Origin of the sequence: Paenibacillus sp. P46E (genome assembly GCF_001909095.1) — a bacterium.
Taxonomy (GTDB): Bacteria; Bacillota; Bacilli; order Paenibacillales; family Paenibacillaceae; genus Paenibacillus_AQ; species Paenibacillus_AQ helianthi.
Map to the genome: position 1 here is coordinate 1 of NZ_LVYZ01000050.1, position 57671 is coordinate 57671.

Here is a 57671-nt window from a genome sequence, read left to right on the forward strand (position 1 = left end):
GAACGGAAGCGATTCAGCGTGCGGAAGTCGGGTCGCTGCCGCCCGGCCAGCCACATGAAGGGGATGTTCTCCCGAATGGATTTGGCGATTTGGCGAGAGGAATAGATGCGCTGCGTGTAGGCGTAAATCATGACTTTGGTCAGCATTTTAGGATGGTAGCTGTCACGGCCACCACCTGGGTAGGCCGCGTCAAAAATGCCGTCGTCCATCCGGTTAACGGCGGCATTGACGATACGAACGAGGTGATGTTCTGGAATATCTTCTTCCAGATCCATTGGCAAGCAAAGTTGGTCCATGGTATATTGAATGTACAAAAGAAACCTCTCCTTTGAAATGGTTGGTCGCACTTCCATTTTACCAAAGGATGGTTTCTTTTTTTTGCTTTTTTTAAAGATTGTAGACCCCATTTCCCGCTTAAACAGCGGAGAGGACGGAACGATTGTGGAAAAGCGATAGCGGTCGCCTTTGTCCCCGGATTTTCACCGCGAAGGAGAATAAATAAAATCTGGGGACAACAGCGATTGGAACAACGGTCCGTTCGCGGAGCGTCCACCCGAGGGCTCACGTTGACCCTACTCCAAAATAAAGGGCTGTCCCAGCAGCCATTTCATGGCTTTTTATACGAAAATGAACACTCCAAAATGCACAAAAAGACCCTCTGCCTCTAAGGATGGGAGTGTCAATTTTTTTTATAAGGTTTCTACAGATTCAACCTTGACGATGAATCCCTGGGCCTCAATTTTCTTTACCCAGTAATCGACGGAGGACTTGGATGAGGTTAAGTAGTCCCAACCTTCTTCACGATAGGTTCTACTGTCCTTGAGCATATGGTAGATCATTCGAAGGATAAGATGAGCTGTTGCTATGGTTGCTTTTTTTTGCCCTCGTCGTTTCTGTATACGATAAAAGTTTCCTTTGGCTATCTTTGAGCTTTTCTTCTTTCCTGCGCTTTCGTTATTGCCTGGGCTTAGCCCTGCCCAAGCTGCGATTTGAGGATCACCTCCAAAACAGGACATATCATTCCCAATTTCAGCCAAGATGACCGCCGCCGCATCTTTCTGAATTCCCGGAATGGTGACTAAAAGGTCAACCGATGTTAAGTGTGGTTCCAGCAACAAATCAATTTCAGATTCTACTGTGGCTAGTTGATTTTCCACATAGGTTAAATGATCCAAATGCAAACCGAGCATCATGCGATGGTGTTTCCTCATTCGTCCGTCCAAGGCCTCAAGAAGTTCAGGGATTTTACGTTTGAGGGAGGTCTTTACTTTATCCCTGATTTCCTCAGCGACTAAAACTTCCCCATTAATAACCGATTCGAGTAAAGCACGACCCGATATACCAAAAATATCGCTGATATATGTGGTTAGCTTTAGATTAGCATCCTGCAAAATCTTATGAACTCGATTCTTTTCAGCGGTTGCGTCCCGAAGTAGCTTTCGTCGGTAACGGGTCAAATCCCGCAGATTTCGAATGTCGGCTGGAGGGACAAAGCTGGGAGTAATGAGCCCAGAACGAAGCAATTGTGCAATCCAGGTGGCATCGGCTACATCTGTTTTACGTCCGGGTACATTTTTGATTCGTCTGGCATTCGCTAGAATCAGCGTGAATTGCCCTTCTAAAATGTTCCATACAGGCTTCCAGTACACCCCTGTGCTTTCCATTGCAACGTGAGTGCACTCCCAGTCATTGAGCCAATCGTGGAGCGCCAGCAATCCTTTTGTGGTTGTAGAAAAAGTACGAATTTCTTGCTTCGGTTTGCGCTCTAATTCACCATACAAGATACAAGCCACCACGTTCTCTTGGTGAACGTCTAGCCCCGCGCATCTTTCTAAAATCGCCTCCATCCACATCACCCCTGGAATCAGTTTGACGCAGGTCATGTACCCTCAAGTAAAAGGATTTTTATACACGTGCTCATAGCAACAATTGGCGGTACTCGTGGGATACAATCGGCCGGTTTGGGACTCAGAGTATGTCCTACCAAAAAAGCCTCGGCCTGTGACCTGCACTTCCATTATGGAAGACACAGATTCACAAGCCAAGACATTTTCATTCATGATGGTGGCCGTCAGGCCATGTTAGTTTGGGACAGCCAGAATATCCTGGAAGCTCAGTGTCTTGTCATCGGACCTTTGCGGTTTCGGATCAGCCACAGGTTGAGGTCTGAAATATTGATGATTATAGGCCATAAGATTATGTACTGTCATACTCATTTAAGTTCAACCTCCTTGAATAGGTTCGAATATATTTGCGTATCTGCGCATCATCTTATCCCTTATTTAACCCTTACCTTCCAATCCTAAACAGTTATATTGCACATGAAGATAAAAAAATAAAAACCTCCGTATCCGCTAAGCGGAATGGAGGCTGAACAAGTTTCAATAGGAAGACCTATACTCATTTATGTTCTTTATTTCTGAGCTGACCAGGAGACTTCGTTCAGATGCTCAAGCTCGCCTTGCTCAAGACGGAAGCTCATGGCCCCGATATTCTCCCGCGCATGCCGGACCTTGGAAGCCCCTGGAATAGCAACTACCGTGTTCCCGTTATAATATATCAGCCAGTTAAGGGCAATTTGACCAGGAGTCACACCATACTTCTCAGCCAATCCCTTCAGGCTCTCTATTAATGGCTTACTGCGGGCCAGCCCCTTGTCGTCCAGGCCGGACTGCAATCTTCGCATACGTGATACTGCCTGGATCTGTGCAGGGTCCTGGTGGAAGCGTCCGGTCAGGATGCCCTGCTGCAGCGGGGAGTAGGCAATAATCGAAATCCCAAGCTCTTTAGCCGCCGCCATCGTTCCATTCCGGTCTATTTTCCGGTCCAGCAGATTGTATTTCACTTGGTTGGAAATAAGGTTCAAGCCATATTGGCGGAGCAGCCGGTGGGCCTCAGTCATCTGTTTCGCCGAATAGTTGCTCACCCCGATGTTACGGATCTTGCCAGCTTGCACTAGCCCGGCCATCGCTTTCATCTCACTGGCGATTGAAGAGAGGGAAAAAGGCTGATGAATCTGGTACAAATCGATATCCCGCCCGCCAAGGCAGCGAAGCCGCTCATCAATCGTGGAAGTAATAGAATGAGCGGTGCGGAACAGCGGCCACCATTTGGTTGCAATCAGAGGCGTGGCATGGGGGCTGTTCTCCCTCTTCAACGTATCCAGCACATGAGCCAGAGCTTCCTCTGATTTTCCGCCGCCATAAATTTCTGCAGTATCAACCCAATTCATGCCGCCTTCCAGACTCACCCGGACAATTTCCAGAATATCCTCATCCTCCAGATTACTCCAATACTTCCCGACAATGCCTTTGCCCCGGCTGAATTGCCAGCATCCCAGTCCAAGCGGTGACACCAATAACTCGGATTGCCCCAAAGGGCGTAAGCCGGCAGTTGCCCATCCTGATTCCATGAATCATCCTTCTCCCATAGATAGAGTACGATCAGATATGCAGGCTGAAAACAGAACATCCCTGTGCTTATCAACAGATATAACCCCAGCTTAAGTCTTAAGCCTTTGACTGTCAATTCTGCCCTTTCAGTCAGCTTGACTGTCTCTGAAACGAGTCTGTTCCCGTATGGTTATCCGGCGTTCAATCCGTATTGCCCGCTTCCCGAATGGTAAGGATAGAGTTCTTCCCCTCCCAAGTCACCGAAAGTCCAAGAGCATGAATCAGTGCAGAGGCCGGTACCAGCTCTGTATAGCTGACTTTTACCGGAAGCGGGGTCATTGTAATACTATTGCCGTCAGCTAACTGGATCTGGCTCTCGCGGATCAACAGAGACTTGCCGTTTCTCGTGAGCTTTGTGCCTCCGTCCCATGCAACCTTATAGCCCAGACTCTCCGATACGGCACGAACCGGCAGCATTAATCTTCCATTTGCATAAATCGGAGGCTGCCCGGCTTCAAGAGTCTTTCCATTAACGACTAGCGTAATCGGTTTTAGAATCGGCGACAGCCTGAACGGCCGTGATTCGAGCACACTGATGCCTAGCTGGCCGAACATGTTCGTTCCCCAGGCTACTGCAGTTCCGTCCTTAAGCACCGCGTATTTGCTGTTCTCCCCAGAAGTGATAGATACCGGAGACTGAAGACCTTTGATTTGTTTAGGGGTTGTGAATGTAAGCTTGGGGTCAGTTGCATTGTTCTTCCCCCAGGTCCAGACGGTACCATCCTTCTTCACCCCAACAAACCCTTCTAACCCCAAACTAAGCTTTGCCAGACCATTAAGAGAAGTAACTTTTTGTAATGAGCTCAAATCGGTTCCAGATGACCACAGCCAATATTCTCCTTTCTTATTGCGGACAATATTGAAGCCATTTCCTGTATCTATGGTGACAATACCGCTTAATCCGGTCATTTTCTTCACAACTAGCTTGGATAGATCATGGACGTCGGCATCCACGCTCCCCCACACCGTCCCGCTTTCTGTCAATGCAAGCAGGCTAGCCCCATTCATCACAATGGATTTCACATGATACAGATTGCTTATAGGAGTTGGCGACAGAGGCAATGCCTTGCCGGGTGCTACACCTGAAGCCGATTGCCACACCCACAGAGTACCATTATCCTTAAGTGCCGCTTGAAAAGCGCCCCCAGCGATATCTTTCACGCCGCTTATACCCTTAACGGGATTTGCCGGAGGAATTACAGCATAGCCCGCAGCCGTTCTGTCCGGAGCTGACCACTGCATCAATGTGCCGTCTTTCTTCAGAGCCAGCATGCCCCCTGAGTAGGAGGTAATCTTAACGACATCAGCTAACCCGGGTATGGTCTGCGGCTGCTGAACCTCACTTTGCTGGTTAACCGAAATGTTATCATCCTTGGCATACGCCCCCCACACCGTCACCGTCCCCTCTTCACTGAGGGCCAGATAATATCCATATCCAATCAATAGCTGCCGGGTATGGTCCAGTGCCCCAATACGGTGTGGAGTTATAGTCCAGCCCTGAGGCCCGGCAGTGCCATTTGCGAATTGGCCATATACATTACTGCCCCAAACCCATACGGAACCATCCTTGCCAAGTGCAAATGAACTTCCGCCCCAGAACCCTGGAGAAGCTACGATTTGTTGAATCCCTGATAGTTTGGAAACTCCTGAAGCAGTGCTGCTTGCCACTGTTGTTGAACCGGAAGTTGAAGTTGAACCAGCCGCAATTACGTTAATAGAAGGTAAGCTAAATACTGCAGTAACTGCAGTTACAGCAATTGTGGATAGCATACCTAAAAGTCGGATTTTCCGGAAAAATATATTCATGGCAATCCTGCCTTTCTTCTCAAGCAGATTGGTATCTTTTGTATAATATAGTCTATATACGCAGTCCAGCCCGTAAAAGTTGTGCCCGTTCTGTTCAAAAAATTACAATCAGAAATATAGGATGATATGGTATAATTACCCTGCTCTGCAGTCTTCTATAGGAATTGATTCGGATACACCACTATAACGGAGGGAATTCATGTTTAAAATTTTTGGTTTCTTACTGCTGTACCGCCTGGTAGGCAACCCTTTTCTGGCACTTCTCATTCTGCTCGTTATCTTGTATTTTCTGGACCGCCGATACGTCGGTATATTCCCAAGCATCACCAAACCATTCCGCCGGAGCCGGCAAATGTCCAGACTGCGGACGACCATTTCACTCAATCCCAATGATGTGTCAGCCAAGTTCGATTTGGCAAGGCTGCTGATTGAGCGCAAGCGTTACAGTGAATCCAAGGAACTGCTTGAACAAATCGCTGACCGCTATGAGCAATCTGCCGAATATTGGGTTGAGCTCGGCTATGCGAATCTGAAGCTGGGTCTCCTGCCTGAAGGTGAAGCTCAGATGCTGCAAGGCCTGGAGATCAACCGCAAGGCCCAGTACGGACAGCCATATCTCCGTCTCGCTGAAACCTTCCGCAATATCGACCATGACAAAGCCTTGCATTATGTAACCCAGTTTCAAGAGATCCAATCCTCCTCCAGTGAAGCTTATTATCTTGCAGGTTCGATGTATAAGGCATTAGGCAGAGTTGACGATGCCAAACGTGCTTTTGCCGAATCAACAGCCATTTACCGCTCGCTCCCCAAATACAAAAAGCGCCAGGAACGCGGCTGGGCGCTGCGCAGTTATTTCGCAAAGATGCGCTAGTTCAGCTGCTACATACATCAACAAAAAACCTCCTGCCAGCACAGGTAATGTGCAGCGGAGGTTTTTTGGAGTTAAAGCTACAACTCAGATCAAGTTTACATATCCAGCGTTTTGGGTTTGTCATCCGAAGCGGACCCGTTGAACGGCCACCAGTTGGCCTGGCCGAACATCCGTACCATCACCGGTACAAAGAACGGGAGAAACACCAGCGCGTACAGGGCAAGACCGGACAAGACTACGGTTGCAATCTGCATCATTGACAGTACTCCTGAAGGGTACATCGAGGCGAAGGTGCCGCCTAAAATCACTACCGCTGAGAGGATAACTGTACCCATATTACGCATTGCGTGCAGGATTGCTTCACGCACATCCCAGGTTTTGTTCTCATTGAAACGGGCCATGAGGAAAATGCTGTAGTCCACACCCAGCGCAATCAGCATCACAAAGCTGAAGAATGGCGTCGTCCAGGTGATTCCTGAGTAATTCAGCAAATGTACAAAAATCGCCTCTGTCACCCCGAGCGCTGTAAAGTATGTGATGACTAGTGAAAGAATCAGATACAGCGGCATAATAATCGAACGAAGCAATACTACCAGTATGATGAAGATACCACCTAGCATAAGGACAACCGTCCGTGTATAATCCTCATTTGATATTTTCTGCAAATCACTATAGGTACTGGTTACTCCGCTGATAGCCGTTTCGGCATTTTCCAGCTTTGTTCCTATGACGGCGCGGTCTACAGCTGCCTGAATATCCCCCATACTGTCTATCGCCTTCGCACTGTATGGATTGGCAGCAAACACCACATCCAGTGTCATCACCTTACGGTCGCCAGACAGATAATTATCAAACACCTGCCCCATGCTATCAGATTTAAGCGCCTCAGCCGGTACTAAGAACCCGCTCAGCTCATCATCCTTGGCATCTTGAATCTGCTTCAGGTAATCCTGTGCAGAATCAAGTCCGCCTGTAATCTGCTTCAGGCCGTTCGCACTGTCGCTCAGCCCATCGGTCAATTGGCTGATCTGTCCTGTAAGCTGGCCGAAGCCGTCTGCCAGCTGTTGCTGGCCACCCTGCAGCTGATCCAGGCCGCTTGTAATGGAAGGAATCTTATCCACGATCTGTCCTTGTCCGGCTGCTGCCTGATTCAGTCCTGATTGCAGCTGGCCGATTCCAGCCACGAGCTTATCGAGCCCCTGCGCCAGCGCAGTCTGTCCGGCTGCTGCTTTGGCATATCCCGTATTGGCCTCATTCAGGCCCGCTGCGGCTCCTTTCAACTGCCCCGTAATCTGGCCTAGGCCTTCTGCGAGCTGAGCTGTTCCTGCACCAGTCTGTGTTACAGTGCCTTTGATCGTCTGATAATTCACATCCTGCAGGAGATCCGGATGAGCAGCTTCCAGACCGGTGAAAGATGCACCCAAACCGCCTAGCGCCTTTGCCACGCCTTGAAGCTGGGTTTGGAGCTGTCCAAGTCCGCCATCCAGCGCCGTCAGTCCTGCCCCGATTTTCTTGTAGCCCGCGAGCAGCGATGCATTGGCATCGGCTAACTGCTTGGCACTGGCTGCCGCCTGGGCCAGCCCGGCTTTGATCTCACCGGCTCCCGAAGAGCCGCTCTTTATACCGTTTTCGATGCGCAACAATCCGTCTCCCAGAGCATCAATGCCTTTTCTCAGCTCGGCTGTGCCTTGTGTCAGCTTCGCGCTTCCTGATACAGCTTCATTCAGCTTCGGCTCATTGTCACTGAGCTGCTTACTCGCTTTCTCTAGCCCCGACTGTATCTTGGTCAGTCCTTGATTGCTCTGGCTAAGACCATCGGTTAGAGTTGCCACCTGCGTCGGAATCAAAAAGTCATTGATCTGTTCGCCGGTCGGACGCGACATACTGCGTACCGATTTGACGCCGTCCACCTTTTCCAGCTCACGGCTGATTTTCTCCGCAAGCCCTATATATTCCGGGGTGTCCATACGGTCGTCATTCTTAATAACGATCTTGCCGGGCATGGATTCCCCGGGGCCGAAGCTCGCAGAAATAATGTTAAAGCCTTTGACCGAATCGTAGTTTGAACCAATCTCATTCATGCTGTTAAAGGACAGTTTGCCAGTGTAAGTTAACAGGAATGGCAGTACGATCGCCGTTACAATCAACAAAGCTGCCCAAGGTCTTTTGAGGGAAAAGGAACCTGCTACCCCCCAAATCCGGCTCTCACTGTGCGCAAGCTTGCTACTTGACGGCCAGAACAGTCTTTTGCCAAGTACAGCCATGAAGAAGGGGACGACTGTCACGAGTGCCAGCAGCATCACGGCGATTCCAACGGCCACCGCTACCGCCGAACGGTAGAGCACGAACTTGGACAGTCCGATCGCCAGGAAGCCGACGAATACAGCAAGACCCGAGTAGAATACTGTGCCGCCTGCTTTGCGGTAAGTTGAAATAATTGCACTTTTGGTATCCTCAGCAGAAGCCAGCTCTTCCTTGAAGCGGCTGATCAGCAATATGCAGTAATCCGTCCCGATCCCGAACATGACGGCAACCATGAATATCTGCGTAAAGGTCGATAATGGAAAATCAAAGCGGTCCACAAGAAACGCTACAATGGATTGAGACACAATATAACTGAGTCCCACCGTCAGCAGCGGCACAAATGGGGCAACAAATGAACGGAAGACTACAAACAGAATCAGCAAAATGAAGATAACGGTAATGTATTCCGATTTCTTCAGCCCTGCTTCCGAGCTGGCAATAGTATCCTCTGTTATCAGTCCTTCACTCGTCAAATAGTGACCGGCGCTGACACCGCTTAGCAGTGCATTCACTTTATCCGGCAGTTGCTTGACAGCTTCCCCTCCGCCACTTACCATGAGCGCTGTCATAACCGTTTTGCCGTCTTTGGCAATCAGAGTATCCTTCAATTCCGGCTGCGAAAACGGGTCAGTGATGGAGTCAATCTTGAGCGAGTCTTTTTGAGCGGTTAGCTTCCCGATGCCTTGCTTAATGCTCTCTGTGTCTTCAGCGGAAAGTCCGCCGGGTTTGTTGAAAACAAGCGCTACCTGATGCAGCGTCTCTCCGCCTTTGGCATCGGCCACTTCCTTCATAATCTCCGAGGCCCTTGTAGAGGAGTAGCCGTCCGGAACGGAAATTTGCCCCTTCTCACGTACCAGATCTGACATGCCCGGGGCTGTCAAAAATAACAGGACCGCCACGGCGAGCCATACGGCTAGAATGGCCCATCTTGCTTTAAGTATGGTCTTCAATTGTTTCTACCTCCTGCTTCCTGCATCAAAAATGCCAGTTTTTCAAACATTGTGATGAATTTCTCAATATCCCGTTCCTCAAAATGCGAGAAATAAGGCGAGATCACCTTCTGTACCTGCTTTTCAGCCGTAGAATAGGTTTCTCTCCCTTTGTTTGTAAGTGACAAATAGACTTGGCGGCGGTCATTCTCATCCCGGGTCCGGTCGATAAATCCGGCTTCAACCAGTCTATTGATAATTGCAGTGATAGAGCTCTTCCCTACAGCTACCGCTTCTGCCAAATAAGTGGAGGTACAGAGATCCTGGCTCTGGATCAGACGCATGATTAGAAATTGATCGTTGGTTAATCCTTCTGCCATACTGTCTCTAATTTGCGCGTTGATCTGCCGGGTCACCACCATATATGCATCCACATAGCGGTTAATCCATTGCTCTGCCTCAAGCTTCAAAATCCCAACCTCCTAGCCTTGATGATAGTTCGTGTGTAGAATAGTTTCACAGTAAAACTATATGATTTGCAGCCTAAAAAGTCAATATCACAACCAGATCCCCGCAAAATATTTGTACTGCAAAAAAAGCCACCCCGCAATTCATATGCGAAATGGCTTATACCCATGCTTACTAAGTACCTGAATGATAAAATACGGAAGTCTGCAGAATTACTCCTCATCCTCAGCTTCTTCTACTTCATACACACAGCGGAACATTTCAATGCCTGCGGGATTCTCCCCAAGACTGTAGACCATAAAGCCCAGATTCCGGTAAAAGTCTGCGGCAATCTCATCTTCTGTCTCAGCAAGCAGATACCGCGGATTGCGGGCTGACAGCAGCTCCAGAATGATTCCCCGCGCATAGCCTTTACCCCGGTTTTCCGGGAGCACGGCAATATGACGAATTTCCAGCGAACCATCCTCAGTCTCCTCGAAGCCTACCAGTCCTACAAGCAACCCTTCCTCTTCCCAGCCGCAGAGCTGAAGTGCCGCCTTACTGCCATATTCCACCGTTGTACGCCAGAGCGCATCCGGTTCATCAATCACGGCATAAGCCAGCAGCTCCTTCACTTCTTCTGTATCTATACGCTGCTTCAAATCTATCAGCATTAGTTTTGTTCTCCTCTCCGTACATTCACTTAATCCTGCTATAAGAACCTCTGATTACATTTTTACTTTCTTCTAAAATACACAATCCGAAGCAATATGTACCCGCTTAATACTCCCACAAGGTTCAGCAGCACATCATCAATATCGAAGCTGCCGGCGCGCAGCAGCATTTGCATGGTTTCTAAGAGCAGTATGCCTGCTGCAGAGACCATGAGCAGCCGAATGACAGCGTACAAATTCCGCTTCAGCAACGGTAGAAGAAAGCCAAATGGCGCAAATACAATTACATTGCCCAGTATATTGATAACCCTTCCTGTCAAAGAAACTCCGTTCTCTAGATCAAAATACAACTTTATAGTACGAAACAGCTCCAGGTTATACCGGAAAGGCCCTTCGGTGTGAACCGTTCGCCCAAATCCAAGGAACATCCAGTATACCAGAGCGGCACTATATATACTAAAGAGAATTATGAGCAGTGCTCTGGCTATTCCCTTCGCTTGCGGTGGCATATGCTTTTTCCTGCTGCTCTGGCCGTTACTCCTCTGCTTCCTTTGTTACTGGCCTTGCCCGCGTTCAATGACTTCAATACTCCCGTCCGGTTTGCCGACAATCGCCATAGCGGCGATCCCAATAAAGAGTCCATGCTCTACTACCCCGGTAATATTCTGAAGGGAAGCCGCGAGTTCTGGAGCTGAAGCAATGGCCCCGAACCGGCAATCCGCAATGTAATTTCCGTTGTCCGTCTTGTACAGGGCATCCCCGCTCCGCCGGAGCTCCGGTGTGCAGCCCAGCTTGGCCAGCTCCGCCACAGTCCACTCCCAGGCAAATGGAACGATCTCCACCGGCAATGGAAATTGGCCAAGAGTACCAACCGCCTTGCTCTCGTCAGCCACCACAATCATCCGTGTACTATTGCGGGCTACGATCTTCTCACGCAGCAATGCACCTCCGCCGCCCTTAATGAGTTCCAGATCATGATTCAGCTCATCTGCACCATCAATGGTCAGATCAAGACCCTTGATATCACCGAAACCGACCAGGGGGATTCCGAGTTCACGTGCCTGTTCCTCTGAGGCAACCGAAGTGGCAACAGCAGTGATCTGCAGCCCTTCCTTTACCCGCTCACCTAACTTCCGGATGGCCCAGTAAGCTGTAGAACCTGTTCCCAGTCCGACCTTCATTCCGTCCTTTACATACTCTACTGCCTTCTCTGCCGCGAGCTGCTTCACATTGATACTCATTTCTAATACCCCCATTTATCCGTTATAATAGTTCTGAATTGCTATCAAATGATCACCGCCAGGAGGCTTCCAGCATGAGAACCGAGCAACAGATCCAATCCAAAATCAACGAATTGACCCTGCAAAAAAGATCCGTGGAATCCCGACTGACACCGCTGCCGGATAGCAGCCCCCAGCGGGAACCGCTGAATGCCCAGCTGAGCCGGCTTGAGGATATGATCCTGATGCTGGAGTGGGTGCTGGATGCACCGGCCGGTAAGTACCACGCGTAAAGCTTGGTTAAGACAGAATTTTACCGTAACAAAGGCTGTCAGGATCACCAATGTAGGGTCCAAACAAATCAATCGGCCGGTAGCCGTGCTTCACGTACAGCGCAATGGCTTCCGGCTGCTTGATGCCTGTCTCCAGCCGGATTTCTCTGCAGCCCGCTGCTGCAGCCCTTTGTTCCAAATCCAGCAGCATACGGTTTGCGATCCCTTGTTGACGGGTATCCGGATCTACATAGAATCGCTTGAGTTCCATACTGGAAGAATCTTCAGCCAGCGGACGAAGGCCTCCGCAGCCTACCGGCTTGTCCCCGGCATAAGCCACCACGAAGGTCATTTCCCTAACCTTGGGATCAGAGAAGTCCACTACGTAGATCGTCTCATGCGGATACCTTGATTTCAGTTCATCATCCAGACGGTCAATTAAAGCCCGCAGATCCTTATTCTCGGGATCAACCACAACAAAGTTCACTCCAACACTAGAATACATTTCTCATCCTCACTCTCATCCTAATTGGAATGTACCTTTATTTATATAGTTGCAACTTGTGATTTTCATATTAGCACAGGAATGTAATTACGTAATTCAAGCAAAGTTATGAAGAACTTCCTCGTACAATTGGGCATTATCCAACTCGTAGCAGATGAATTCTATCCGCTTCAGCGGCAGTCCACCGGAATCACGTTCCTTAATATACTCAATGACAGAACTCAGCGCAGTCTGGCATGCCAGTTCTTTGGGGAAATTATAGACCCCTGTACTGATGTTGGGAAAAGCAACACTTACCGCCCCCCGTCTACAGGCTGCCTCCAGACTGCTCGAATAGCATTTGGCCAGAATTGCAGCTTCTCCCGCAGCTCCGCCTTTCCATATCGGACCTACTGTATGTATGATCCCCAGGAAAGGCAGTCCCCCGGCATTTGTAACCACAGCTTCACCTGGAAGAATACCGCCTTGCTTGTGACGAATCTCTGCACATGCTTCAGCAATCTGCGGTCCGCCAGCCCGGTGAATTGCACCGTCCACACCCCCACCGCCAAAAAGACCCGAATTCGAAGCATTTACAATCATGTCTCCCTGCCAGGTGGTAATATCCCCCTGCCGGATGGAAATAACCACATGGTTAATGATGATTTGCATCTGCGGCCTCCTCCTTCACAGCCGATTCCAAACGCAAGATCATCTCTTTCTCCCCATTGCTCAATGCATTGTCCGTAAAAGAATCCGCCTGGATCTGCTCGCCCCGCAGAGAAGACTGCCGGATATTGCCCAGCATCCAGCTCTGAGCGTCAGAGAGCGCCATTTCCCCGCCTCCTGCAGGAACCCGGCACAGGGCTATCGTCTTGTCGACTTCTCCGCCTGCAAGCTGCCCATCCAGAAGTGAACGAACGCTAAATTGAAACAAAGGAACCGCTTCCGGCCGCTCATCCTTGTATGAAAAGGACTGATGATAGACAGAATACATTAAACTGCTGATGCGTCCTGCAGATTCATCCGCTTCCTGCTGGGCAACCAGCCTGCTGTTCTGGAAAGCAATGATTCCGGCAGCAAATAACAGAAAGGCGACAACCCCTGCATATACCATAAACATATCTGACACCTGCCCTTTCGGCGATATGGGCAACACCGCTTCTATATTATCACGTGACGAACGTGTCAGGGAATGGGCACAGCGCGCTGAATTAACATTTCACCTGAAATTCTATAAAGTTATTTTGAAATATTCATATTAACAGTTGAATCTTCGATTAGCATGATTCATAATGAAGTGGTGCAAAATGTTTGTCAATCCATATCAAACCAAGGGAGGATACCACGAAATGAAATTTTTCTTGGATACCGGAAATATTGAAGAAATCAAACGTATTACCCGCCTCGGATTAGTGGATGGCGTAACGACAAATCCGTCGCTTATCGCCAAAGAAGGCAGACTGTTCAAGGATGTTATCAAAGAAATTGTTGCAATTGTACCAGGCCCTGTCAGCGCTGAGGTCATCGGTCTGAAAGCCGAAGAAATGTTGAAGGAAGCTTACGAAATCGCTGAATGGGCACCTAACGTGGTTATCAAGCTGCCGATGACTGAAGATGGTCTGGAAGCTTGCTATGAACTAACCAAAAAAGGCATTAAAACGAATGTAACCCTCATCTTCTCGGCAGCTCAGGGACTGATGGCCGCCAAAGCCGGCGCTACCTATATCAGCCCGTTCGTTGGACGTCTGGATGATATCGGTGTTGACGGCATGAAGCTGATCTCGGATTTGAAGACGATCCTGACCAATTACGGACTTCAGTCGGAAATTATCGCTGCAAGTATCCGCAACATTGCTCATGTGGAGCAGGCTGCAATTGCAGGTGCACACATTGCAACCATTCCAGGCTCCCTCCTGCCTTCACTTTGGAAGCATCCGCTGACCGACAGCGGTATCGAGCGTTTCCTGAAAGACTGGGAGAAAGTTCCGCAAGTCTAAGCACCCCATACCGGTACATTACCAGCCTTTCTCCGCTCATGCGGGGAGAGGCTTTTTTGTTGTACATTGACATATATAGTTGTCTTAAATATAATTGTTATGACAAGTATTTGTGAAAGGATGAGTATTCATGCCCTTTTCTTCACCGCAAGATTTCCTTGGATTTCTTCTCGGCTCTACGCACCGGAGGATTTCCAATGCATTTGCACGTGTCCTTAAGCCTTATGACATCACTCCGGAGCAGTGGTCTATCCTGCTGATGATCTGTGACCGTGAAGGCATTAACCAGAAAGAAGTTGCCGCTGCGGCCGCCAAGGACCAGCCAACTACCGCCCGCATTGTAGAACTGCTGCAGAAGAAAGGCTTCATACACAAGACAATGAGCCCCACCGACCGGCGTGCTTTCCAGCTCTATGCGACTGAGACAGGCAAGTCATTGATTGAGCGAACAGTTTCTCTAGAGCAACAGACCATTGCAACAGCTGTTAATGGACTCCGCCCAGAGCAGCTGGAAGACCTCCGCTCCATGCTGGAGCTGATCTACCACAACACCGGAAATACGCTTAAAGAATAGGAGAAACCCGTTTTGAATTATACATCTGAGCGATTATGGACCCCGTCCTTCATTATTCTCACAATCTGCAACTTAATGCTGTTCATGGGTTTGCAAATGACCCTCTCCACTCTCCCAGCTTATGCCGAAGGAACACTCCACGCTTCTTCCGTACAAGTCAGTCTTGTAACCAGTCTATTCGCACTAAGCGCCATTGCCTCACGGCTCTTCTCAGCGAAGGCTATGGAGAAGGGCGGCCGCAATCTGCTGATCTTCCTTGGTCTGGCTGTTTCCCTTGCTGCGGTGATCGGTTATTACTGGGCAGGAAATATCCTAGCCCTCTTGCTCCTACGGATGCTGTTCGGGGTTGGCTTCGGTATGGCCAGTACCGCATTCCCTACAATGGCCTCTGATGTGATCCCGATCCGGCGGATGGGCGAAGGTATGGGGTATTTTGGCCTCTCCACGAGCCTTGCGATGTCAGCTGGCCCGCTGATCGGGCTCAGCCTACTGCAGGGACCCGGCTTCGGTTCGCTGCTTATCTGCACAGCCGCAGTACTGACGCTGATTGTACCGCTCGGCTACCGTTTGACCACGAAGCTGCCTGCACATCACAAGGAACCGGCAAACGCACCTGTATCGGAACTTAAGGGTGGAACCTTCGGCAGACTATTCGTACCCTGCGTGCTTAATTTCCTGCTAGCCGTCTCTTATGGAGGCCTGCTGGGATTTCTGGCTCTATTCGGTAAGGAAATCCATCTGGAGCATATCGCTTACTTCTTTCTGTTCAATGCCGTTGCCATTGTGGTTGTAAGACCACTGTCCGGTAAAATCTATGACCGCTTCGGCCCTCCGGCCCTGCTTATTCCGGGAAGTCTATTCATTATCGCAGGATTGTTGCTGCTTTCTTTCGCTTCTTCAACAGGCGCCCTTTTTCCGGCTGCAATATGTTATGGAATAGGGTTTGGCTCGATGCAGCCTGCACTGCAGACATGGATGATTCAATCCGTAGAGCCTCGTCAGCGCGGGATGGCTAACGGTATGTTCTTCAACTCACTGGATCTGGGTGTAGCCCTTGGCTCCCTAATTCTCGGTTCGGTTGCACTGTATACCAGCTATGCTGTCATGTACCGTTATTCAACCCTTGCCCCGCTTTTATTGCTGTTGATCTATACAGTTATACTCCTTACTTCACTTTATAAACGCCGGAGCCTTGCACAAGAACCTTCCACCAGCCACCCAGCAGCCAAATAGATATTGCCAGAGATGTTCCGCTGAGGTCACTTAAGACCACTCTGAGGAATATATAGAAAAAGACCGCCTTCCAAATATCAATTTTGGAGGCGGTCTTTGCATTATATTGTAACCCTGCGTTTAGCTCTGTGAAGCCCCGGCGGTCACAGACTCACGAACCTCGGCAGGCAGGAAGTGATTGGGCTGCCCGAGACTGTAGATATGCAGCAAATGCATCGCCCGGGTACACGCGGTATAGAACAGCTTGCGTTCACTTTCCCGGCCATATTTAGCCTCAGAGCCGTCGTAAATGATCACGGCGTCGAATTCCACACCTTTGGCCAGGTAGGCGGGGAGCACCAGCGTTCCTTTTTGAAAATTGGGCGTATCCTTCGTAACCAGCCTCACCGGAAGCCTATCCTGCAGCTCGGCATGAACCCTTGCACTTTCTTCCGCTGTCTTACAGATGACCGCCACATAATGATAGCCCATGGAATGCAGATTCAGTACATCCCGTTCTATTGAAGCCAGCAGCCCCTCCTCGTTGTCCACAACGGTCAGCTGCGGTGATTCTCCCCGGCGGTTAAAAGGAACGATCTTTTCCCCCCCGGGAATCATTGAACGCGTAAACTCAACAATCTCATAGGTGGAACGGTAGCTGCGGGTCAATGAGATCACCTCTGTGTTCTCCTCCCCATAGATACTGACGAGTCCACCCAGATCTCCCAGTACTTCGCCTTGGGCATAAATGGCCTGATTCAGATCTCCCAGCACTGTCATTTTGGCCCGGGGGAACAGTCGCCGCATGAACTCCAGCTGGAATGGAGAGTAATCCTGCACCTCATCTACAATCACATGGCGGATTAGTGTGTTTGTGCGGAAACCCTGGCTCAATTCCTTCAGATACAGAAAAGGTGTGGCATCTTCATAGGCAAGCTCGTTCTGGTGCATTGATGTTATCGTCTGCCGGCAGATGTTGTCCCAGACATCAGGAAGCTGCAGGTTGTTGCTCAGGCGCTCCATTAATCCACGGTCAGCAAAAAGCAGGCTGTACAGCCCCTTCACATCAACGAATCGTCCGCGTTTGGTCCAGCCGCGAAGCGGCTTCAGACGCTGGCTGACGATAAATCTGGCGAGCGAGGTTTTCTCCATATCGAAATCATCAAAGCTGTCATTCTGGCCGCCGCCCTTGCGCCGAAGCATATTGTAGGCCCGCTGATAGTCACTGGAATCCATCAGCTCAATCTGATCCTCCACCCATTGCGATTCCCGTTCTTCCACACTGAACGCAGCGATTTTTTTGAGCAGCCAGCCTGTCATGAGATCAATACGGTTCGCCAGTTTTATACTGGAATCAAAGCTGTAGAACTTGCGCTCCATCTCCTCCTTGCTGACAACTGCCCGGCCTTGAAATACAAGCGGCTTAAACAGCATCCCTTCATGCTCCAGAAGATTGACATAACGACGGATTACATCCAGAAAGGCCACAGAGGATTTATAGGCGATTCCCTCTCTGCGTGTGGCTGCTTCCGGTCCTTCAGGGGCATTCAACAGGCTTTCTGTCTGATTGAAAACGTCTTCCAGCTCAAACTCCTGGCCCAGCCGGTGCTCAAGGTACATTTGGAAGGTGGTCTGCTGCATATTTTCTTCACCCAGTTCCGGGAGCACCGTGGAGACATAGCTGTTAAAAAGCGGATTGGGCGAGAAGAGCAGCATTTGGTCTGCCTGCAATACTTCGCGGTATTTATAGAGCAGATAGGCTACGCGCTGTAAAGCGGCTGAGGTTTTACCGCTGCCGGCAGCCCCTTGAACGACCAGCATCCGGCTCCGGTCATTGCGGATGATGGCATTCTGCTCCTTCTGAATCGTCGCTACGATGCTCTTCATCCGGTCGTCAGCACTGTGGCTGAGTACCTGCTGAAGCAGCTCGTCGCCGATCGTAACACCTGTATCAAACATGACTTCTATCGTTCCATCATCGATGACGAACTGGCGCTTCAACTCCATCGTTCCGGAGATTAGCCCGCCTGGCGTTTCATAGGCTGCCGGCCCGGGAGCCCCGTCATAGTAAAGGCTGGAGATCGGTGCGCGCCAGTCGTAAATCAGGAAAGTGCCGTTATCCTCCATAAGTGAGCCGATGCCCAGATAAATCTGCTCTGTCCCGGCTTCCGGTGTCTCCTTGAAATCAATCCGGCCGAAATAGGGAGATACAACCAGCTTTCTATATTTTTTAAGCGCTTTGCTTGACTGTAGATGATGGCGCTCACGCTCGTTCAGAATTTGGGCCTGCTGCCGCAGACTTGTTGAGGTTTCCCCGAGGTCATCCGGGCTGCTGAAATTCACCGTAACCTCTTCCCAGAAGTCCTTACGCATATCGACGACATCACTGCGATGAAGTCCGAGTTCCTCGGATAACCGCCGGATATGGGCTGACAACAGCTTCGTAATCCCGTTAACCCTTTCCTGCTCTTCTTTCCATTCACTATCATGTTTCTCCATTGCAATTCATCCCCTTTGGAAGGTTGACATTCATCCTTACCCATGTTATAATTAAGTTGCGTACTTATGTTTTATCGCAAACGATTTTCCGATATCTTTTTATTGTATCAACTGCGTCACACTTAATCAAGTCTTTGATGATCCGGTCCCACTAGGGGCCGGATCTTTTGCTGTGTCTAGACTAGTTAACCTTGCATGCTTAACACTATAAAGTATGCTCTATTTGCAGAAGGATGGTCAACATTCGTATATCTATGCAGGAGTGGCGAACTATTCCTTTTCATCCCCTGAAAGCCGGTTGATCTGGTCCGCCACTTTATCCAGACGCTCCAACTGGTACCCGTAGTCATAGATCGCCGCCGCCACAACAGACAATCTCAGTTGTCCGTTTTTCCCCGCGTCATAGCCGTTGATTGCCGCTTGCAGGAAACGGTCGTTATCCTCGCCGAGCGGGGCAATATCGGTTGCTCCCGGCTTAAGTTTGTCTTCGAATTTGAGCAAAATCGTCTCATGGTACTTGATCAGCTGCTCCAAATGACGGTCGAACAACTCATCTGTGAGCTCTGTTCGTTCAGCCTGAAAATAATGCCGTTCTACCGCCTCCAGCACCTCAAACCCTTTCTGCAATGAAGCCAGCAGATTTTTGTAGACAACCATTTGCCGGGTCTGGCTGTATTTAGCCCTCCGAAGCTGCTTTTGCTCCTCCTCAAACAAAGTGTATTTGTCGGCCAGTGACCGGATCGAGCCTTCCAGCGCATTTTTCTCATCGCGGAAGACACTCTCCTTCATTTCATGTGACACCGCCGTCCGCAGCAGCAGCGACAGGCTGCCAAATACATTTTCAATCTGCTGGATATACTGCTTCCGCGGCTGCGGAGGAAATACAGCGATATTAATAATGAATGCTGAAATAATACCGGTCAGCGTGAGCAAAAAGCGGGTTAAGGCAAACTCCCACTGCCCCGAAGCCTCCATAACTGAGATGACGGTTACCAGAGTCAAGCCGATCGTATCAGCCCGGTTCATTTTCATACTGATCATAATCACCAGAATACATACCAGACCGACGGCAATCGGTTCATTGGACAGCAGCATTCCACCCAGCAGCGCCAGTACCGCACCCATAGTACTTGTCTGAATCTGGTCCAGAAAATACCGCCAGGATCTGTAGATGGAGGGTTGCATAGCGAATATTGCTGCAATCGCTGCGCCCACAGGGGAAGTGAAGTGCAAAAGGGCAGACAGATAGAGGGCAAGTGTTACTGCCAAACCGGTTTTGAGTATGCGGGCGCCAAAAGCCAATTCAATACCTCCTAAAATTTTGTGAGCGTTACATCCTCGAATTCACTTCGTACAAAATTCACTTCGAAAGCATACGCTTAAGTTTTGTAAGCGTTACTTCATTGATATCCCACGTACAAATATGTATATCCTGAACTGCTTTGGTTCATCTCTAATAGTACAGACATTATTACCCAAGATGCAGGCTGGCGAATTCCAGGTTGCCTTTAGGCAGTCTTTAGGATTCTTTCAGCATTCGGGGAATACTGTTTGCAGCAGTCCGAACACATAACAGTCGAGGTGAAAACATGAGCAACAATGTCAAAAAAATCACAACTTTCGCAGCAGCGCTCCTTCTCTGCTTGGCTCCAGCCGCCGCTTATGCCGAGAATACAGCCGGAAGAACTCCTTCCGCTGCACCGGATTCGGCGGTTCATGCTGAGAAAACACAACCGCATCCCCATGCGCCGCATATGGACAAAGGTTTCAGAACCGGAGGCGGACATTTCATCATCAATGAAACATCCAAGCTGCTGGAGATGGACCGTTCCGAGTTAATCCGCAGCCTGAGAGCGGGAAAAACCCTGTATGCTCTAGCCCTGGAGAAAAAAGGCTGGACCGAAGATCAATATATCCAAAAGCTAAGTGAAGCAGCCAGCCTGAAGCTTGAAGCTTCGATTACGGACGGACAGATCACCCGCGAAGAGGCCAACAAGCTGAAAGCCAGCTTACCGGCACTACTGAAGCTTAGTATCAGCCGCACCGCTCATTTTCAGGAGTCCCGAAAGCCCTGAACTCACCACGAGCCAAGGATAACTGTTAAAAGCGGTCCTGCCGCCAAATGCGGATTCCCGTGAGCATTTACGGGAATCCGCATTTTTCATGTGCGCTGCTGCCTCTGCTTCCGTGAATTCCGGAACGCCTCAAAACAGGCAATGCACAACATCAGCCAAGCCCCGCTGGCAGCATATCCTCCAATAACATCGCTTGGGTAGTGCACGCCCAAATAGACACGGCTCCAGCCAATACCTCCAGTCATAAGTACAGTGAACAAAATCAATAATACCCGCTCGGTTCCGCCCCTCATATGCCTCCATAGCAGATACGCAAGCACACCATAGAGCGAAAACGCCGCCATAGAGTGTCCGCTCGGGAAGCTGTAGCCCGCTTGTTCAATTAACCGGTGAATGTTCGGGCGCTCCCGGTGAAACCAAAGCTTCATCCATGTGTTCAGCAACTGTGAGCCTAAGCCGACTATGAGGAACAAAAGCAATTCTATCCTATGCTTCAGTACAAAAAACAATATCATCATGGTCAGCAGCGAAATACCGATTGCAAGTTTTGAGGAGCCCACCAGGGATAATCCTTTGGCCAGCGAAGTGAACACCGGGATCTCCGCTGATTGTACAGCATGTATAATTGAGATATCAAAACCTGAGATCCTGTCCAGCTTCACAAACACAGCGATCACAGCAAAAGCTAGCAGAAACCATAAAAAACCCCGAAAACCTCTGGATCCGTATAGAAATTGCAGCATAACTACCCCCTTGTCTAATCTAAAGCTTAGCGTTCCCATTTCCAGTGAAGGTCTTCCCCGTGGTATAATGTCCTGGAAAACAATTCAAAAAAAGATGGAGTGCTGCCGAAGTGGAAACTCTGAAATTACAGGAACGTTTGTTGAACCAGTGCATTTCAACCAAGGTTCCCGTGACAATTTTTACAACCAATGGAGTTAAAATGCAAGGATATGTAACCTCCTATGACGCTTACACCATCACTTTGCAGGGCCAGGGTGACGGTAAACAGAATGTACTGTTTAAATCGGCTGTTTCCACCATTGTGCCGCTGAAGCCTGTTTCGCTAAAATAAGAAATATTTAGCCACGGAACCTTCTTTTCAAAAGGAACACCGGAGCAATCAGCTCCGGTGTTCCTTTTGTTTAAAATATAAGGATTACAGGATATAACCATGTACATCATCCTTGTATTTGTCACAGTGCCGGGTTCTCCGGGAGTTTATATCATCACCGGAAAATATGCAGGTTTTACACACACCGGTTTGGATACCTCAGCTGTATTGCCCGTGAAGATAAGTCTTCCGCTTACACGGTCAACGCTGAATACAACCAGATTATTGCCATCACGATTCGCAGCGATCAGGAACGCGCCGTCAGGGGTTAGGGTGAAATGGCGGGGATGCCCTCCATGGGTGGATACATGCTCCACCAGTGTAAGTCTGGCGGTTGCAGGATCAACGGCATACACGACGATACTGTCATGCCCGCGGTTTGATCCGTACAAATAGAGTCCATCTGCGGACAAGGCGATTTCGGCACAGCTATTGTCTGCTGACGGGTAGCCATCAGGCAATGTAGATAGGGTGGCAACCGTTTGAAGTGTACCCGCTTTAGGATCATAAAGAAAAGAGGTAACTGTGCTATCCAACTCATTGATAACATAGGCGGATTTGCCGTCCGGATGAAAAACGAAATGACGCGGTCCGGCTCCTTCATGAAGCGGGGTATCTCCTTTTGCTTCCAGCGTCCGGGTATCAGGGTTAATCTGGTAAGTACGAATCACATCAAGTCCAAGATCGGAAACGAACAGGAACTTCTCATCCGGACTAAAGATTGCGGAATGCGGGTGAGGCTTGTTCTGCCCAGGCATCTTTCCTTGTCCCGTATGTACTGCAGTATCCTCCAGCCGGACCGGCAGTCCTTGCTGATCGAGGGTCACCAGTCCCACCAGTCCGCCGTGATAGCTGCATACTATAATATACTCATTTTGAGAATCTCTTGAGATATGGCAAGTTGTGGTTTGATTGCTGCCTGTGGCTGGCATGGTCGAAATGCGGGCCAATTCGGTAAGCTTGCCTGACTGGGGGTCAATGGAAAAAGAAACCACTTCCCCTTCCTTGCCGCCCTCTCCATTGGCCTTTTCTCCAATAGCATACAGCCGTCCTTCAGCAGCATTAACATTCACAAAAGTCGGATTTGTTATGCCCTGTACCTTATCCACCAGTGCAAGTGTCCCTCCCGCTGCTCCATCCAATTCAAAGACCTGAACCCCGCTTTCTTCAGCGCTTGCGTAGGAACCGGTAAACAGCAGCAGTCTAGTATTGTCCTTCATCTCGGTAATCCTCCTCAAATGGTTCATTAATATTGTGGGCCATTACAGCCCAATTTCACTCTAGCCATCTTATTAATTTACATTTTTTCAGCGTCTATGACAAATCGCAAGCTAAAAATGTCATAAAACATTTTAAAAATAAGGCTTCTCAAGGGTAAATCGTTATGTTATAATGAAAGCGCTAACATTGAGTTTTAATTTTGTATAAAGGGGGAACATGAATGAGCAGCCTGCTGGAAGCCAGAAATGTGTATGAGGACTTCGAGGTGGAAACGGACATTCTGTTCTTTAAGGTCGGGGACCATGATTTGGTCATTTTTCACGGCAGAAACTATAACATTAAAAAGAGAATGACTGCCGAGCAGCTTAACCGTTTGTTATCTAATCCAAGTTATTATCATGTGTATGGGGGCTGTTACGTCAATCTTAACAAGATCAGCTCAATCGAAGACGACAGTATTTATTTCGGAGAGATGGGTCTGTACGCCAAGACTGTCCGCGTGCCAAGACGCAAACAGGAAAGCATACGCCACCTGCTGAAAAGCCTCAGCTCTTAAGCGGTTATATATCCACCGCAGGAGATGAATACGGAGCCTTCCAAAAAGCCGGAAACGCATGGGAAAATCCATGACGCTCCGGCTTTTTCCTTGTATCTTAAGATAAACTTAAAAAGTAAATCGGCTTTTTTATACTTTCTTAAGGTTTGGAATCCTGATTTCTGGTAAAGTTGTAGAAAGACAGGCAACACCTATATTGAAGGGAGTCATAAATAATAATGGACAAAAAGGATTTCAATGAGAACGAACATCTGGACAACAATGGAACGACGGGAGAAAACAACACTTCCGGTATCAATGAAGGATTAGGGGAAGAATCCGCTTCAGCTCCTGAATTGGAACCCGTAACCGCGCAGGAAGCGGCAGAAGTATTCGAAGAGAATGACGCACCTGACAGCGCTACCAATGTTCCAGTTATGAACAGAGTTGGCGATGGAACACCTCCTTCCACCCCATCTGCCAAAGGCGGCAAGGGCTGGATGATCGCATCGATTGTCCTCGCCGCAGCCCTTATTGTTGTTCTCATCGTGCAGCCATTCCAGAAGGATGACAGCAAAGTAGCTGTTGCATCCGTCAATGGTACCGATATTTCCAAAGCTCAGCTCTATGACAAGCTGGTTGAAGCCGGCGGGGAAGCGACTCTACAGAACCTGATCACCAACACGCTTGTTGACCAGGAGGCCAAAAAAGCCAATATTACAGTTACCGACGCAGACATCACTACTGAGATAGAAGATCTCAAAACGCAGTTCGGCGGTGAAGAAGCACTCAACAGCGCTTTGCAGCAAAGTTCGATGACGCTGGAAGATCTGAAAAAGCAGATGCCGATGCAGGTGAAAATCCGCAAACTGGTTGAGCCTAAAGTGACTGTTACAGATGATGAAATTACTAAATACTACGACGAAAACAAAGCTTCCTTTAACCAGCAAGAAGAAGTCCGCGCTTCCCATATTCTAGTAAAAACCAAAGAAGAAGCTGATGCTATTCTGAAACAGCTGAAAGATGGCGCGGATTTTGCCACACTCGCTAAAGAAAAATCAGCTGATACTGGCTCCAAAGATAAAGGCGGCGATCTTAACTTCTTCAAAAAAGGCGATATGGTCGCTGAATTCGCAGATGCTGCCTTCAAGCTCAAGGTTGGGGAAACCAGCGGCGCTGTCAAAACGGAGTACGGCTACCATATTATTAAGGTAACTGACCGTAAAGAAGCTCATGAATACACGCTTGCCGAGAAGAAAGAAGAAATCACCAAAACCCTAAAAGCGAAAAAGGTATCCGAAATGTCTTCCACTTGGCTTCAGGATCTGACTGCAGGTGCCAAGATTACGAATACACTGACTGATGCCAAAGCTAAAGCATCCGCATCTCCTGGTACAAGCGCGGCTCCTGATGCCAGTGCAGCTCCGGCAGCAACTGAAGCACCAACTACAAAGTAAGAGCATTTATTCCCGTATAGCCTAATTAGAGCTACTTCAAAAAGAGGACAGGCACTTCTTAGGGTTACTGACAAAAGGGGTTGTGGAGTGAAATCCACAACCCCTTTTGTATATGTGTTATGTTGCTCTCGATTCTGTCCGGCAGCGTTCAATCTTGACAACAGCCCCTTATCCGCCGGGTTATTGGCTCTTCTTGCGGATCTGCTTATCGTGGTTCTCGCCCCACTCTTTGGCTTGTGCCGTGGCAATCGATATTGCCCTTCCCTCTTCATACCCTTCGTCCAAGAGGGCATTGGCAATCTCAATCGCCTTATTTCGCACCGGAGCCATAAAGTTCTTCAGCGAGTCCGGATAATCGTCTTTGTTCCATGGCATCACAAAAACCTCCTTATTCGGGCTATAGATATCATTAGCCTGAACAAGGAGGTTTTAAACCGATTCCGGTTCCCTTATTTAATTACTTTTACGCGCTCTTCGATCGGCTGGAATTCTTTTTCACCTGGTTCGTTAACGGTTTTACCGAAAGGCATTTGAGCAATAAGCTTCCAGTCTGCCGGAATATCAAAGGTTGTTTTTACTTCATCATCAATTAAAGGGTTATAATGCTGCAGCGAAGCTCCAAGACCCGCATCAGCAAATGCAGTCCATACTACGAATTGCAGAATTCCGGAGGACTGGTTTGACCAAATCGGGAAATTCTCAGCGTAAAGGGCAAAGTTCTCTTGCAGATGCTTCACTACAGCCTGATCTTCAAAGAACAATACGGTTCCGTAACCCGCTTTGAAAGAGGACAATTTCTGTGCAGTACCTTCAAATTGTTCAGTTGGTACAATTTTGCGCAGGGTATCCGCAGTAATATCCCACACCTTATCGTGCTTATCTCCCAGCAATACTACCGCTCTTGAGCTTTGAGAGTTAAAAGAAGTTGGGCTATGTAGAACGGCCTCTTCAACAATCTCTTGAATCTCTGTATCGGAAATCGGGGATTCCTTGCTGATTGCATAGATGGAACGTCTACCTTTTACTGCTTCAAAAAAGTTCTTAGACATGATATGAATACCTCCGTTTATTTAGTTACTTACTTTTTTAAATCTTAACACTTTATTTTCGAAATAACAAGACCCATTCACAACATTTTCCTTTCCCCTGTTTTTCCATGCCACCCCTTATTGTCGCAGTCCTTGAGCAAAATTATGCGCATTTCACTATTTTCTATACTCCAAACTGAAGATTAAGAAATAGTTACTCACTTTTCGATATACAATTCTGCACCAAATAGGCTACAATAGTTCAGCAAAAGTGCAAAAGAAAGGTTGATAAGATGAAAACACACAACAATAGACGGATATTTTCTTCAAAAAAGACAAATCTATATACACTTACCATGCTCATGGCCGCCGGTCTCATTCTCTCGAGCTGTAAAGGCAATCCATTGCCGTTAGGGGATGCTGCGGAATCCAGCGTAGCTTCTACTAAGAATGCAACAGCTCCTGTAACGTTCTGGGTGGCAACAGATACCCATTATCTCGATAAGGACCTTCAGGATGGCGGAGCAGCCTTTCAGGCTTACGTGAACGGAGGGGACGGTAAAATCCTGCCCTATAGTGACGAACTTATGGAAGCCCTCGTCTATGATACACAACAGAAGAAGCCAGGATTTTTGATTCTCAGTGGTGATCTTACCAATAACGGGGAAGCAAGCAGCCATAAGAAGCTGGCGGAGAAGTTGAAACGTGTGGAAGCTTCAGGCACCGATGTCTATGTCATTCCTGGTAATCATGACTTGAATAATCCCTGGGCGAGATCGTTCACAGCAGACAAGCAGGTCGTTGCGGAGCATATCACTCCGGAGGATTTTACAAAGCTGTATTCTGATTTCGGCTATAGTGAAGCGATCTCACGTGACAAGGACAGCCTAAGCTACCTCGTTCAAGCGGCACCTGGACTATATCTACTGATGATTGACAGCAGCCAGTATGCCAACAATGAAAGCTACGGATTTCCCCAGACGGACGGCCGCATCCTCCCTTCTACCCTTTCCTGGATGGATGAATGCGCGAAGCTGGCAGCTGAGAAACAGGCCTCGATCATTACGGTGATGCATCATAACCTTCTGAGCCATACCTCCATGTCTGTATCAGGATTCAAGCTTAACAACAGTCAGGAAACCATGAAAACACTTCGCAAGGACGGGCTTAATCTTGTATTGTCCGGGCATATCCACATGCAGGATATTGCACGCGACCCAGATCCTACGACAGACGGTACAGCTGGTTCAGGAGATCCTCCGGTCTATGATATTGCTACCAGTGCCATGGCCGTGAACCCGCATCAATATGGGGCAATGCGCTTTGATCCTGCTACCCGTGCAGTCACTTATCACACTGCAGCAGTAGACGTTGAAGGCTGGGCCAAGGCCACCGGAAATACCGATCCTCACCTGATGGCCTTTAAAAGCTACGCCGAGGGTGTATTCGCCGGGCAATCCTATAACAAAGCGATGGCCCGCCTCAAAGACTCCACCTTCAGTGAAAGTGAAAAACAATCGATGGCTGAAGTAATGGCCCGGTTGAACGTGAATTATTTCGCCGGGACTGCTGGCAGTGCACTGGATGAAATCAAGTCTATGCCGGGTTATGCACTATGGATGGGCATGGATGGCGGCTTCATGTCCGGTTATATACAGAGTATGGCTCAGGATAAAGTGCTCAGCAATGTCTCGCTTGAAATGGTATTGACGCAACCCAAATCATTGCCTCAATGAAGCTGCACGACGTGGCACGTCAAAAAACCGGAACCTCTTGGTTAAGAGATTCCGGTTTTTTACTGTTCATGATTGTTTACGGACGGTCAATGTAGATATAACCATCTTCATCTTTTTCTACCTTGGCATGAAGCGCTTCTGCCAGCAGACGAAGCGGCACATAAGCATCACCATATTCGTCAACAAATACCGGCTGGGCAAGCTTCACTGTCTTTCCGTTGATCAGAACCTTGTCAGAGCCGATTTTGAATACCAGCTTATCTCCATAGACGTCATCGGTGACATTGATGGCGCGGTTAGCTCCATCCCACTCCACTACAGCATCCATATCTTCCGCCAGATATCGCAGTGGCACATAAGTGGTGCCTCCTTCAACAATCGGATAATAGTAATCATCATCCGGTGCAATCATCAGAGATTTCGCAGTGATATTCATATCATTCTTGAGCATGTTATATACATCTGAACCTGGCTCAAAGCTTCGGAGTGTCTGTCCCGGAGTAAGATCGGCAGAAGACATATCCATCGCTCCGTTAGTCGATATCGGGTTCGCCGTTACCGCACCATTCACATTCCAGGTTTGTGTATCCATTTTGAGGGAAATGCTCTGAAGAGGCAGATCCTCGCTGGCTGGTAATGCGACAAAGAGATTGATATTCTGCTTACGCACATGGAATCCACTGTCCACAAACATATCGATATTCAGCTTGGTCTCTTTACTGAGGATGGTTTTCAGTTCAGGTGTTGAAGCGTAAAGATTATCCAACTGTTTGTCATAGACAAGCAGGAGTGCATCTACAGCCAATTTGGCCGCATCATGCGCTACAGTCACTACACCTTCCTTGTTTTCCAGTGGAATTTCACCCAGTCCCAGATCGCTGAGTTCATCTGCGCCTATACCATTCGCTTCCAGAAGCGGGTACAGATAATCATAGAGACCGCTGATGAAATTGGTAAAGCCCTCAGTATCCTTGGAGATGGATTTCAGGAAGCTCTTTATAAGCGCCGGCATCTCGTCGCCCGTAATCTCCGTATGTAGCTTAGTTAAATTCAGCTGTTCACCATATACAGATTCATTTACAGAGGTCACGCTAATCGCGCCGGGATTCGGCAGATTCTTCACCACGAACGAAGTCAACAGTTTGGAAATCTCCTGTGCCTTGTTCTGGTCAAGCCCTTTAATGCCCATGGATTCCTCGTACCCTTCAATTGGGTAGTAGAATGGCTGTTTAGCACCTTCTGCGGTAAAGACAACAGCCTCTTTATCCATAAAGAATGTAAAAGGAATAGATAATTGCTTATAGCCTACAACTCCGGCAGCAGATATGTTGCCATTATCCTGAAGCTTCATACTGCTAAGGTTCAAGGAGAACGAATTGATAAGATCTACCATTTCTTTATCTTCCGCACTAATTCCTGCGGCAGGCACAGCCTTGAGTGACATGGTGGTGCTGGATTCGGAAGATTTCACATCCAGATCTCCCAAAAGCGCCTTGCTTACATCAAAACCCGCCACACTCTGGCAACCCGCCAGAATTAGCAGCACCGCGAGAATCGGGAGTAACCACTTGGTTCTTGCTTTCATTTTCTTCATAGCATGTCTCCTCTAGTTATATTTACAATCTATATCCATCAACTCTAAAGAGGGAGGATCGGGTAGTAAAGGGTGTAACCGGTAACAGGATTATATTGTAAACAGACCCCGCCATTCTATAAATACCCATTCCTGAAAAAACAGAATCTTCACTAGGGCAAGCAAGGCCAGATGGGCCGGATAGAATGACCACCAGATCCAGCGCGGCAGCCGTTTGTTCTCAAGCAGCCTCCAGAAGCCCGGAGCTGTTGCTATGAGAATGGTAGGCACGACACTGAACATTTGGACCAGCCAGCCATAATAGTACAGATATACGCCATTCAGCACGAAATGGGCCAGAATCAGCCAGTAGGAACGGGCATAACGGAAGATCAGCACCAGCAGCAAACCATAGGCATTATAATCTAGTGGCAGCCGGTCCATGAGAATAAACGCAAAAATCACTACAGGAATGCCGTACCAGAGGCTTGGCAGCTTATCCAGAATAAACAACACAACCGCAGAGAGCAGCAAGGTAAAGACGACATTCCACCCGCCCGGATCAAGCGCCAGATTATAGGGAATCTGAGCAAACAGCGCAATCCACAGCAGCCGCCGCAAATAACGAGGTCTTGATGATGTATGTATATGCCCTTGCACCAGCGCGTAGCAGTATATTGGAAAAGCAATTCTCCCCACATATCTCCAGGCCATTTCCCCCGGAAAAAAAATGTAGCCGATATGATCAATCAGCATGGTCACCATCGCGAGAATCTGCATCTGAAGCCTCCAGTTGAATGATTAAGGGATCACTATGACTTCGTCGATGAAATGATCCATAAGGTCCAGACTATGTACAGGAATTATAGTGATACAGCCATATCATTTGCGGTCTACAGCTTACACTGATATCGGCTAACTCAAGTAAGGATATCGGACTTAGGATCATTGAACTGTCCTCTTTCCATCCGTGTATTGAGAACATTATAGCAGAGGTGTTAGCTTTTTACTAAGAAAGTACTGCCAATTTTAAATACCTGATCAAAAAAAAAGAACCCTCCCTTGTCATACCAGGAACGGTTCCACCTATCTTTTCTTTCTATCAAGTCTATCCGCTTCGCTTATGCGGTCTTTGATTTATTGTAAATATCAAAACCTACTGCCAGCAGCAGCACCAGCCCCTTAATGCCCTGCTGCCAATCGACACCGAGGCCGATGAGAGACATACCGTTGTTCATGACGCCCATGACCAAACCGCCGATAATGGCGCCCACCACTGTTCCTATCCCGCCTGAAGCAGATGCTCCTCCGATGAAGCAAGCCGCGATGGCGTCCAGCTCGAAGTTGGTGCCGGCTTTGGGTGTCGCCGAGTTCAGACGTGCTGCAAACACCAGACCGGACAGCGCTGCAAGCACGCCCATGTTGACGAATACCCAGAAGGTGACACGTTTGGTTTTGACACCGGAGAGACTGGCAGCCTTCTCATTGCCGCCTAGTGCGTAAATGTGCCGTCCCATCGTCATATGATTCATAACAAAGGAATAGATGACGATCAATACCATCAAGATCACCAGAATGTTCGGAATCCCGTTATATTGGGCAATAACATAGGAGAACAAGTTAATGACAATCACGAGCGCCGCAGCCTTGGCAACGGACAGCCAGACAGAGGTTTGCTCAAATCCGTATTTTATAGATATTTTCCGGTTGCGGAACTCCTGGTACACAACCAGCACGGAAAGTACAACGCCCACAACTAGTGTAAGGACATTCAGCGAGCTGCCGCCAAAGAAATCCGGGATGAATCCCGAGCTGATCTTTTGAAAAGTTTTGGGGAAAGGCGCAATGGACTGGCCATTCAGCACAATCATCGTCAGCCCCCTGAACAGCAGCATCCCCGCCAGTGTTACGATAAACGCAGGAATTTTGATATAGGCGACCCAGAAGCCCTGCCAGGCTCCAACCAGTGCGCCCATCAGCAGCGAAAGAATAACCGCCAGCACCGGGTTCATATGCATATCCACCATCATAATCGCTGACAGTGCCCCGATAAAAGCGGCTACGGAGCCTACTGAAAGGTCGATATGTCCAGTGATGATCACAAGCACCATCCCGATTGCCAGCACCAGAATATAGCTGTTCTGCAGGATGAGATTGGTTACATTAAGCGGCTTGAGCAGAATACCGTCTGTAAGAATTTGAAAGAAAATCGAGATAAAGATCAAAGCAATGATCATGCCGTATTGGCGGATATTCTTTTTAAAAATTTCACTAATTGCTCCCATGACGTGCTACCCCCTGCTTCGTGTCATATATTTCATCAGCAGCTCTTGTGATGCATCCTGCCGTTCAACCTCGCCGCTGATGCGGCCTTCGCACATGGTATAAATCCGGTCACACATCCCGATAATCTCCGGCAGCTCAGACGAGATGACCAGCACCCCTTTGCCCTCTGCCGCCAGCCCATTAATGATGGAGTAAATTTCATATTTGGCTCCCACATCGATGCCACGTGTAGGCTCATCAAGAATGAGGATATCCGGCTGGGCATAAATCCATTTGCTGAGCACAACCTTTTGCTGATTGCCTCCGCTGAGATTCACCGTTTTCTGTAAAATACTTGGCGTCTTGATGTTCAGCTTCCTGCGGTATTCCTCGGCGACCAGCACTTCCTCGTTCTCATTAATGACACCCCGGCGGGACAGTTTCTTCAGGCTGCTGAGCGAAATATTCCGTTTGATGTCGTCGATCAAGATGAGTCCATAATGCTTGCGGTCTTCCGTTACATAGGCCAAACCACTGTCGATCGCTTTGTTGATATCATTCAGATGAACCTCTTTGCCATGCATGTACAGCTGACCGCTGATCCTTCTGCCATACGATTTGCCGAACACACTCATTGCCAGCTCCGTCCGCCCTGCTCCCATGAGTCCGGCAATACCAACCACTTCCCCGCGCCGGATATGAAGGTTGATCTTGTCAAGCATTTTGCGGCCCGCCTGAGTCGGATGGTAGACTTCCCAATCGCGGATTTCGAAAATGGTCTCACCCAGGTCCGGTGTCCGCTCCGGATAACGGTTGGTCAGATCACGGCCCACCATGCCTTTAATAATGACATCCTCGGTAACCTCATCCTGCTTCATATCCAAAGTGCGGATTGTCTGCCCATCCCGTAGAATGGTCACAGAGTCGGCCACCTTCTCAATTTCATTCAGTTTGTGGGAAATGATAATTGAAGCAATCCCGCGCTTTTTCAGCTCCAGAATCAGTGTAAGCAGGTTTTCACTGTCATCTTCATTCAGTGCTGCTGTCGGTTCGTCGAGTATGAGCAGCTTCACCTCTTTGGACAACGCCTTGGCGATTTCCACAAGCTGCTGCTTGCCTACACCGATCGTCGATACCCGGGTGAACGGCGATTCGCTGAGGCCAACGGTCTGAAGCAGCTCCTTGGTTTTCACCGTCGTCGCGTTCCAGTTGATCACCCCGCGCGTTGCCTGCTCATTGCCGAGAAAAATATTCTCCGAGATAGACAGATACGGAATCAGAGCCAGCTCCTGATGAATGATGACAATCCCCAGGCTTTCACTATCTTTAATATCCTTGAATTGGCAGACCTGCCCTTGAAATAAAATATCCCCTTCATACGTTCCATGCGGATAAACTCCGCTCAACACCTTCATCAAGGTGGATTTCCCGGCTCCGTTCTCTCCGCAGAGCGCATGAATCTCTCCGGCTTTGACCTGCAGGTTCACGTTGGACAGTGCCTTGACCCCGGGAAAGGTTTTGGTAATGCCCTTCATTTCCAGAATCACTTCGTTCATTGCCTCTCACCCAGCTTTCCATTAAGACTGTAGCAGCGGTTATAGCGGCGGCAGCCTTTTTCACGAATTACCGCCGCATTCCCGCTAAAAGCATTCCAACCGGTTATTTGCCGAGTTGTTCTTTGGTATAGTAGCCGCTGTCTACCAGCACTTTATCTACATTGGCAGCATCCACAGATACGGGCTCCAGCAGATAGGAAGGTACAATTTTGACTCCATTGTCATAAGTGGTGGTGTCATTGACTTCCGCTTCCGTACCGTTCAGTACACTTTCCGTCATTTCTACCGCTTTTTTGGCCAGCTCGCGGGTATCCTTGAATACAGTCTGTGTCTGCTCTCCAGCCAGAATGGACTTAACGGAGGCAAGCTCGGCGTCCTGCCCGGTAACAACCGGAAGCTTCTTGTCGCCTGAACCGTAGCCCACGCCTTTCAGTGAGGAAAGGATCCCAATGCTGATACCATCGTAAGGGGACAGGACAGCATCCAGGTTATCGCTGGCGTAATTGGCACTCAGCAGGTTATCCATCCGGGCTTGAGCAGCTGCTCCATCCCAGCGTAGTGTAGCTACCTGATCCATTGTAATCTGCTTGCTGCGGACAACCAGCTTGCCCGAATCAATGTAAGGCTTCAGGATTGACATCGCTCCGTCAAAGAAAAAGTAGGCGTTGTTGTCATCCGGCGAACCGCCGAAAAGTTCAATGTTAAACGGGCCTTTGCCTTCTTTCAGGCCTAGTTTCTCTTCAATGTAAGAGCCTTGCAGTACACCGACTTTAAAATTATCGAAGGTAGCATAATAGTCCACATATTCACTTTTCTTGATCAGACGGTCATAGGCGATAACTTTTACGTTAGCATCATGCGCTTTTTGCAGGACGTCCGTCAGGGCTTCACCGTCAATCGAAGCAATAACAATGGCCTTCACGCCTTTGGTAATCATATTCTCGATCTGAGATACCTGGTTCTCAACGACATCCTCCGCGTATTGCAGGTCCGTACCGTAACCCAGACTCTTGAATTCTTTTACCATGTTGTTGCCGTCGTTCACCCAGCGCTCCGAGGACTTCGTCGGCATCGCGATGCCCACCTTGCCCTTCGTTCCTTCCGAACTGCCGCCGGAGCTGTTCCCTCCGTTATTGCCGCAAGCGGATAAAACCAGTACAAGTGCCAATGCCAGCATGAGTAATGAATACTTTTTCATCTCTGCGCTACCCCCTGAACTATTCTGTTGTCCCAGGCAGTCTGCCCGTTTGACAAGTTGAGTATAGCAAGGGGAACAGGGGTCCGTATTTACACTCAGGCTACTGTTTTTATAAAATCCAAACTTTTGTTAGCGTTTTCAAAAATGATGTTTATGTTGAACTTTTGATTTATTTAATCGGCCTTGGTCGTGACTGCGGTGAATGTTTGGGCTTCCGGCCGCTGTTATGTTTGGATTTCCTGATTTAAACCGTTGGCTACGGGTGAAATCCAAACATAAAGGCGGACACTACCGCTCCTCCAGCTCCAAACTTCACCTCCGCCACTTCTGACCTTTGGTAGGTCTTTCGTTCATCTTAAATGAAATGAGAATAAATAAACCACATGCGGGATTAGCCGCATGCGGTTTATTTTACAGTCTATGAGTCTAGTCTTGCTCTTCCCCACGGCTTGCTCGTTCTCCATCTCCCGGCAGTACACCTTTGCGGAACTGCAGAGGAGATACGCCTGTATGCTTCTTAAAGGCAGTGCTGAAATAATGCTGAGTTTCGTAACCCGAGCGTTCCGCCACTTCGCCTACGCTAAGTTCGGTTGAATGCAGCAGCTGCGCCGCTTTACGGATACGGATTTGGGTCAGATACGTCCCGAAGGATTCACCCAGCTCCTGTTTGAACAGCCGGCTGAGATAGACCGGTGAGGCTTGAAGGCTGCCGGCGATGAATTCCAGAGTAAGCCCGTATTCACTAAAATGCTCAAGCATGTACTGCCTGGCTCTGCGGACCAGGGGTGACAAAGGCTGTTCTTTGGAGAGGTTCACTCTGCATTTGCGGTAGGCGGCTGTCAGACCTGTGGTATCTCCCTCAACAGGCTCTATGCCAACTTCAACGGCAATCTTGAGATGGCTTCGCACTACGGCTTCAACCCCGGCCAGCACCGGTTCTCCTGCCGCATCCCATAACAAAATAATGATTTGACCTGCCGTGTCCCGGAAGATCACCTTTATAAAGTTTTGAAGCAGCTCTGATACAATATTCTCTATTGCAAAAAGAAACAGCTGACGTTCTTTCTCCTGTAGACCGGAATTCTGCGCTTCCCATCTCCAGCGGATTATGGCGACTACTTCTGGACGCTCCTGTGGCAGCTGCAGGAAGTGCAGCTGCTCCCGGATCTCACCCTGGCTCAGATTCCCCTCCAGCCATTCCTGGCAGAAGCGTTCTCTCAGCAGCGGGAAATTCTTAATAATCTGCCGGGAAGCCTGCTGGAGATGCTGGTTCTTTTGCTTCTCCGAGACCAGCTGATCCCTGACCCCGCGAAGCACCTGCATCAATTGCTTGGGCTCGGCAGGCTTGAGAATATAGTCATGCACCTGAAGACGGATCGATTCCTGTGCATAGGAAAATTCATCATGGCCGGTAATGACGATGATTTTACATTCAGGCCGCTGCTCCCGCAGCTGCTTCATTAGTTCAATGCCATGCATGATGGGCATGTTCAAATCTACTAATGCTATATGCACTCCATGCTGGACGGCTAAATCCAAGGCCTCCTCACCGTCTTCCGCTTCCGCAACGACCTGCAGCCCCAGACCTTCCCAATCCACACATTGTCTTATCCCATCACGGATGATCGCTTCGTCATCGGCAATCATTACTTTCCAGGTATCCATTGCTATACAGCTCCTTCCCTTTCAAATTCAATCCACAGGATAGCTGTCGTGGACAACCGGATGACGCACAGTCACTACCGTCCCCACCCCGCGTTCACTTTCAATTTGCAGCCCATACGGTTCTCCATAAGTGAGCCGGATTCTGGCCTGTACATTCAGAATGCCATAGCCGCTGCCCGCACTGTCCGGCAGCGGCTGTTCGATGTCTCCCGCATCTCCGGCATTGCTGCCAACAGCCGCAAGACGCTTCTGCAGCATGGCGAGCCGCTCCGCTGTCATCCCTGCCCCGTCATCGCGGACCGTCAGATATAGTTCACCTGCTTGCTGTGCCACCTCTATGGATATATGGCCGGGACCCCGGCGCTCCTTGATGCCATGGTAGATCGCGTTCTCTACAATGGGCTGCAGAAGCAGCTTAAGCACGTACAGCTCATCAAGCTGCGGTTCCACTTCAATGTGGTAAGCCAGCTTGCTGCTGTAACGCACCTGCTGAATCTTCAGATAGCTCACCATATGCTCCAGCTCGTCGGACAATGGAACCAGATCACTGCCTTTACTGAGGCCCAGCCGGAACAGCTTGGATAAGGATTGAACCACTTCGGCTATATCCTCCGCCCCCTTACTGCGGGCCATCCAGTGGATCGTATCCAGTGTGTTATAGAGAAAATGCGGTTTAATATGCGCCTGCAGGCTGCGCAGCTCCGCTTCCCTCTTCTGCCGGGCCTGCAGCTCCGTAAGCGAGAGCAGCCGGGCAATCTGCGCCAGCATGGAGTTGAAGCTGCGGCCCAGTAGCCCAATTTCGTCGGAGCGGTTGCCCCAGTAACGGATCGTCAGATCACCGGACTGCGCCTTGCTCATAAACGAGGCCAGCTGGCCGATGGGGCGCGAAATGGAATACGCCAGATAGAACGAGGCCGTCATCCCAAGCATACAGACTATAAAAACAAAGGTGACCACATTAAACGTAATCTCCCGTACCCCAAACGCCGATTCCTCCATCGGGAACACACCCACCGTTGTCCACCCCGTAAAGGATGAGGTCCGGTAAATGAGCTGCAAATGTCGGCCAGCCGCGGTCTCTGAAGTAATGCCCGAGGTTTCGGTGAGTAACCCTTTCGGGATATTTTTCATAAAAGGATGCTGTGGAGCATAGATCGTCTCCCCGCTGCTGTCGACGATAGTAAGATAACCCGTTTTGCCAAGCGTGACATCTCTGGCCGTTTCGGCGATAACTCTCAGCTTCAGATCAATTAGCACTACCCCCTGAACGACCTGGGTCTCGGGATCAACGATAGCTCTTACGGCAGACACCACTTCGCTCTCCTTATAGTCAACATGCGACCTTACAGCACGGCCATATGGGTGACCGATGATTTTGAAGATCCCTTTATTGTTTACAGCTTCTTTGTACCAGGCCTCGTTCTTCACAGCTGTGCCCGGACGGGTATACATCTCATTGCTGATAAATTCGCCTTCTCGATTAACCAGCATAATCCCGGCAATCTCCGAACTAAGGGTCGTAAAGCCCTGAAGAAACTTGCGGATGTTATATTCCGCGGGCTCCCGGCCTTCAGCCCCTCTCATAGCTTGCACCGGATCGTTCATTGAACCGTTCAGAAAGGCCTGTACGCCGGGGTCAAAAGAAATCAGGTAGGTGATCTTCTGGAGATCTTCCACCTCATTTTCCAGTGAGGCATTGACCTTACCGATGAGCTGCATCGTATTCTCATTGCTTCGTTCCTCCACAATCCGGTCGACCGTCCAGCCGATCAGCAGCCCCAGTCCGATGGAGGGTAGAATGCTGATCAGGAGAAAATGAATGATCAGCTTATAGCGGATCGGGAGGTTATTCAGCTTCAGCTTTTCCATATTCAGGCCACTCTTGCGCATCGGCGGTTCCTCCCCTGCGGTTGATTACTTGGCATAGTAATTCTCCACATTGGCCCGGGTCACCACATCAATCCCGGTATCAACCTTATCCGGCACAGGTCTTGGCTTGCTGCCATCGTAGGCATTCGGATCTTCCTGCAAATCACTGTGCAAATGGAACAGCTCTGTCAGCGACCAATACCCCATGTTCCAGGTTCCTTGCGCCATGGTCGCGGCAATCCTGCCTTCTTTTACAAGGTCGAGCGTCCGTTTATCTGTATCGAAGCTGATTATTTGCACAGTGGAATGATCTCCCTGCTGCGCCTGCACGGCTTCAGCCACGCCAATTCCGCCGTTCGACTCCGTGGCGAATATTCCTTGAAGCTTCGGATATTGAAGCAACAGCTGCTCTGCCGCTTGCCTTGATGCTATCTGATCTCCATGGCCGTCCTTGACCGAAACCAGTTTCATCTCCGGAAACTCACTGCGGATCGTGTGGCTGAATCCATCGGTGCGCTCCTGGTGATTGTGCTGATCTGGTGTTGTTATAACCGCCACTTCACCTTTCCCCCCGGTAAGCTCGGCCATTTTGCGGGCAGCTTCAACGCCGGCGTTGTAATTATCCGTTCCGAGAAAAGAATACGCTTTGCTGTCGGGTGCCCCCGAGTCAAACAGCACCACCGGAATTCCGCTCTCCACCGCTTTGTTAATCGTAGCCGTCAGAAGTTTAGAATTCACCGCTGATATAGCGATTCCCGCCGGCTTTTTGGCAATCGTCTGCTCCAGCACTGTCATTTGCTCACTGGCATTATGCTGGGTTGAGCCATGATATTCTACGGAAACATTCAGTTCCTCTGCCGCATCCTCAAAGCCTTTCAACACACTTTTCCAATAATCGATACCGATCTGAAACGTTACCATTACGTACTTATCTTCAATATTTCCGCGTAGGCCGGCGGTTTCCCACGGGTCCTCCGGGCTAGGCTGCAGCTTGTAATTCAGCACATAAATCAGGAAAAGGCCAATCAGAAGCACATACACAAGCCCCAGCTTTTTCAAAATGTAACCCCTTTCAATATTTAAAATAATAACAATTACTGCTTAGCCGCTTTCACCCTCATATGTTAAGTCCAACATGCTGAATCCGTCAATTGATGTACCAGAAATCCCCTTTCCGGACTACAGAATACACAAAAGAACCCCGCGATAACAGCGGAGTTCTCGACATTAAGAGCATTATTTCCCTGGAACATTTCTTCTATTCAGAACATCAAATCCTCTGCATACCCTTTTCCTTCCAATAGATCATACTCCACCATACGATAGTCGTCCAGTAACGACTGCTGTGCAGACGTCACGGTGGTTATCGCGTCCGAAGCGCCGATCAGCACGTTTTTACTTAGACCGGGTAGCTGTGCCTGCACCTGTTCCAGCATTTTATAGAACGGCGGCAACGATTGTCCTGACAAGTTGAACACAGTGGGTCCAAGATAGGCAGGGCTCAGCGTTCCCAGCGGCTTCTGGCCGATGTCAAAATTAGCAAGGATCATCAGCTTGGTTTCATGCTTCAGCCGCGGTTCCTGATCCCAACCGGCATCAGTATAGATTCCCGCCGACAGCGCTGGCAGATGGTCCCCCCAGAACACGGTAATGGTCGGCCGTTCAATCGTCTTCAGCTCCTGCTGCAAATAAGACAATGCCTCGTCGGTCAGCCGCGTATCCTGAACATACGTTTCCAGCTCATCTTTCCAGGAAGCCTTGGCACCTTGCACGTTAATGCTATTCGGGCCATTCAGCCCTTTGGTAAATGGAAAATGATTCTGCATGGTAACCATATGCAAAAAGGTTGGAGTATCTGCCGCCTTCAGTTCACGGATAGCCTCCTGCACAGCAGCTTTGTCGGAAATATAGCCGTCCGGAGTCATCCGCTCTGCATCCGGTAAATCCTTCTCACTCGTAAAGCGGTCAAACCCGAGTACAGGATACACCCGGTTCCGGTTATAAAATGTTTCATCGAACGGATGTACTGCCAGTGTCTGATAACCTCTGTCCTTCAGGATACTCACGATGGAGGGCAATGAGGACATTTTGACAATACGCTGCTGGTAAGGAATCGACCCGTCCCCCAGAAAATACATCGACATTCCCGTCAGCGCTTCAAATTCCACATTCGCTGTATTGCCGCCGAACTCAGGGGAGAGCAAGTATCCTGCAGGGGTCTCACTTTCTTTCTGATGAATGAATGACAGCGGATCTTCGCTTAAGGTAACACCAGGCAAACGGGTGGGATCAAAAAACGCCTCATCCATCATGAACATAATGTTCGGCTGTTCCACAACAGTTTGCGCAGCAGTCGTATCCGGTAAGGAGCTGTATTTTGCAGCAATAGCTTCTATCGTCCCGCGGCTATAGCCTTCCGGTTCCTCCAGCAGATTCTGTCGGAGATTTCCTGTAAATGCGAACACAAAGCCATTCTGGGAATAATTCACCTTCTGGTTCCAGAAAATATTCTGGTAATTCAGCGAGGAAGCAAACGTGGTTTGCCCGCTAACCATCACGATGAAACCGGCTACCATACCCGCTGACACCGCAGTGAGCAGCATACGCAGCGGCAACTGAACTTTGATCTTGGGAAGCTTAAGCAGCAGCCACACTCCTGCAACGATCACCAGAAGAGCAAACCCTGCCGCAAGCGGTGATATCATGCCTTTGGTGATCTTACTCATTTCTCCGGCGTTCTTCACCAGCATCAGATCCCAAGGAAATAGAGGCTCCCCAGTCGTCCCTTGCTTCTTATAATTGGCGATGCCCAGCAGAAGAATCAACAGTGTTCCAACCACCGGGCCAATATACAGATTGGGTAAAATTGCCGAAAAGGCTAAAAGGATAAAGAAAAAGAACAAGCTTCCGCCTACATACAGCCAATAGGAATTCCCGATCCAATGCAGCACACTCATGAAATTCATGTCCAGTGAAGCCGCTTGAATAAAAAAGTTCAGCACAAAACCGCCCAGCAGTAAGCTAAGCAGCAGAACACCCAATTTTTTGGAAGGTAGAACATAACGCATCATTTTCACTCCTATCTGTACTAAACGTACAGTATACGCCTCTTAGCTTAAAGGAGCATTAAAACATATTCACAAAATTAAATCCATGTAAATTAATTGTTAATTTCCACAGGAAAAGCCGCCACGACATTCGTTCGTCGTGACGGCTTACCCAAGTCATATTTTTGGGGTATTCGCCTACACTCAAGCCCAGGAGAGCGAAGTGGAGAAAGTGAACTTAATCCCGCCGAATACAGCAATATTGAGGGTTTAGGTGGAAAACGGATACTTAATCCCGCCATAATCCCCTACCCGCAGCGAAATCAGCTAGATTAGGGATACTTTCCACTTACGCCGCGGCGGGGAAAGTAATCGGGCCGATTACTGATCCCTTTTCCATTTTGACTGCTCATGAGACTCCGGGAAAAAACTTCATTCTTTACAGAACAACTTCTTGACGACTTCCACGTTCCAACAACAACGTTCTGCTATTATTGATTACAAATTATTTTACATAAATCCGGCTGGTTTCTTCCCAATATTCGCCCGGTTCCAGGCCAAACAAACCGATATCATCTGCAGGAAGATCTACCTTAGGAGCATTAACCAGATTAATCTGCGGTTCCGGACAAAAGAATCCTTCGGTGGCGCCATTGTTCCAGATCATCCATTGCTTATAGGAAGTACCCACATCGTATACGAGTGTGACTCCTGCCTTGCTGTCCGTAAGTTCCATACGGTTGCGTCCATTCTGTGCGGCTGCGGTGTAATGATTGTCCATTGGCGCATAGAAAGGGTACAAGCCCTCGTCGCGCAGAGCAATCTCATCTGAGGTCAATTCCTGGAAGGATCCGGTCGGCAGCATGCGGTTGCTAAGCTCCCAACGGTTCCCGATGGTCAGCTTCACCCGGTAATCCTGAGGGGTGCTTCCCGGTGCAAAAGGTGCGTTAATCGCAGTGTGGAAAGCAAGCAGACAGGGCATAAGCTCCTCACCATCATTATGCACCAGGAGTTGCTGGGACAGGCCGGATTCGCCAAGGCTATAGCGCAGTTTGACCGTATATTTGAACGGGAGGTATTGATAGGATGGATGATTCTCATCGACCTTAATGAACACCGTGACGAAGCTCTCATTCACACCGCTGCCGAATTCTTCTACCTGCCAAGCCGCTGTATGCAGGAACCCGTGCAGATGGTTGTGAGTAGTTGCTTCATTTACCGGGAGATGATAGGTTTGTCCGTTCCACGGAAACTCCCCGTCCTCATAACGGTTCGGCGGAAACAGTACTGGGATTCCGTGAATTCCCGGGTTCGCCTTGAACGCTTCCATCTCATCCGCACCTGGTTCATGCAGGAAACGGTAACCGTTTTCGGTATCGCGGAAGCAGATCAGATTGCCGCCAATACCCGGCAGAATGGCTGCCTCATACCGGCCTGCTTTTAGCCAAACTGCAGCCTCTCCTTCATATAGTCCTTCGTAAGCTGTAATTGTCATTGTGTGTTTCTCCCTTCCATAATCTCAAAATGACGCTCTCCTAGATAGATTACCACATCTGCCCAGGAGGGAATATGTCATTTTTACAACTGTTCCACTTCCACGCTCATCACATGCTCAATTTTTTTTACGTCATAATAGATTTCCGTTGAGTATTCGCGGTCCGGGGCAGAAATGAGCATATCGATCATTTGTCTTCCGTCGTCCAGATCCTTGATTTTCATCCGCCGGATCGTCCTGCCGTTCTTCTTCGACTTCCGGGATTCGACGACATGACGTTCTTCAATTTTCTGAATCACATCAGTCAGCACATAATTAGGCTCCATGATGATTTTGACAGAGATTTCATGCTTGTTCAGCACCTCAGGCCCAATAACCTTGATTAGATGCGGTACAGCATTGACAGCGAACATCAGCAGTACGACTGCATACCCGGCTTCCACATAAAAGCCTGCTCCGACCGCGATTCCGATCCCGGATGCCGTCCAGATCAGAGCAGCGGAGGTGAGACCTGAAATTGCATCCCCGCCCCGCCGGAGAATTACGCCTGCTCCGAGAAACCCGATCCCGCTGACAATCTGTGCCGCAAGACGCATCGGGTCCATATTGGGATGCTCCGTTCCGCCAAATTTGTCGTAAGCATGAATGGAGACGAGTGTCACCAGACAGCTCGCGATACTGATGACCATACTGGTCCGGATCCCCAGCGGTTTCTGTTTCAATTGCCGGTCGATTCCGATGAACAGCCCGAACAGCATGGCCACAAGCAGTTTGATAATCGATTCCATGTGCAGATTAAGATCCATATTCATAAGTGCCCTCTCTTCTAAGACGATAAAAATAGTATACCTAAGCAGTAACGCCTGCGCCATCTTTAATACAGGAGTCTGCATATTTTACTGAATAGCCGCGAATGCGACCCGTCATTAAAACACGAAGAAACGGTATTGCTGTACTCTGCTACGCTTACAGCCTGCAGGGCTGTACAAGTGCAGACGACAGAATCCGTTTCTCCAGACAACTGCTTCATTAAAGGTATGCTTACTTACTATCGGTTAGAAGAGGTTACCCATGCAGCAATGATTCGGCACCATCGCAAAAGATTTCCGTCCCGGTAATGTGGTCAGAGTCATCTGAAGCCAGGAACAGCGCCAATTTAGCCACCTGATCCGGACGCCCTGGCCCTTTTTCGAGCGGCTCTCCGCCGTCCGGGAATTCCACAGCGATCTGCACTTCCTTCAGGTCCTCGGATGGATAGGTGTTATCGTCAATATTCGTAGTGATTGCACCCGGGCATATCGCATTGACACGTATTTTGTACTGGGCGAGCTCCAGCGCGGCCATCTTCATAAAAGCGACTTGACCCGCCTTGGTAGTACTGTAAGCTGAGAAGCCGATATTTGAAAAGACACGGTTGCCGTTAATGGAACTGTTGATCAATATGCTGCCGCCATTCTTTTTCAGGTAAGGAATCGCATATTTGACGGTGGCAAAGGTACCCCGAAGGTTGATGTTCATAGTCTGGTCCCAGGACTCGATGTCCATCGTTTCAATCGGTGTCATCGCTCCATTAATACCGGCGTTGGCGAAGACAATGTCGAGTCTGCCCCATTTGGCAGCGGCCTGCTTCACCGCCTCTTCCACCTGCTGTGGTTCTGCAATGTCACATTCAATGACTACGGCTTCTCCACCTTCCCCCTCCACCGCCCGGCGTACCTTCTCGGCATGCTCGACCGTACGGTCAAGCATTACAATTTTCGCCCCGTTCCGGGCAAACTCCAGCACGGACGCCCGTCCGATACCAGATCCGCCTCCGCTGACAATGGCTACCTTGCCTTGAAGCTTTTGTTCTGCCATACCTGATGTCCCTCCTAAGTAATTACGCGTACTAGTTAAGTTGTTTCCCTAACTTATACCTCGCATACCCGGGAGTGAATCGGCAAAAGGTGGGCTGTCTGTTGCATTTCAACAGAACAGCACACCTTTTCTCATTCACATCTAGCCCTTGAGACCGCTTGTGCTGATGCCATCCACAATCTGCCTCTGGAAGATGAAGAAGATCAGCATAACCGGTGCCAGACTCAATACGGACATGGCGAACATCGGCCCCCAGTTGGATACGGACTCGCTGTCCAGGAACATTTTGAGGCCCATGGATACCGTATACTTGGATGGAGAATTCAGATACAACACCGGTCCGAGCAGATCCTCCCAGCGCCAGTAAAAGGAGAAGATGGCTGCTGTTGCCATTGAAGGCCGGATCAACGGAAGGATAATTTTGTAATAGAGTCTGAACTTCCCGCAGCCGTCGATTGTTGCCGCTTCATCCAGTTCGCCTGGAATGGTGCGGATGAACTGTAGCATCAGAAAGATAAAGAACGGGACTCCGAAGAACTGCGGGATGACGATCGGACGAATACTGTCCAGCCAGTTCAGCTTCGTATAAATGATATATTGGGGTACCAGTACGACATCTGAAGGCAGCATCAGCGTCATCATCATGATCCCGAACCAGAGGCCATGGCCGGCAAATTTATTACGGGCAAAGCCGAACGCAACCAGCGATGAAGAGATTACTGCACCAAACGTAGCTACGATAACGATTACAAAGGAGTTCTTGATGAAGACACCGAAGGAATATCCGGCTACCCCTTCCCAGCCTTTGGCGTAATTGCCCCATTCCCAGGGATGAGGAAGCAGGGTCTGAGCTGTAACAAACACCAGCCGGCTTTCCTTGAAGGAACTCATGATCATCCAGAGAATCGGGTAGAGCATGATGATGGCGAGACCGCCTATAAGAATGTGATAGATCGGCCACTTGATTTTATTCTTCACCATGGCTCACTTTCCCCCTCCCGATTCGTAGAAGACCCATGATTTGGATGTTTTGAACAGAATGCCTGTCATAACACCCACCAGCAGCAGCATCACCCAAGCCATGGCGGAGGCATAACCCATGTTGTTGAACATGAAGGCCTGGCGGAACAAATACAGGGAATAGAGCATGGTACCGTCCATTGGGCCGCCCTCGCCTTTGGAGATGATATAAGCAGGTACAAAGGTCATGAATGCGCTGATCGTCTGCATAACCATATTGAACAAGATGACGGAGCTTAGCAGCGGCAGGGTGATTTTGAAAAATTTACGGAAAAAACTCGCCCCGTCCACACTTGCTGCTTCATACATCTCTCCTGAGATATTTTTCAAGCCAGCCAGGAAAATAAGCATCGATGAGCCGAACTGCCAGACCGATAAAGTAATCAGCATGAATAGTGAGGCATTCGGATCACCGAACCAGCTAACCGGTCCGAGGCCGAAAAATCCCAGCATTCCGTTGATAATTCCGGTATCACTAAAAATATTGCGCCACATGATGGAGACTGCCACGCTGCCCCCGATGATGGAAGGCAGGTAATACACCGTACGGTAAGCTCCCACCATCTTGGATTTGGTATTCAGAATCATCGCTACGAACAAGGCGAAACCCAGCCTGAGCGGCACACCTACGAACACATATAACAGCGTGACCTTAAGGGAATGCAGGTATTTCGGATCGCCGTCGAACATTTTAATATAGTTGTCGAATCCGATCCAGCGCGGTGGAGCGAACAGATTATACTTCGTAAAAGACAGATACAGGGATATGACCATCGGCACCAGTGTAAAGCACAAGAAACCGACAACGAATGGACTGATAAAGGCATAACCCGTCAAATTCCGGCGCAGCCGCTGGCCCAGCGGTTTCTTCGCACTATAGGAACGACGGCTTGCGGTAAGGGGATTGCTTAAGCCCAACGTTCTCCAACTCCTATCTAGTTAGATTCACAGTATGGTTAGCACCGGTTTAGCGGTTCGCCAGAATCTCGCTGGCTTCTTTGCGGAACTGTGCTGCTGCAGCATCCGGTTTGATCTGGCCAAAGTTCATTTGCTCCGCAAGGTCGGTCAGCAGTGCAACCACTTCAGGCGAACCCACTGGAGGACTCATTGGTGAAGTTTTAGGTTCCATATCTGCTACGAACTTGAACACCTGTTTGCCGGAATCTGTTAATTCCGTAGCGAGGGACTCCTTGATTTTGCTTGAAATCGGTACGCCGCGTTCACCCTTGATCAGCTTGTTCGCCTCAGCATTGTTGGTCCAGAAATCAATAAACTTGGCTGCTTCCTCCTTGGACTTGGAGTTCGCTGTAACCGACCAGTACATGCTTGGCTGCATATACAGGCCTTTTTCCATATCCGGACCCGGCATTGGGGCCAGCTCCATCGGACGGTTCACAGCGATTTGTAGCGCCACATACTGGTTCGACCACTGCCACATGCCTATTCCGGTGCCTTTGACGATGTCCGATTCTTCGATAACGCCTTTGTTCTGGCTCAGCTTGTCTTGTGACGGTACTGCTCCTTTGGCAATCAGATCCGATGTCATCCCGAAAAAGTCCGTGAACAGCGCATCATCATCGTACCCCAGCGCGGAGCCGTCTGTATTGTAGAGTGACAGGCCTTTCGTACGCAGATAGTAGTTGAAGAAGATATCCGCAGCCATCGAGGAATCCATGAAAAGTCCGGCGTCTTTGGCTTTCATGGCTATCTCCTTATACTGATCCCAGGTCCAGTTCTCAGGAATCGCGTCTACACCGGCTTTCTTCAGCAATGCAGGGTCGTATTGGAATCCAAGTACATTCACTCCCAGTGGAATACCGTATTGTTTGCTATCAATAACTCCGGTAGACAGTACATTTTCATTCACGTCACCCACCTGGATCGTCTTGTTCAGGTAAGGCGTCAGATCCTCCAGCTGGCCGTTAGAGCCGTATTGATTAATATAGGATACGTCCATTTGTACAATATCAGGGAGGCGGTTAGCTGCAGCTTGGGGAGCAAGCTTTTTCCAGTAATCGTCAAAAGATGCGTATTCCGGTTCGATCTTCACATTTGGATTCTGTGCTTCATACATATCAATGACTTGCTGCGTGTACGAATGACGCGTATCGCTGCCCCACCAGGCAATCCGCAGCGTTACAGGCTCTGAAGAACTGGCAGCCGTTGCTTTCGCCGGTTGATTGGTTGCTGCGTCGGCCCCAGCGGCATCCTTAGTGTTGTTATTGTTGCCGCCGCATCCGGCCAGCATGGACAACAGCATCGGAACAGCCAATAATGCGAATCTCTTTTTCAATTGGATATCTCCCCTTTTCGTAAAGTGAGTAGGAAGTCCAGTTAGACTGGTAACGCTTCCATGACTAAATTTTCTCAAATTCCGCCACTTTCTTGAATACAAAAAACCGTCATCTTTGTTCAATAATCAGGTTCAAGTGTTCTATTCCTTACTGGGGCTTCATAAAATCCGTCGGCGTCTTCCCGGTCACCTTCTTGAACACCTGGCTGAAATATTGCGCATTGCCGCCAAATCCGTACAGCTCTGCCAGCTCAAATACCTTCACATCGCCGCTGCGGATAATATGCTCGGAGGCTTTGCCAATCCGGTAGTTGGTGACATAGTTGGAGAATTTCTCACCGGTCACTTTTTTGAATATTTTCCCGAGGTAGTCAGGATTCATATACAGCATCTCTGCGGCCACCGAGCCTAGCGACAGCTCCGAGTTCTGGTAATCGGCCTGGATGATGTGGAGCATTTTATCAACTATCGCAGATTGGCGGGTCACAAAATGGCGGTCATACCTGGCGGTAAGCCGCTCTGCAGCATTCATGACAGAAGCTCTTAGACTCCCTAGTGTACCGAGCTCTGCAAGCTCTGCCAGACCCGAAGTAAAACGGCCCCGCTCGTCGGGAACGCATAACCGGATCATCGCCGAGTACAGCTGCAGCACATAGGAACGCGTCACATTCATATCAAAACGCTGGTCTGCAAGCACGCCGAATAAGCGGTCCAGCTCGTTCACAACAGCATGCCGGTCCCCGGCTTTGATCAGCAGACAAATCTGCTCCTCATGCAGATCTATCTCGCCATGGCCGCTAAGCTCATCAGAGGGTATATCACTTCCGGTGATCAGACTGCCTTCTTCGAGGTAAAACCGGTGATTCATACACTGCAGCGTCTGCCGGTACAGACAACGTGACTCACTCATCCGTCCCTTGTCACTGACAGCGATCGTTACATGGATTTTGTAAAAGTTAAAAAAGATCTCCTTCACGCTAGCAATCCGTTCGAGCAGATCATGCTGAGGGTCCGCTTCTTCAGGCTGTTCCAGCAGGATCAGCAGCTGGGAGCCAATAGTCGTACAGAGGAGCAACTCACTAAGCATATCCTGGGCTATATTTTGTAGAGCGAACAAATGCTCATACTCAACAGACTCCTCCAGCCTGAACAGGATGAGCCGGACACTTTTGCCGCCCAGCTCAATGCCGAACAGCTCCTGGTAATAATCGAGGTCGTGGCTCCCGTACGTTTTATTGGATATCCATTCCTTTAGGAACTGTGCTTTGACATGAGGCAGCACCTTGGTGAGGCGATGCTTCATCTCGGTGACGAATTGCTCGCGGCGGCTCTCCTCATTGAGCTCCTGCACAAGCTCGGTCAGCGCCTCATGAATCTGCTTCTCATTGCAGGGTTTCAGCAGGTAATGCCTCACTCCATGCTGCATGGCGCTGCAGGCATAATCAAAATCCTTATACCCGGTCAGCATTACAAACTTTATCCCGGGATACTGTACGCTGCAGTGGTCCACAAGCCCAAGCCCGTCCAGCCCCGGCATGGAAATATCAGTGATTATAATGTCCGGTTCCAGCTTCCCGATTTGTTCCAGTGCCTCAATGCCGTTGCGTGCCGTCCCCACCAGCTCGGTACCTGCCAGCCCCCAATCCACCACTTGGGAGATCCCTTCCAGAATCAAGCGTTCATCATCCACCAGCAGCAATCTGTACATGTCTGATTTCTCCTCTCCAATACGGAATGTGTACATGAATCGTCGTGCCGGCTCCAGGTGTACTCTCTATTTCCGTTCCCCATTCCTGTCCAAAAACTATCTGAATACGCTCTGTGATGTTTGCCAGCCCGATCCCCTCGCCACGCGTCTGGATTCTGCCCTGCTGCAGCTCGCGGATGAATTCCGCCGTCATTCCCGGACCGTTGTCACTGACCCTAAGATCCAGCCCGTTCTCGGTCATAGAGATAGAGATCGAAATAAGGCACGGCTCAATATTCGGCTCCAGCGCATACCGGATCGCATTTTCTACCAGCGGCTGCAGTGTCAACTTCGGAATCAGCGCATCCAGCAGGTCATCAGGCACATCCAGCCGGAAATCCAGACGCTCCTCAAATCGGGTGCGCTGGATAATAACATAGCTGCGGACGATATTCAGCTCCTTTTCCAGGGAGATCAGCGGGTCTTTCAGTCCGATCGAGCTCCGCAGCAGAAAGCCAAGCGCCTCAACCATTTCAGATATTTGCTTCTGCTTGTTGACCTTCGCCAGCCAATTGATCGATTCCAGCGTATTGTACAAAAAATGCGGGTTAATCTGGGCTTGAAGCGCTTTCAACTCTGTCTCTCTAATCACAAGCTGCTTGGCATAATTCTCGTCGATGAGCTCCCGGATCCGGCGGATCATCATTTTGAAGGTGCGGTTCAATTGGCTTACCTCATCCTGTGCGGTCTGCGAGACATAACCTAACGCCTGCTCCTCCAGATTGTCCAGGTCGCCCTTCTCGATCCGCCTCATCTTTTCGGTCAGCTTCGAGATGGGCCGGGCAATGCTTCGTGCCAGCCGGTATCCCAGCAGCAGCCCCAGCAGCAGGATACAGCCAAAAATAACTACAACCAATCTTTTGATAAAGGTGATCTGCCTGAATATTTCATTGAAGGGCGTAGCATTAACATAGGTCCAGTCCATATAAGACGAGTTCGTTTTGGCTACAAAATAGGTGCCCTTGCTGTAACTGACGGTCCTGTAGGATTCCTGACGCCGCACCTCCTCGGCCAGTTCCTGCGGCAGCAGAAGCGGATCTCCAGGGTATATGGACTCTCCGGTACCCTTATCCATTACAATGAGCTGGCTTCCATCCTCCGCCATGCTGGTACTGTCAGCTATAATCCGCTCGACGCGGATACGGATAACAAGCGTTCCCAAATTGTCCAGCGTGAAGGTGGAGCCAGTGTACGATTTGATTTGTCTTACTGCCAAAAGTGAATTTTTACTTCCCTGGGTATACCATACATTACTGCCTGCACCTTCGATGGCGAGCGGTTCGAGCTGGTCCTGCAGAGCTTGTGACAGCCCTTCCCGGTTGCCCGCAGTCATCACACCATCGTTCGCGTCCAGCATCATCATGGAATACACATATTTCTCCGCACCTGCAAAGGCCACCAGCCGGTTGATGATTTTGTTGTGGAGCAGTTGTCTTTGATACGGGGAAGGATTGTCCAATAATTGCCGCAGGCAATTCTGGATCTGTTCATCCGAAACGACGGTGAAGGATAGCTGCTCCAGCTCTTTCAGTTCATTTTCGATGCTGATCGAGGACATGCCCAGCACCTCAGAGGCTTTTTCATAAATTTGATGGTCATAGATACGATACACATACTGCAGGAAGACCAGCGAGAACAAAAACGACAGCAACAGCAAAAACGAAATTAGCATAATCATCTTGCTAAAGATTCCTGAGTTTTTGAAAGCGCTCTTATTTTTGTAAAACATCATGTGTCTCACTCTGCTTTCTCCTTGGATATAAAACCTATACTTCATTATATATTAATCGAAAGTTCCTCCCATGGTAATATAAACCAAAAAAACTTGGAATTCAGTCACATTTGACTGAATTCCAAGTTTCGGTTTACTCATTGCATACTCTGCGTCTATCCCAACATCATCCGGTCATCCGCCAGCTTATGTCCGCTGATGGCCTCGAATTCACCGAGCAACCGCTCTACGGTCAGATCCTGCTTACGGTCCTCATCAATATCAAGTATGATGCTGCCCTTGTCCATCATGATCAGCCGGTTGCCGAGACGTATAGCCTGCTCCATATTATGGGTTACCATAAGTGTCGTCAGGTTCAGTTCGCGGACAATAGACTCGGTCAGCCTAGTGATTAATTCGGCTCGTGCTGGGTCTAGTGCAGCCGTATGCTCGTCCAGAAGCAGTATCTGCGGATGAGTGAAGGTCGCCATGAGCAGGCTAAGTGCCTGTCGCTCTCCGCCGGAGAGCAGTCCTACCTTGGCCCTCAGCCGGTTCTCCAGGCCAATGCCAAGCCGGCTCAGCTGTTCACGGAACAGGGTACGCCGTGCAGCCGAGACTCCGAAGGACATTCCGCGGCCCTGGCCTCTTTTGTACGCTATCGCCAGATTCTCTTCGATCGTCATATGTGGTGCCGTACCGGCCATAGGGTCCTGAAATACCCGGCCAATCCAGCGGGCCCGCTGGAACTCAGGCAGTGTGCTGATTGGGCTCCCCTCAATGCGTACTTCCCCAAGATCAGGCTTCATCACACCAGAGATGACATTCATTAGTGTGGACTTGCCTGCCCCGTTACTGCCGATCACAGTCACAAAGTCACCACCGCGGAGCTCAAGATCAATACCGAGCAGCGCTATTTTTTCATCCGGGGTGCCCGGATTGAACAGCTTGGATACACTATTAAGCTTTAGCATCGGCTGCACCCCCGTTCTTGTTGCCCAGTGCCTCATGCACAAGCTCAGCACTGCGGCTGCGCGCGATTCTCTTCTGCTTCATGAAACGTTGAACCGAAGGGAATACCAGTGCAATAATAACAATGATCGCCGTGATCAACTTTAGATCCGAAGCCTTCAACCAGGGAACCCGCAATGCCAGCGCTACAACAATACGATAGACAATCGAACCCAGAATCACTGCAAGGGTTGCCCGGAATACATTTCCGGCCCCAAAGATAGCCTCACCAATAATAACCGAAGCAAGTCCAATGACGATCATTCCTATACCCATAGTAGAATCAGCAAATGCAGAGTATTGGGCTATTAGCGCACCCGAGAGCGCCACCATCCCATTAGCCAGGCTGATGCCAAGGATAGTTGTGCTATCCGTATTCACCCCGAAGCTTCGAATCATTCGGGAGTTGTCGCCAGTGGCCCGGAGCGCGAGCCCCAGATCAGTATGGAGAAACAGATCCATTAGGATTTTTACGGCAATCATCACAATGGGCATGACCAGAAGCGGATTAATGGAGGTAAATAAAGAATCCTCACCCATGATCGAAACGTTAGGCTTATCCAGAATCCGCAGATTAATAGAATACAGTGCGATCATCATTAATATTCCGGACAAGAGTCCGTTGATCTTCCCCTTCGTATGCAGAAGTCCGGTGCACATCCCTGCTGCCATACCACCGCCAAGCGCACATATTGTTGCCACCCATGGTGAATAGCCGTGCGTAATCATTACTGCGGCAATGGCTCCTCCCGTAGTGAAGCTTCCATCCACAGTCAAATCCGGAAAATCAAGAATACGGAATGTAATATATACACCCAAAGCCATAAAAGCATATAACAAGCCCATTTCCACGGCTCCAATAATTGAATCAAACATCGCTGACTTCCTCCCTCAAGCGGCAAGGGGCGGTCCTGTACCGGAGTCCCCCATTGATATGGCTACCATTTATTGAATAATATTAGTGTCCGGATCCGAAACTTTAGCCTTCATGGCATCCGTCACTTCTATCCCCTGCGCTGCCGCAGCTTTCAGGTTCAGGATAAGGTCCAGCTTCTCCTGCATCGTTACCTTCATGTCTCCCGGATTCTTGCCATTCTTCAACACTTCCACAGCCATTTGTCCTACCTGATATCCATGATCATAATATTTGAAGCCCACGGTTGCAAAAGCCCCCTTCTCCACCGTATCACGGTCAGCGGAGAAAAAAGGAATTTTGTTGTCATTAGCAGTCTGAATGATCGTGTCCACAGCGCTTACTACCGAGTTGTCCAGTGTGATATACAAGGCATCCACACGGCCAACAAGCGATTCTGCAGCCTGTTTCACTTCAGAGGTGTTGGTAATAGCCGCTTTTACCAGCTCGATGCCATGCTTGTCCAGTTCTTTCTTGGCAATGTCAGCCATAACCACAGCATTAGGTTCCCCTTCATTGATAATGAGGCCCAGCTTTTTGACATTTGGGAACTGTTCGGCAATAAAAGTCATCAGGCGTGTAATTGATTCAGGATTGGTGTCTGATGCCCCGGATACATTCCCGCCGGGATGATCCAGATCCTTGACGATCTTCGCGTCTAGCGGGTCCGTAACCGCCGCGAACAGGATGGGTGTATCTTTGCCCTCTGCCTGAACTACAGCCTGTGCGGAAGGCGTAGCGATCCCCAGCACGAGGTCATTCTTGTCTGCCGCAATCTTCTGGGCGATGGACAGGTTATTGGACGAGTCAGCCTGGGCGTTCTCCAGGTCAACCTTCAGATTCTTGCCCTCTTCGATTCCGGCATCCTTCAATGCAGCCAGGAATCCTTCCCGGGTAGCATCCAGAGAAGGATGCTCGACATACTGGGAGATCGCTATTTTGTAAGTTTTAGAATCTGCTTTTCCTGAATTCGTACTTCCTGAATCCGCACTTTTATTATTGTTAGTCCCGCAGGCTGTTACCGCCAGCATTGCACATAGACTTAGGCCGAGCCATATTTTCTTTGTTTTCATCCTTTATACCCCTCTTCTTTTTACGGATTCAGCGCGTGCCTCAATGGTAGCGACTCAGCAGTATTGCTTTTATCTTTAAAAGCATTAAAGCGTAAGCTGCCGCGAAACCCGCATCTAAAACGTAAATATAATAAGCTTATCTTATATAAAGGTTCATTTTCCGTCAATCACTTATGACATGACCATTTTTTACAATATTCCTTCATAGTTAAAATAAGGGTAGGCTTCTCCGGCTGATCTTAACAATGATTACCTTTATCCCTCCCTACATAAAAAAAGGCTCCCTGCACAAACTTATATTACAGTTTGAACATGGAGCGTGACATGATGACAACAAACCGACCCGTAAAATCGATTGCAGCAGCAACTTTGCTGTCTATAGCCATTATAGCTAATACAGCTTGCAGCTACAGTACAAGCGATCAGAAACCAAAGGTCAATACTGTAACACCTGCAGGATCACTTGCAGGCAGTTACTATGAAAAAGCTTCATTCACCGACAGCCACGGTAAATACTGGATTCCTCTGAAACCAGCGGCCTCTTCGATCGGTTACCGGATGAAGGATGATACCTCCAGCGGGGGTTATGCTAAAATCGGCTATACCGATGTTATGTACATGCTGCATCCAGATTCTACGCAAGTATTCTCTTTGGGACAAAAGATAAAGTTGCCGGATGCCCCGGTACGCCGAAACGGTCAAATTTATATCACACCTACTTCACTATCCAAGCTGCTGCAGACCGAAGTAGGGTGGAATCCACGTACCGGCGAGATTAACGTGGCTCCCCCCTCTGATAAGGTAGACACGGCAGGAACCAGTAATACCGAGGCAGCAAAACCATTGCGTATTCAAAGCCTGTCCGCAACAGACAGCAGAGACCTTGTTGCCTATGCCAAAAAATTCCTGGGTGTCCCGTATGAATTCGGCGCAGGGCCTTACGAGGAAACCAAACGGTTCGACTGCTCTTCATTTACCCGTCATGTCTTCAAGAAATTCGGAGTCGACCTTCCCCGTTTAGCTAAGGACCAGGACAATCTGGGCAGACGGGTAAGCCGCAGCGAGCTTGAGATTGGAGACCTGATTTTCTTCACAGTCCCCGGACGCTTTGCGAGTGATGCGGTTCCGGGACATGTCGGTATCTACATCGGAGACGGCAAATTTATTCATACCTGGGGTGATCCGGGGGTCCAGATCAGTGATCTGGATAGCGGCTATTGGAGCCATGTCATGCTTCATATGCAGAGAGTTCTCTAACCGGCAGCAGCTGGGTATCCAACAAGATGCAAGGAGATCAGGCCTTCGGACAGCCGAGGCACAAGATCCCTTGTATTTTTTTATAGCCGGCTGTCAGCCCCGGGTTTAGCGGACAAAACCTTTGAACCGGGTTCCCTGATAGCTAAGCTGGCCCTTATCCCCCTCCACAATCAACCCGAATTCACGGTCGGGAACCATCAGCTCCACACGGTTGCCATCTTGAAATTGAAAAGTGACATAATAACTGGTATTTGCGCTGGAATCACCCGAGCCTCCCCATACCTCTGTACGTTTCGTGACAGCTTCGGCTTGAACGGAGAGCAGCGGACTTGCGTTGTTAGTCGACCAAATCTTGACCGATTTGAAGATAATAAAGACAAAAAATCCTATGACCAATAAAAACATAAGCTTCATAAACAAAGGCATTTCGTGAATAAAACTCTGAAAGCCGCTGCGCTGCTGAAAATCACCGAAAGCGCTAAAACTGCTCCATCCGCCCAAATAAATCGCTTCCTTCACAAATTTATTTTATAAGGTCTGTTTTACTACGATTTACGCAGTATAGCTAGTCTGGTTTCATTATTTCTTGTCTACTAAGCCAGATTTCAAGCAAAAACGCGTTACCGCTAAATACAGCGTGAACGCGTTTTAAGGTAATACCGGATGATTCATACTGTTGCTCCAGAATGAGAGGTTCTACCGGAACATCCCCCATAGCCGGATCAGATGAAACGTATTATTGGGGTCGATCTTCTGGGCAATCACAAATTTTACAATTTGATCTTCCTGGGTTGAAGTCAACTTCTCCCCCATTACTGCCGAAGCATTTCGCACCAGTCTGCGCACCACCGCAGTATCCTGAAGCTCTTGCTTGGAAACTCCGTTGATCATATTCTTAATGCGTTCTTTAACAGCCGGATTTTTCATCTTCAGCTTGATGCGATCCACCAGCTGGGGACTGATTCCAAATTGCTGATAGCCCACGCGCAGCACCTCCTGTCGTATTCCAATCATTCACAGTATATGAGGGTAAGGTCGCACATGTGCCTAATTAATTAATCTATTAAGTCTCCTTGAAAAATCTGTTCGTTCTGCAAATAGCTCCGCAATGCCGCATAGTCGGCCGAAGTCCAGAAATCCGTTTCCTTCAGCAATCCGGCAGCATCATCCCTGGCTTGCTCCAGCACCTCGAAGTCAGCGGTCATGTCCGCCAGTCTGAACTCCGGCAGCCCGCTCTGCTTGGTTCCAAAGAAGTCACCCGGACCACGCAGCTCCAGATCCCTTCGTGACACCTCAAAACCATCATCCGTATCCGTCATCGCCGTCATACGCTCTCGTCCGATTTCGGATTTCGGGTCCGCTACAAGCACGCAGAAGGAGGCATGCTGACCCCGCCCCACCCGGCCGCGCAACTGATGCAGCTGAGACAGTCCAAAGCGGTCTGCGTCCATGATGATCATCAGAGTAGCATTGGGCACATCGACACCGACCTCTACAACCGTTGTGGAGACCAGCAGCTGAACCTCATTACTATAGAAGGCCCGCATGATTTCATCCTTTTCACCGGGTGTCATCCGGCCATGCAGCAGACCAACCTTGTAATTTGGAAACGACTGCGACATTTGAATATGCAGATCAATCGCGTTCTGCACGTCCAGCTTTTCCGATTCCTCAATCAATGGACAGATCAGATAGGCCTGCCTGCCCTGATCAATCTCACGGCTGACCAGCTTCAGTACCCGCTCCATCAGATCAGGTTTCACCCAATAGGTCGTGATCGGTACACGTCCTTTAGGACGCTCAGAAAGTGTGGATACATCCATATCGCCGAATACGGTAATCGCAAGCGTACGGGGAATGGGCGTTGCCGTCATCGTCAACACATCCGGATTGTAGCCTTTACGGCGCAGAATACTGCGCTGGTTGACACCAAAACGGTGCTGCTCATCGGTAACCACCATCCCCAGCCCACGGAAGAAAACATCCTCCTGTATCAAGGCATGGGTGCCCACCACAATATCAAGCATACCCATTTGCAGTGAGGCCAGCAGATCCTTCCGTTTGCGTCCGCTCACACTTCCTGTCAGAAGCCCCACCGTTATCCCAAATGGCTCAAACATCTTGGTGAGTGAGCGCATATGCTGCTCTGCGAGAATCTCAGTAGGGACCATCAATGCCCCCTGAAATCCTGATTTCACGGTGGCATACAAGGCG

General features: G+C 49.2%; 53 protein-coding genes (1 of these 53 running past the window's edge). 11 read left to right on the top strand and 42 right to left on the bottom strand.

Going from position 1 to position 57671, the window contains the following annotated elements; genetic code table 11:
* From A3849_RS18875 to A3849_RS18890, 5 genes are all read right to left on the bottom strand, one after another.
* On the bottom strand, window positions 1-314 hold a 314-nt coding region (locus A3849_RS18875), incomplete at its 3' end, for a transposase (RefSeq protein ID WP_143191861.1).
* Window positions 315-689: 375 nt separating this feature from the next.
* Window positions 690-1847 carry an IS110 family RNA-guided transposase gene (locus A3849_RS18880; RefSeq protein ID WP_074112821.1) on the bottom strand — a complete coding sequence of 386 codons (1158 nt, stop codon included), beginning with the start codon at window positions 1845-1847 and terminating at the stop codon, window positions 690-692.
* Between the two features lie 234 nt (window positions 1848-2081).
* Window positions 2082-2216 carry a hypothetical protein gene (locus A3849_RS33640; RefSeq protein ID WP_256700821.1) on the bottom strand — a complete coding sequence of 45 codons (135 nt, stop codon included), beginning with the start codon at window positions 2214-2216 and terminating at the stop codon, window positions 2082-2084.
* A 197-nt stretch (window positions 2217-2413) separates the two neighbouring features.
* Window positions 2414-3412 (bottom strand): aldo/keto reductase, encoded by a 999-nt coding sequence (locus tag A3849_RS18885; protein WP_074112822.1) that lies wholly within the window; start codon window positions 3410-3412, stop codon window positions 2414-2416.
* Window positions 3413-3593: 181 nt separating this feature from the next.
* Complete coding sequence (locus tag A3849_RS18890) at window positions 3594-5258, bottom strand: stalk domain-containing protein (RefSeq protein WP_074112823.1); 1665 nt, start codon at window positions 5256-5258, stop codon at window positions 3594-3596.
* Between the two features lie 199 nt (window positions 5259-5457).
* Here A3849_RS18890 and A3849_RS18895 point away from each other — a divergent pair, with 199 nt between their 5' ends.
* Window positions 5458-6129, top strand: a complete 672-nt coding sequence (locus A3849_RS18895; RefSeq protein ID WP_074112824.1) for a tetratricopeptide repeat protein — start codon at window positions 5458-5460, stop codon at window positions 6127-6129.
* 95 nt (window positions 6130-6224) lie between these two features.
* Here A3849_RS18895 and A3849_RS18900 read toward each other — a convergent pair whose 3' ends face one another.
* From A3849_RS18900 to rpiA, 5 genes are all read right to left on the bottom strand, one after another.
* Window positions 6225-9383 carry an MMPL family transporter gene (locus A3849_RS18900; RefSeq protein WP_074112825.1) on the bottom strand — a complete coding sequence of 1053 codons (3159 nt, stop codon included), beginning with the start codon at window positions 9381-9383 and terminating at the stop codon, window positions 6225-6227.
* Complete coding sequence (locus tag A3849_RS18905) at window positions 9380-9832, bottom strand: MarR family winged helix-turn-helix transcriptional regulator (protein WP_143191862.1); 453 nt, start codon at window positions 9830-9832, stop codon at window positions 9380-9382. The genes A3849_RS18900 and A3849_RS18905 overlap by 4 nt, the downstream gene beginning before the upstream one ends.
* A gap of 210 nt (window positions 9833-10042) precedes the next feature.
* A complete protein-coding gene (locus A3849_RS18910; RefSeq protein ID WP_074102187.1) occupies window positions 10043-10483 on the bottom strand; it encodes a GNAT family N-acetyltransferase in 441 nt (146 codons plus the stop codon).
* A 62-nt stretch (window positions 10484-10545) separates the two neighbouring features.
* Window positions 10546-10992 carry a VanZ family protein gene (locus A3849_RS18915; RefSeq protein WP_074112826.1) on the bottom strand — a complete coding sequence of 149 codons (447 nt, stop codon included), beginning with the start codon at window positions 10990-10992 and terminating at the stop codon, window positions 10546-10548.
* 45 nt (window positions 10993-11037) lie between these two features.
* Complete coding sequence (gene rpiA / locus A3849_RS18920; protein ID WP_074112827.1) at window positions 11038-11724, bottom strand: ribose-5-phosphate isomerase RpiA; 687 nt, start codon at window positions 11722-11724, stop codon at window positions 11038-11040.
* 74 nt (window positions 11725-11798) lie between these two features.
* On the opposite strand from rpiA, the gene A3849_RS18925 reads away from it, so the two are divergent.
* Entirely contained in the window at window positions 11799-11996 is a 198-nt protein-coding gene (locus A3849_RS18925; protein ID WP_074112828.1) for a hypothetical protein, read from the top strand.
* A 7-nt stretch (window positions 11997-12003) separates the two neighbouring features.
* Here the strand turns inward: A3849_RS18925 and A3849_RS18930 are convergent, their stop codons facing one another.
* The 3 genes from A3849_RS18930 to A3849_RS18940 all read right to left on the bottom strand — a co-directional run bounded on the left by A3849_RS18930 (window position 12004) and on the right by A3849_RS18940 (window position 13582).
* Entirely contained in the window at window positions 12004-12480 is a 477-nt protein-coding gene (locus A3849_RS18930) for a GNAT family N-acetyltransferase (protein ID WP_083613588.1), read from the bottom strand.
* A 96-nt stretch (window positions 12481-12576) separates the two neighbouring features.
* Window positions 12577-13131, bottom strand: a complete 555-nt coding sequence (locus A3849_RS18935; protein ID WP_074112829.1) for a macro domain-containing protein — start codon at window positions 13129-13131, stop codon at window positions 12577-12579.
* Window positions 13115-13582, bottom strand: coding sequence for a hypothetical protein (locus A3849_RS18940; RefSeq protein WP_074112830.1), 468 nt, complete (start codon window positions 13580-13582; stop codon window positions 13115-13117). Before A3849_RS18940 ends, A3849_RS18935 begins: the two co-directional genes overlap by 17 nt.
* 229 nt (window positions 13583-13811) lie before the next feature.
* Here A3849_RS18940 and fsa point away from each other — a divergent pair, with 229 nt between their 5' ends.
* The 3 genes from fsa (at window position 13812) to A3849_RS18955 (ending at window position 16266) form a co-directional block, all read left to right on the top strand.
* Window positions 13812-14459: a fructose-6-phosphate aldolase gene (fsa, locus tag A3849_RS18945; protein WP_074088639.1), complete on the top strand. Its 648-nt coding sequence runs from the start codon at window positions 13812-13814 to the stop codon at window positions 14457-14459.
* 130 nt (window positions 14460-14589) lie between these two features.
* Window positions 14590-15033 carry a MarR family winged helix-turn-helix transcriptional regulator gene (locus A3849_RS18950; protein ID WP_074112831.1) on the top strand — a complete coding sequence of 148 codons (444 nt, stop codon included), beginning with the start codon at window positions 14590-14592 and terminating at the stop codon, window positions 15031-15033.
* Between the two features lie 12 nt (window positions 15034-15045).
* Window positions 15046-16266 (top strand): MFS transporter, encoded by a 1221-nt coding sequence (locus A3849_RS18955; protein ID WP_074112832.1) that lies wholly within the window; start codon window positions 15046-15048, stop codon window positions 16264-16266.
* Between the two features lie 120 nt (window positions 16267-16386).
* Here A3849_RS18955 and helD read toward each other — a convergent pair whose 3' ends face one another.
* Both helD and A3849_RS18965 read right to left on the bottom strand, forming a co-directional pair.
* On the bottom strand, window positions 16387-18744 hold the full coding sequence (helD, locus tag A3849_RS18960; RefSeq protein ID WP_074112833.1) for an RNA polymerase recycling motor HelD: 2358 nt from the start codon (window positions 18742-18744) through the stop codon (window positions 16387-16389).
* Between the two features lie 270 nt (window positions 18745-19014).
* Window positions 19015-20046: an FUSC family protein gene (locus A3849_RS18965; RefSeq protein ID WP_074112834.1), complete on the bottom strand. Its 1032-nt coding sequence runs from the start codon at window positions 20044-20046 to the stop codon at window positions 19015-19017.
* A gap of 287 nt (window positions 20047-20333) precedes the next feature.
* Between A3849_RS18965 and A3849_RS18970 the strand changes: the two genes are divergently transcribed.
* Window positions 20334-20819: a hypothetical protein gene (locus tag A3849_RS18970; RefSeq protein WP_074112835.1), complete on the top strand. Its 486-nt coding sequence runs from the start codon at window positions 20334-20336 to the stop codon at window positions 20817-20819.
* Window positions 20820-20905: 86 nt separating this feature from the next.
* Here A3849_RS18970 and A3849_RS18975 read toward each other — a convergent pair whose 3' ends face one another.
* Entirely contained in the window at window positions 20906-21562 is a 657-nt protein-coding gene (locus A3849_RS18975) for a phosphatase PAP2 family protein (protein WP_074112836.1), read from the bottom strand.
* A 110-nt stretch (window positions 21563-21672) separates the two neighbouring features.
* On the opposite strand from A3849_RS18975, the gene hfq reads away from it, so the two are divergent.
* A complete protein-coding gene (gene hfq, locus A3849_RS18980; RefSeq protein WP_074112837.1) occupies window positions 21673-21894 on the top strand; it encodes an RNA chaperone Hfq in 222 nt (73 codons plus the stop codon).
* A 146-nt stretch (window positions 21895-22040) separates the two neighbouring features.
* Here the strand turns inward: hfq and A3849_RS18985 are convergent, their stop codons facing one another.
* Window positions 22041-23153, bottom strand: a complete 1113-nt coding sequence (locus tag A3849_RS18985; RefSeq protein ID WP_074112838.1) for a lactonase family protein — start codon at window positions 23151-23153, stop codon at window positions 22041-22043.
* Window positions 23154-23374: 221 nt separating this feature from the next.
* On the opposite strand from A3849_RS18985, the gene A3849_RS18990 reads away from it, so the two are divergent.
* Window positions 23375-23710, top strand: coding sequence for a LytTR family transcriptional regulator DNA-binding domain-containing protein (locus tag A3849_RS18990; RefSeq protein WP_074088630.1), 336 nt, complete (start codon window positions 23375-23377; stop codon window positions 23708-23710).
* A 218-nt stretch (window positions 23711-23928) separates the two neighbouring features.
* Complete coding sequence (locus A3849_RS18995; RefSeq protein ID WP_074112839.1) at window positions 23929-25146, top strand: foldase protein PrsA; 1218 nt, start codon at window positions 23929-23931, stop codon at window positions 25144-25146.
* Between the two features lie 180 nt (window positions 25147-25326).
* Here the strand turns inward: A3849_RS18995 and A3849_RS19000 are convergent, their stop codons facing one another.
* Window positions 25327-25521 (bottom strand): DUF2188 domain-containing protein, encoded by a 195-nt coding sequence (locus A3849_RS19000; protein WP_074112840.1) that lies wholly within the window; start codon window positions 25519-25521, stop codon window positions 25327-25329.
* 74 nt (window positions 25522-25595) lie between these two features.
* Window positions 25596-26195, bottom strand: coding sequence for a nitroreductase family protein (locus tag A3849_RS19005; protein WP_074112841.1), 600 nt, complete (start codon window positions 26193-26195; stop codon window positions 25596-25598).
* A 272-nt stretch (window positions 26196-26467) separates the two neighbouring features.
* Between A3849_RS19005 and A3849_RS19010 the strand changes: the two genes are divergently transcribed.
* The gene (locus A3849_RS19010; RefSeq protein WP_074112842.1) at window positions 26468-27910 is read left to right on the top strand and encodes a metallophosphoesterase; all 1443 of its coding nucleotides are present in this window, start codon (window positions 26468-26470) and stop codon (window positions 27908-27910) included.
* Window positions 27911-27986: 76 nt separating this feature from the next.
* Here A3849_RS19010 and A3849_RS19015 read toward each other — a convergent pair whose 3' ends face one another.
* The 20 genes from A3849_RS19015 to A3849_RS19110 all read right to left on the bottom strand — a co-directional run bounded on the left by A3849_RS19015 (window position 27987) and on the right by A3849_RS19110 (window position 54200).
* A complete protein-coding gene (locus tag A3849_RS19015) occupies window positions 27987-29504 on the bottom strand; it encodes a copper amine oxidase N-terminal domain-containing protein (protein WP_083613589.1) in 1518 nt (505 codons plus the stop codon).
* Between the two features lie 90 nt (window positions 29505-29594).
* Complete coding sequence (locus A3849_RS19020; protein ID WP_074112843.1) at window positions 29595-30263, bottom strand: TraX family protein; 669 nt, start codon at window positions 30261-30263, stop codon at window positions 29595-29597.
* Window positions 30264-30604: 341 nt separating this feature from the next.
* Complete coding sequence (gene mmsB, locus A3849_RS19025) at window positions 30605-31768, bottom strand: multiple monosaccharide ABC transporter permease (protein WP_074112844.1); 1164 nt, start codon at window positions 31766-31768, stop codon at window positions 30605-30607.
* 6 nt (window positions 31769-31774) lie between these two features.
* Entirely contained in the window at window positions 31775-33304 is a 1530-nt protein-coding gene (gene mmsA, locus A3849_RS19030; protein ID WP_074112845.1) for a multiple monosaccharide ABC transporter ATP-binding protein, read from the bottom strand.
* 103 nt (window positions 33305-33407) lie between these two features.
* A complete protein-coding gene (gene chvE / locus A3849_RS19035; protein WP_074112846.1) occupies window positions 33408-34502 on the bottom strand; it encodes a multiple monosaccharide ABC transporter substrate-binding protein in 1095 nt (364 codons plus the stop codon).
* Window positions 34503-34928: 426 nt separating this feature from the next.
* Window positions 34929-36167 carry a response regulator transcription factor gene (locus A3849_RS19040; RefSeq protein WP_074112847.1) on the bottom strand — a complete coding sequence of 413 codons (1239 nt, stop codon included), beginning with the start codon at window positions 36165-36167 and terminating at the stop codon, window positions 34929-34931.
* 27 nt (window positions 36168-36194) lie between these two features.
* Window positions 36195-38057 carry a cache domain-containing sensor histidine kinase gene (locus A3849_RS19045; RefSeq protein ID WP_074112848.1) on the bottom strand — a complete coding sequence of 621 codons (1863 nt, stop codon included), beginning with the start codon at window positions 38055-38057 and terminating at the stop codon, window positions 36195-36197.
* Window positions 38058-38081: 24 nt separating this feature from the next.
* Window positions 38082-39095 (bottom strand): substrate-binding domain-containing protein, encoded by a 1014-nt coding sequence (locus A3849_RS19050; RefSeq protein WP_074112849.1) that lies wholly within the window; start codon window positions 39093-39095, stop codon window positions 38082-38084.
* 203 nt (window positions 39096-39298) lie between these two features.
* Complete coding sequence (locus A3849_RS19055; protein ID WP_074112850.1) at window positions 39299-41104, bottom strand: LTA synthase family protein; 1806 nt, start codon at window positions 41102-41104, stop codon at window positions 39299-39301.
* 484 nt (window positions 41105-41588) lie between these two features.
* Window positions 41589-42578 (bottom strand): aldose 1-epimerase, encoded by a 990-nt coding sequence (locus tag A3849_RS19060; protein ID WP_074112851.1) that lies wholly within the window; start codon window positions 42576-42578, stop codon window positions 41589-41591.
* Between the two features lie 83 nt (window positions 42579-42661).
* Window positions 42662-43384, bottom strand: a complete 723-nt coding sequence (locus A3849_RS19065; protein WP_074112878.1) for an MgtC/SapB family protein — start codon at window positions 43382-43384, stop codon at window positions 42662-42664.
* A 259-nt stretch (window positions 43385-43643) separates the two neighbouring features.
* Window positions 43644-44435, bottom strand: coding sequence for an SDR family oxidoreductase (locus A3849_RS19070; protein WP_074112852.1), 792 nt, complete (start codon window positions 44433-44435; stop codon window positions 43644-43646).
* A gap of 141 nt (window positions 44436-44576) precedes the next feature.
* Window positions 44577-45416, bottom strand: a complete 840-nt coding sequence (locus A3849_RS19075) for a carbohydrate ABC transporter permease (protein ID WP_074112853.1) — start codon at window positions 45414-45416, stop codon at window positions 44577-44579.
* 3 nt (window positions 45417-45419) lie between these two features.
* Entirely contained in the window at window positions 45420-46316 is an 897-nt protein-coding gene (locus A3849_RS19080) for a carbohydrate ABC transporter permease (protein ID WP_074112879.1), read from the bottom strand.
* A gap of 106 nt (window positions 46317-46422) precedes the next feature.
* A complete protein-coding gene (locus tag A3849_RS19085) occupies window positions 46423-47748 on the bottom strand; it encodes an ABC transporter substrate-binding protein (protein ID WP_074112854.1) in 1326 nt (441 codons plus the stop codon).
* A 148-nt stretch (window positions 47749-47896) separates the two neighbouring features.
* Window positions 47897-49456 (bottom strand): response regulator, encoded by a 1560-nt coding sequence (locus A3849_RS19090; protein WP_074112855.1) that lies wholly within the window; start codon window positions 49454-49456, stop codon window positions 47897-47899.
* Window positions 49431-51224: a sensor histidine kinase gene (locus tag A3849_RS19095; protein ID WP_083613593.1), complete on the bottom strand. Its 1794-nt coding sequence runs from the start codon at window positions 51222-51224 to the stop codon at window positions 49431-49433. The genes A3849_RS19090 and A3849_RS19095 overlap by 26 nt, the downstream gene beginning before the upstream one ends.
* 158 nt (window positions 51225-51382) lie before the next feature.
* Window positions 51383-52177: an ABC transporter ATP-binding protein gene (locus tag A3849_RS19100; RefSeq protein WP_074112857.1), complete on the bottom strand. Its 795-nt coding sequence runs from the start codon at window positions 52175-52177 to the stop codon at window positions 51383-51385.
* On the bottom strand, window positions 52164-53090 hold the full coding sequence (locus tag A3849_RS19105) for an ABC transporter permease (RefSeq protein ID WP_074112858.1): 927 nt from the start codon (window positions 53088-53090) through the stop codon (window positions 52164-52166). The genes A3849_RS19100 and A3849_RS19105 overlap by 14 nt, the downstream gene beginning before the upstream one ends.
* Before the next feature lie 69 nt (window positions 53091-53159).
* Entirely contained in the window at window positions 53160-54200 is a 1041-nt protein-coding gene (locus A3849_RS19110; RefSeq protein ID WP_074112859.1) for an ABC transporter substrate-binding protein, read from the bottom strand.
* Between the two features lie 327 nt (window positions 54201-54527).
* On the opposite strand from A3849_RS19110, the gene A3849_RS19115 reads away from it, so the two are divergent.
* Complete coding sequence (locus A3849_RS19115; protein ID WP_074112860.1) at window positions 54528-55457, top strand: C40 family peptidase; 930 nt, start codon at window positions 54528-54530, stop codon at window positions 55455-55457.
* Window positions 55458-55562: 105 nt separating this feature from the next.
* Here A3849_RS19115 and A3849_RS19120 read toward each other — a convergent pair whose 3' ends face one another.
* The 3 genes from A3849_RS19120 to recG all read right to left on the bottom strand — a co-directional run.
* A complete protein-coding gene (locus tag A3849_RS19120; protein ID WP_256700822.1) occupies window positions 55563-55958 on the bottom strand; it encodes a DUF2500 domain-containing protein in 396 nt (131 codons plus the stop codon).
* Between the two features lie 195 nt (window positions 55959-56153).
* On the bottom strand, window positions 56154-56441 hold the full coding sequence (locus tag A3849_RS19125; RefSeq protein ID WP_074088608.1) for a stage VI sporulation protein F: 288 nt from the start codon (window positions 56439-56441) through the stop codon (window positions 56154-56156).
* A 71-nt stretch (window positions 56442-56512) separates the two neighbouring features.
* Window positions 56513-57671: the 3' portion of an ATP-dependent DNA helicase RecG gene (gene recG / locus A3849_RS19130; protein WP_074112861.1), read on the bottom strand. 893 nt of this gene lie beyond the right edge of the window; 1159 of the gene's 2052 nt are visible here — the last part of the coding sequence; its start codon lies beyond the right edge, outside the window — the gene reads right to left on this strand; it ends in the stop codon at window positions 56513-56515.

What these genes read in the sequence shown, in the direction of transcription:
- A3849_RS18880 (WP_074112821.1), bottom strand. Translation starts at nt 1,847, where the DNA reads ATGGAGGCGATTTTAGAAAGATGCGCGGGGCTAGACGTTCACCAAGAG.
- A3849_RS33640 (WP_256700821.1), bottom strand. Translation starts at nt 2,216, where the DNA reads ATGAGTATGACAGTACATAATCTTATGGCCTATAATCATCAATATTTC.
- A3849_RS18885 (WP_074112822.1), bottom strand. Translation starts at nt 3,412, where the DNA reads ATGGAATCAGGATGGGCAACTGCCGGCTTACGCCCTTTGGGGCAATCC.
- A3849_RS18890 (WP_074112823.1), bottom strand. Translation starts at nt 5,258, where the DNA reads ATGAATATATTTTTCCGGAAAATCCGACTTTTAGGTATGCTATCCACA.
- A3849_RS18895 (WP_074112824.1), top strand. Translation starts at nt 5,458, where the DNA reads ATGTTTAAAATTTTTGGTTTCTTACTGCTGTACCGCCTGGTAGGCAAC.
- A3849_RS18910 (WP_074102187.1), bottom strand. Translation starts at nt 10,483, where the DNA reads ATGCTGATAGATTTGAAGCAGCGTATAGATACAGAAGAAGTGAAGGAG.
- A3849_RS18915 (WP_074112826.1), bottom strand. Translation starts at nt 10,992, where the DNA reads ATGCCACCGCAAGCGAAGGGAATAGCCAGAGCACTGCTCATAATTCTC.
- rpiA (WP_074112827.1), bottom strand. Translation starts at nt 11,724, where the DNA reads ATGAGTATCAATGTGAAGCAGCTCGCGGCAGAGAAGGCAGTAGAGTAT.
- A3849_RS18925 (WP_074112828.1), top strand. Translation starts at nt 11,799, where the DNA reads ATGAGAACCGAGCAACAGATCCAATCCAAAATCAACGAATTGACCCTG.
- A3849_RS18930 (WP_083613588.1), bottom strand. Translation starts at nt 12,480, where the DNA reads ATGTATTCTAGTGTTGGAGTGAACTTTGTTGTGGTTGATCCCGAGAAT.
- A3849_RS18935 (WP_074112829.1), bottom strand. Translation starts at nt 13,131, where the DNA reads ATGCAAATCATCATTAACCATGTGGTTATTTCCATCCGGCAGGGGGAT.
- A3849_RS18940 (WP_074112830.1), bottom strand. Translation starts at nt 13,582, where the DNA reads ATGTTTATGGTATATGCAGGGGTTGTCGCCTTTCTGTTATTTGCTGCC.
- fsa (WP_074088639.1), top strand. Translation starts at nt 13,812, where the DNA reads ATGAAATTTTTCTTGGATACCGGAAATATTGAAGAAATCAAACGTATT.
- A3849_RS18950 (WP_074112831.1), top strand. Translation starts at nt 14,590, where the DNA reads ATGCCCTTTTCTTCACCGCAAGATTTCCTTGGATTTCTTCTCGGCTCT.
- helD (WP_074112833.1), bottom strand. Translation starts at nt 18,744, where the DNA reads ATGGAGAAACATGATAGTGAATGGAAAGAAGAGCAGGAAAGGGTTAAC.
- A3849_RS18970 (WP_074112835.1), top strand. Translation starts at nt 20,334, where the DNA reads ATGAGCAACAATGTCAAAAAAATCACAACTTTCGCAGCAGCGCTCCTT.
- A3849_RS18975 (WP_074112836.1), bottom strand. Translation starts at nt 21,562, where the DNA reads ATGCTGCAATTTCTATACGGATCCAGAGGTTTTCGGGGTTTTTTATGG.
- A3849_RS18985 (WP_074112838.1), bottom strand. Translation starts at nt 23,153, where the DNA reads ATGAAGGACAATACTAGACTGCTGCTGTTTACCGGTTCCTACGCAAGC.
- A3849_RS18990 (WP_074088630.1), top strand. Translation starts at nt 23,375, where the DNA reads ATGAGCAGCCTGCTGGAAGCCAGAAATGTGTATGAGGACTTCGAGGTG.
- A3849_RS18995 (WP_074112839.1), top strand. Translation starts at nt 23,929, where the DNA reads ATGGACAAAAAGGATTTCAATGAGAACGAACATCTGGACAACAATGGA.
- A3849_RS19000 (WP_074112840.1), bottom strand. Translation starts at nt 25,521, where the DNA reads ATGCCATGGAACAAAGACGATTATCCGGACTCGCTGAAGAACTTTATG.
- A3849_RS19005 (WP_074112841.1), bottom strand. Translation starts at nt 26,195, where the DNA reads ATGTCTAAGAACTTTTTTGAAGCAGTAAAAGGTAGACGTTCCATCTAT.
- A3849_RS19010 (WP_074112842.1), top strand. Translation starts at nt 26,468, where the DNA reads ATGAAAACACACAACAATAGACGGATATTTTCTTCAAAAAAGACAAAT.
- A3849_RS19015 (WP_083613589.1), bottom strand. Translation starts at nt 29,504, where the DNA reads ATGAAGAAAATGAAAGCAAGAACCAAGTGGTTACTCCCGATTCTCGCG.
- A3849_RS19020 (WP_074112843.1), bottom strand. Translation starts at nt 30,263, where the DNA reads ATGCAGATTCTCGCGATGGTGACCATGCTGATTGATCATATCGGCTAC.
- mmsB (WP_074112844.1), bottom strand. Translation starts at nt 31,768, where the DNA reads ATGGGAGCAATTAGTGAAATTTTTAAAAAGAATATCCGCCAATACGGC.
- mmsA (WP_074112845.1), bottom strand. Translation starts at nt 33,304, where the DNA reads ATGAACGAAGTGATTCTGGAAATGAAGGGCATTACCAAAACCTTTCCC.
- chvE (WP_074112846.1), bottom strand. Translation starts at nt 34,502, where the DNA reads ATGAAAAAGTATTCATTACTCATGCTGGCATTGGCACTTGTACTGGTT.
- A3849_RS19040 (WP_074112847.1), bottom strand. Translation starts at nt 36,167, where the DNA reads ATGGATACCTGGAAAGTAATGATTGCCGATGACGAAGCGATCATCCGT.
- A3849_RS19045 (WP_074112848.1), bottom strand. Translation starts at nt 38,057, where the DNA reads ATGCGCAAGAGTGGCCTGAATATGGAAAAGCTGAAGCTGAATAACCTC.
- A3849_RS19055 (WP_074112850.1), bottom strand. Translation starts at nt 41,104, where the DNA reads ATGCGTTATGTTCTACCTTCCAAAAAATTGGGTGTTCTGCTGCTTAGC.
- A3849_RS19060 (WP_074112851.1), bottom strand. Translation starts at nt 42,578, where the DNA reads ATGACAATTACAGCTTACGAAGGACTATATGAAGGAGAGGCTGCAGTT.
- A3849_RS19065 (WP_074112878.1), bottom strand. Translation starts at nt 43,384, where the DNA reads ATGGATCTTAATCTGCACATGGAATCGATTATCAAACTGCTTGTGGCC.
- A3849_RS19070 (WP_074112852.1), bottom strand. Translation starts at nt 44,435, where the DNA reads ATGGCAGAACAAAAGCTTCAAGGCAAGGTAGCCATTGTCAGCGGAGGC.
- A3849_RS19075 (WP_074112853.1), bottom strand. Translation starts at nt 45,416, where the DNA reads ATGGTGAAGAATAAAATCAAGTGGCCGATCTATCACATTCTTATAGGC.
- A3849_RS19090 (WP_074112855.1), bottom strand. Translation starts at nt 49,456, where the DNA reads ATGTACAGATTGCTGCTGGTGGATGATGAACGCTTGATTCTGGAAGGG.
- A3849_RS19095 (WP_083613593.1), bottom strand. Translation starts at nt 51,224, where the DNA reads ATGTTTTACAAAAATAAGAGCGCTTTCAAAAACTCAGGAATCTTTAGC.
- A3849_RS19100 (WP_074112857.1), bottom strand. Translation starts at nt 52,177, where the DNA reads ATGCTAAAGCTTAATAGTGTATCCAAGCTGTTCAATCCGGGCACCCCG.
- A3849_RS19105 (WP_074112858.1), bottom strand. Translation starts at nt 53,090, where the DNA reads ATGTTTGATTCAATTATTGGAGCCGTGGAAATGGGCTTGTTATATGCT.
- A3849_RS19110 (WP_074112859.1), bottom strand. Translation starts at nt 54,200, where the DNA reads ATGAAAACAAAGAAAATATGGCTCGGCCTAAGTCTATGTGCAATGCTG.
- A3849_RS19115 (WP_074112860.1), top strand. Translation starts at nt 54,528, where the DNA reads ATGACAACAAACCGACCCGTAAAATCGATTGCAGCAGCAACTTTGCTG.